Below are 57,671 nucleotides of genomic sequence, written 5' to 3' on the forward strand. Positions count from 1 at the left end.
AAACCATGCTCGTTAATATTGATATCGGCCACGGCTAATGCATCCGGGCTAATATCTACCGCATCAACCTGAGCATCAGGGAAGGCATAGGCACAGGCGATGGCAATACAACCTGAGCCAGTGCATAAATCGAGGATCCGCTCTGGCGGCGCAGCAAGCTCAAAGCGGCTGAATTTTTCGTTTATTAGTTCGGCAATCGGTGAACGCGGCACCAGCACCCGTTGATCGACATAGAAAGGTAACTGACAAAAATAGGCCTGATGGGTCAGATACGCCGCAGGTATCCGCAACTCTATACGCTGGGTCAGCAGGTCAATAAAGGCCCGCCGCTCGGGCATCGTTAGCCTGACCCCAAGCAATTTATCATCAGTTAGCGGTGGTAAAAACAGACAATGCGCCAGCAGGGCTGCGGCTTCGTCCCAAGGGTTGTCGGTGCCGTGACCAAGATATACCCCGGCTTCATTAAAACGGCTTACCGCAAAACGCAGCCAGTCATGCACGCTGACCAGCGCCTCGAGCGCGTCATTAATCTCTGATTCTGAAAACATCGGGTTATAATCGGCCATAACAGTATTCGCTCTTTGTAAAAAATGGGCAGATTGTATAGACTTGCGCGATGCAACGAAAGAAGCTTTCTGCACCAGCCCACTTATCAGCCGAAGACAGCGACCTTTTTCGCCAGTCGGTTACTGGCGCACGCCCGCTATTGCAAGACAAGATAGTCCCTGTCAGTAAAGCCAGCAAGAAAAAAGCCCGGCCAGGGTCAAATATGCCGGATAACGAGCAGAACTTGTTCTTTTTCTCAGATGGCTATGAAGGTTTCGTTACTGACGGCGGCTCACTTTCTTATGTCCAACCGGGTGATGATCCCCGCCTGGCCGGACGCTTAAAGCGGGCAGAGTTTCAACCGCAGGTGGTGCTGGATTTACATGGCTTAAGCCAACAGCAGGCTAAAACCGAACTGGCGGGCTTACTTGCCTACTGCCAGCAGCAGCAGTTTAATTGTGCCTGCGTGGTGCACGGTAAAGGATTAGGTATCCTGGCGCGTAAAGTACCTAACTGGCTAATCCAGCATCCCAATGTACGGGCGTTTCATACCGCACCAAAAAGTTGGGGCAAACATGGCGCCTTATTACTGCTGCTAAAAATTAATCAGCCTGAATTTGAGCTACGCCAGTAGCACTGGCGTGGTAATCCTGGTGTTGCAGTTATCGTGTATTGAGGGAGTTAATGTGATAGCAATGCCAGATCCTGCGGCGCAATTTTTTCCAGTAAACGACCGCCTTTTGCCGGTTGATAATCGATGCAACATAATGAAGCGGTACTAAAAACCGGTGTTTGTCCCCGTTGCGTCAGGGCTTCAACCATAAAGCTTACCAAAGGCATGTGAGATACCAGCAAAATTGTGGCATCGGGTTGCTCGCTTAATCTGGCATCAATTAAATCAAGCATAAGCGTCGGGTTACCGTCAGGTACCAGCTCAGCCTGAGTCTGCAACTGACAAACGGTTCCTTGCTTACTCAGCAAAATTTCGGCAGTCTGAGTAGTACGTAAATAAGGACTGACCCAAACGTTGCTAAAGGAGCTGTAGCAATTTTGCAGCCACTGCGCCATTTGCAATGCCTCGCGTTTACCTCTGACGGTAAGCGGACGCTGACTGTCTTGCGTCGTCAACGGCTCAGCTTCACCATGACGCATAATAACAATGTTAACCATTTATATTGATACCGTACTACTTAGTCAGTGTGTTTTTGTGTGCCATTGTTAAAAAGCATACGCCGGGCAAAAATTGTGCGCTATGATAAATAAAGTCTGGCACTAACGTAACTGCTATTAACGCATAACAAATAGCCTGTTTATTACTAAATGCTATCAAAGATCGGCTATCTTGCAGTACTACCATACCGACATAGGATAATTCTTGGAAAAAGTACATATAAAGCAAAGCCCAAACGATAACAGAGCCTATCAACACCTGACACTCGACAATGGTCTAACTGTATTGTTGGTAAAAGATAACAGCGCCGAAAAAGCTGCTGCCGCGCTGACCATTAACGTCGGCCATTTTGATGACCCGGCTGATTATCAGGGAATGGCACACTTTTTGGAACATATGCTGTTTCTTGGTTCAGAAAACTTCCCCGATCCCGGTGAGTACCAGCAATTTATCAGTCAACATGGTGGCAGCCATAACGCCTGGACCGGCACAGAGCATAGTCATTTTTACTTTGATATCGATCCGCCGCAGCTGCAACAAGCCATTGCCCGCTTTGCAGATATGTTTTGCCGCCCTCTGTTTACTGCAGCCTATGTTGAAAAAGAACGACATGCGATTGAGGCTGAATACTCGTTGAAGCTTAAAGATGACAGCAGGCGAATTTATCAGGTACATAAAGAAACCATTAATCCTGCTCATCCTTTTGCCAAGTTTTCTGTAGGTAACCTAAATACACTCAATGATAAACCTGAACAAACGCTGCGTGCAGCCTTGTTGCAGTTTTATCAGCAGCAATACAGCGCCAGCAGAATGAGCTTGTGTCTGGTTTCGTCCAGCTCATTAATGACCATGGCGCAGTGGGTAAAACAGTATTTTTCCGCCCTACCCGCAGAGCTACCGGCAAAAGCACCATTGGCCGAGCCCCTTTATCTGGCAGAGCACCAGGCAATTTTACTGAATATCAAACCACACAAAGACTCCGACAAACTGGTTGTCAGCTTTGCGTTACCTGACATTCAACCCTGGTATCCGCATAAAATAGTCAGTTTTCTGGCCTCAATTCTCGGGGATGAAAGCGACGGCTCATTACTCAGTTACCTGAAAAATGCCGGACTGGTAAACCAACTTAGCGCCGGTGGTGGTATTGATGGCAGTAATTACAAAGACTTTACGGTGTCTTTTGAACTGACCAAAGCAGGCCGTGCCAACACAGAAGCTGTATTACGCGCGCTTTACAGTGCTTTGGCCAGAATAAAGCAGCACTCACTACCACAAAGTTTATTTTTTGAACGACAAAAACTACTACACTGGTCCTTCATTTATCAGGAACCCGCTGATGCCCTGCAAACAGCCAGTCAGTTATCGGTAAATCTGCAACATTATCCGGTTGAAGATACTATTTTTGGTGACTATCGGATGGAGTTACCTGCTGAGTCAGTTTATCAGCAGCTGTTGAGCTGGTTCAGGCCGGACAATATGCGGCTGATGCTGATAGCACCCGACGTGCCGGTGCTGTCAGAAGCAAAATGGTACAACACACCCTATTCCGTCACCAGATTAAATGATGCACTATTGCACAGCTTACAGAATACCGGCCCGATTGCTGAGATTACGCTACCCGGTACCAACCCTTATCTGACCGAGCAACTTAGCTTACTGGAAAAAAATCAGCATATGGCTGTGCCAGAGCAAATCTGCAATAAACCGGGGTTAAGTATCTGGTATAAAGCCGACACTGAATTTAATACACCTAAAGGCCATATATTTTTGCAGCTTAGTTTGCCGCAAAGCATTGCCAACAATGGCCAGCTGGCTACCAGCAGGCTTTGGCTGGAGTTATTTCAGGATCATATTAATCAACAGTTTTATACCGCAACCAATGCCGGGCTCAGTTATAACCTGCATGTGCAGAAACAAGGTATCAGCATCCACACCTCAGGCCTGGCGGCTAACCAGATCCAACTTTTGCAGAATATTTTACTGCAAATAAATGATGTGACATTTTCTGAGCTACGGTTTACTGAGCTTAAACAACAACTCTGCAGGCACTGGGCCAACAGTAGTAAAAGTAAGCCTGTTGCCAGATTATTCAGCCAGCTGTCAGCGCTGCTCCAGCCGCTTAATCCGGAAATTGAAGTATTAATCGAACAATTGGAACTGCTGAGCTTCAGCCAATTCTGTCACTTTTCAGCACAATTATTAAAAGACGTTCATCTGGAGGCGTTACTGATCGGCAACTGGCCAGTAAGCAGTGCTGCTGATCTGGAGCTTATGCTACACAACTGGCTGGCACAACAAGCCGGCACAGGCAGTAAAATTCCGGCTAAAACTTACAGCATCAAAGGCACAGGCCCGGTCTGGCTGCACACCGAGACAGATAGCACTGATCACGCAATAGTAGTATACCTTGCAGCCGGGCAGGCCAACGCCAGCCAAATGGCATTGTTTATGCTCGCTAACCATTTAATGTCACCCCATTATTTTCATCAGTTGCGCACCGAACAACAAATGGGTTATTTAGTCGGCACCGGCTATGTGCCGATTAACACCCTGCCCGGTATTGCTTTTTATATTCAGTCTCCTAACTACGAGTGCACCGCGTTATATCAGGCCACTTTGATTTTTTTCCAGGATTTTCTGGCACAGATTGAAGATATGACAGAAGCTACTTTCGTTGATCTGAAGCACGGTTTAACAGCCCAGCTGACTGAACGTGACAGCAGCCTTGGCTCACGGGCGAAACGACTGTGGCTGGCGCTGGGTCAAGACGACACCAGTTTTGACCTGACTCATAAAATAATCAGCGCACTCAATAAATTAGATAAACAGCATTTTATCGATCTGCTGAAACAGCTGTTAGCAGATGATTATGATATGTTGTTGCTGGCTTCCGGCCCCAACAACGGGATCAGTCACATCAAAACAATGAGCAGAGCTGAACTCCAGCGAAAAATTGCGGTAGCGTAAATTGATTTTGACACTTTTCCCAAACTTGGTTACTTTAGACGTAATAACAATAAAAATGTTGTAATTTGTGGGCATTCGTCAGTTTTTTAGCGCTAAATCTACTTTTTTACTGCTGGCTGTTTTTCCGTTCGGGCTTTCTGCGCTGAGTTGGGACGGTGTGCAGCCCTATGTCTTTTCTGCGGTATTAATTTTTGCCTGTGCCGCTTTGCTGCTGGCCCATGCCAGCATTGTCAAAATGCGGCGCTACCATAAGCGTTTGGCTAAAAGTGAAGAGCGGCTGCGACTATCACTATGGGGCAGCGGTGACGAACTATGGGACTGGCGAATTCTGTCTGGAGAATTATATCGCTCCAGTTCCTGGTTAAAACCGGTGGAACTAACCCCGGAAACCCGTGACTTCCCCCCCAATAAACAACAAATTCATCCTCAGGATTTGGGGCGGGTTATCAATTTGCTGAATAACCACCTCAATGGTGGTAGTGCTTTCTTTGAAGCGACATACCGTTTACGCACTGCTGAAGGCCTTTATATCTGGGTGCTTGACCGCGGCAAGGTCGTTGCCTACGCCAGTAATGGCAGCCCAAGCCGGATGACAGGTACCCTGAAAAACATTCATCAGTTAAAAGAAGCTGAAGGCAGAATGCAATTATTTGCCCGCTGTCTCGAAAATATATCTGATGCCGTTCTGGTTTGTGATACCCAGTTTCATATTATCGAGGTTAACCCGGCTTTTAGCAGCATTACCGGCAAAAATCGCGCAGAAGTAATCAACAGCCGTTTTGAGTTATCCCTCTATCCCAGCCGCTTTATGCAGGATATTCAGCTCCAGCTGGCTAAACATGGCCGTTGGAGCGGTGAAATTCGCGAACAGAAAGACAATGGCGAGATATATCAGGCCGAGCTGGCCTTTGACGTTATTAAAGACGAGGAAGGCAACCCGCAGCAGTATGTAGGCGTCTTGTCAGACATTACTGAGCGCAAACTGCGGGAAGCAGAATTAAGCAGGCTGGCTAACAACGACACCCTGACCGGTTTGCCAAACCGCGCAGTATTTATGACTAAACTGGCCAGCCTGGTAACCATTGATGCCGTGCACGCGTTGCTGGTGTTCGATTTAGACAACTTTAAGAAAATAAATGACTCTCTGGGCCATGAACTGGGTGATACGCTGCTGTGTAAGTTAGCACAACGGCTGCATACCGACCCCCGCTATCAGCATAAGTTGTACCGGCTTGGTGGCGACGAATTTGCAGTTTTACTTAACGACACTAACGATATTCATACCATCACCTCGATGGCGAAAGGCTTACTGGAACAAATTAACCGGCCGTTTTTTATCAGCCAGCATGAGCTGGCAGTAACCAGCAGTATTGGTATCGTGTTGTTTCCGGACGACGGCAACGATCCGCAGGCACTGCTGCGAAATGCCGACACAGCGATGTACCATGCGAAGAACGATGGCGCTAACCGTTATTTGTTTTTTAATGACAGCATGAATAAACAAGCGGTAAAACGGCTGCAAGTCGAAAATTTAATTCGCTATGGTTTAAAAGAAGATTACTTCAGTGTGTTCTATCAGCCGAAAATGGATATTCTGACCGGTAATATTGTCGGCATGGAAGCATTGGTGCGGTTTATTACCCCTAAAGGCGGCCTGGTTAGTCCAGCCAGTTTTATCCCGGTGGCAGAAGAAACAGGCCAGATTGTTGAGATTGGTGCCGTAGTGCTGCGCAAAGCCTGTGAAGATGTTAAAAAGTGGCTGGCACTGGGCTTGTTTCAGGGCCGGGTTGCGGTCAACCTGTCAGCCAAGCAATTTATGCTGCCAAACCTATGCCAGCAAATCGATGACGTACTGGAGCAATGCGAGCTACCTTCTTACCATCTGGAACTTGAGATCACCGAAGGTACAGTAATGCAGTCGCCTAAGCTGGCGATAGATACCATGAAAAAGTTACGGGCTCGCGGCATTCATCTGGCGATGGATGATTTTGGTACCGGCTATTCATCACTGGCCTATTTAAAGCAATTCCCACTTAACACGCTGAAAATTGATAAAGCTTTCATCGATGATATGGATAATGCCCGTGGCCGGAATATGGTGGATACCATCGTCACCATCGCCCACAATTTAAGTTTAAATGTGGTAGCCGAAGGGGTCGAAACCAAAGATCAGTTGGATATGCTGCGCAAATTACGTTGCGAAACTATTCAGGGGTATTATTACAGCAAACCACTTTCTGCAGCAGATTTTGCCGCATTTTTAGCAGACCAGAAACAGCGCACCCGCTTAACAGCCATTCCAGGCTAACAGCTATAAAAAAAGCCCCGCAGGGCTTTAGTCAGTGTCTGTTTCGACGTATGAAAAATCGTCGGCACCATCTGCGATGCGTTTTTTACCAAAAACAGTATGAAATTTGCGTTTTTCATTCAGACGCTGTTTGTATTTAACCCAGGTTTTTTCAAAGGCAGAACTTGCTTCAGCCTCCCCCCGGCAAACCAGAATAAACCGTTGCTCTTCCTCGTTCACCGGTTCACGCGCACCTTGTTCCAGCTGCTGCATCGCGAAACCATGTTTTTCCAGCAGGTTACCCTCTGCCAGTGTAAAGCGCCCGGACCGCGTAAAACCACGAGGGAAATTGCGGTCATCGAAAAAGCGACGAGTAGCGACAAAACTTTGCTGCATCACTTTTTTCCTCTAATGTCGTTGAATATAAAGCCAGCCTGTTTAAACTGTGCGGAGTATGGTTAACAAAATTCCAGTCGTAAAACAAATATTTTTTATTGACACGATAAATAACTTTAAGGCTCTCCCTTGGATACTGAACTGTTAAAAACCTTTCTGGAAGTACAGCGTACCCGCCATTTTGGTAAGGCGGCTGAAAACCTGTATTTAACTCAATCTGCTGTTAGTTTTCGCATTCGCCAGTTAGAACAGCAACTTGGTGTTAATTTATTCAGTCGCTATCGTAATAATATTCAGCTTACCGCCGCCGGGGAACGTTTATTACCGCATGCTCAGGCCATGCTGACTGCCTTGCAACGTGCTAAACAAGAGGTGGCATTAAGCAACAAACAAGCTCAGCAGCTTTCAATCGCGGCAACTGCTAATGTATGGGATAGCTTCCTGCTGCCAGGCTTTATCCAGGTGCAGCAGCAATATCCTGAACTGGCCTGGCGTGCTGAATCATTGGGCAGAGAACAGATAGGCAGATTATTGCTGGAACGCAACCTGGATTTGGCTGTGGTGTTTGACCCACCCAAGGTTGACGAAATACAGGTAGAAAAACTGGACGATATTAAACTGATAGCAGTGACCAGTGGCAATCATACTGAGCCAAACACGGCCATGGCGCAACATTACATCCTGGTCGACTGGGGCACGTCATTTGATATTCAGCACGCCAAGCACTTTGCCGATATGCCACCACCTTTTCTGCGAACCGGCAGTGCGAAAATTGCCCTGGAGATGATGCTGCAAAGCCCTGCAACAGCTTACTTGCCGCAAGTGATGGTACAGCCATTATTACAGAGCAATAGCCTCAGAAAAGTGGACAGCGCGCCCCAGATGAGCAGAGAGTTATTTGCTGCGACATTACATCAGGCAACCAATGAGCCTTTGCTGCAACAGATTATTCAACAGTTGCGCCGGCATATTAACCGCCTGGCAGCTTAGAGCGGGTTCAATTATGGCCGGAACAAGCCACTATTTTTGCCGCGAACTTTACATAGTAACAACCGCTTATGACTATTAAACAACGGTAATAAAAACGGCCCGGTAAAAAGTGCAGCCAACGCCCATTGTAACGCCTGCATGCCACTGCGCAGTGCCGCAACATAAACCCCAAACGCAACAAACAGCCAGACAACAGGTACTAATAACACCGGTAACTCCCCAATAAATATGTTAACGCAGTCGCCGGATATTATACCGGCGACTGCTGCTGTTAACTGTTAAGCTTTAGTTGAATTTTTGCAAAAACTATTGATAAAAGCGGCTGTTTTGCTCCGCCATTGCCAATAAGCGCGGACAAGGTGCAAAACGCTCACCATGTTCAGCTTGCAACTGACGCAGGGTTGCCACCAGATTAGTGACACCCAAGGTATCGATATAACGGAACGGCCCCCCCAGAAACGGTGGGAAACCAATACCAAAAATGGCACCAATATCACCATCACGGGCAGAGGCAATCACCCCCTCATCCAGACAACGTACTGCTTCGTTCAGCATTTGCGCAGTGCAACGACTGGCGATGGCGTCACCAGCAAGCTTGCCACCCGGCGTAACGCCAAGTACGTTATACACGCTGCTATCGACCGTTTTAGCACCTTTTTTCGCCGCTTTGCCATACGCATAAAAGCCTTTGGCCGATTTTTTACCTTTACGGCCATCGGCCAGCAACTTGTCAAAGGCGGCTGGAGGTGCAAAGCGCTCGCCAAGTTGCTCAGTCAGGATGGGTGAAATTTTGGCGCCAACATCAATACCCACTTCATCCAGTAAGGTGATGGGGCCGACCGGGAAACCGAACTTCACCAGTGCCTTATCGATTTTTTCGACTGGCTCACCCGCCAGCAACAGGTTGGCGGCCTCGTTCATATACAGCGCCAGAATACGATTAACATAAAAACCGGCGCCGTCTTTAACCACTATTGGCGTTTTCCCCTGCTTACGCGCAAAAGCAACGGTAGTGGCAATAGTCTGCGCTGAGGTTTTATCGTGGGCGATAACTTCGACCAACGGCATTTTATCAACGGGTGAAAAATAATGCAGGCCAATTACGTTTTCTGGGCGCGCCGCTTTAGCGGCAATCTGACCAATAGGTAATGAGCTGGTGTTGCTGGCAAAAATGGTATGCTCTGCGCAGTGCTGCTCAATATCCGCTACCATTTGCTGTTTTAACGCCAGATCTTCAAATACCGCTTCAATGACTAAATCGACATCATGAAAACCGCTGTAATCTGTCGTACCGGTTAATAACAGTAACTGCTTTTGCATTTCAGCTTTACTGATAAAGCGGCGTTTAAATTTCTTCTGCAGCAAATCATAGCTATATTTCAGCGCATTACTGATGCCCTGCTGGTTGATATCTTTAATTCGTACCGGTACTCCGGCCTTAGTACTACTGACGTTAGCAATACCACCGCCCATCAGACCGCCACCTAATACCGCAGCCTTGCGTACTTTCTGAGGCTGAGTATCACCGGCCCCGGTTTCTTTTTTCATCTGAGTCGTCGCAAAAAACAAACTGCGCAGCGCGGCCGACTCTTTGGTCATGCATAGCTGGCCAAAGGCTTTAGCTTCTGCTGCCAGGCCTGCGGCATAGCCACTATCCTGGCCTTTGCGTACCACCTCAATAATCCGCACCGGCGCCGGATAATTGCCCTGGGTTTTCTTTAACGTTTGCTTCAGGGCCTGAGAGAATAATAAATTACGGCCAGGGCCGGTATTCTCCAGCAATTTCGCCAGCATACCTTTGTCTTTGGCAACGCTTTTAGCTTTACCCTGCAACGCACGTTTTACTGCAGCGTCCAGTAAAATAGTTACCGGTACGACTTCGTCGATCAGGCCGGCTTTCTTAGCCTGCGAAGCCCGTAATTGTTTACCTGTCAGCATCATATCCAGCGCTTTTTGCACGCCAACCAGCCGCGGTAAACGCTGGGTGCCACCGCTACCCGGCAGCAAACCTAACTGCACTTCCGGCAAACCAAGTACCGTTTTTGCCGAATCAGTAGCAACCCGGGAATGACAGGCCATCGCCAGCTCCAGGCCACCGCCCAGACAAGGGCCATTGATCGCTGCTACCACCGGTATTTTCAGTTGCTCAAGCCGGTCAAACATCTGCTGGCCCATCCGGGCAATGTCTTCGGCCTGCTCTGCTGTTTCGCAGCTATCAAGCATAGAAATATCAGCACCGGCAATAAATGAATCTTTTTTGCCGCTGATAATCACCACCCCTTTGACCGCGCTGTCGCTTTGCAGTGTATTCAGAATGGCGTCAATCTCATCGGCAAAAGAGGCCTTCAGCACATTCATGCTTTCACCCGGAATATCCATGGTGATCACCGCAACCTTATCGTCACGGATGGCCAGGCTAAAACTGCTTTGTTGTATATTAGTCATTATTCAGTCTCCACAATCATTGCAGCACCCAAGCCCCCCGCAGCACAAGCGGTAGTTAAGCCAACACCGCCGCCCCGACGCTGCAGTTCATTCAGGGTTTGAACTATTAAGCGGGTACCAGTAGCTGCAAACGGATGGCCATAAGCCAGCGAGCCGCCGTTAACATTAAATTTGGCCATATCAATTTCACCAATCGCCTGACTGCGGCCCAGTTTTTCTTCGGCAAACTTTTTACTGCCAAACATTTTCATGTTGGCCAGAGCCTGAGCGGCAAAGGCTTCATGCATTTCAATCAGGGTAAGGTCGTTCAGATTCATTCCGGCCCGGTCCAGTGCAATCGGCGTGGCATAAGACGGTCCCATCAGCATATCTTCATGCACCCCAATGGCCGAGAACGCATAGCTGCGAACAAAGCCCAGTGGCTTGTAACCTAAGGCTTTGGCGCGGCTCTCTGTCATCATTAACACCGCCGAAGCACCATCAGTAAGTGGCGTACTGGTCGCAGCGGTAACGGTACCATGATTGCGGTCGAATACCGGCCGCAACTTAGCGTACGACTCCAGCTTTGAGTCCATCCGGATATTGTTATCGATATCCAGGAATTTGTTATAAGGCTCGACATGGGCTGTCATCACTTCGTTAGCCATTAACCCGTTTTGCCAGGCTTTTGCTGCCAGGCTGTGCGAGCGATGCGCCATTTCATCCTGGGCGGCGCGGCTGATGCCATGGGTTTTAGCCATTTGCTCGGCGGTATCGCCCATTGATAAGCCAGTGCTGTATTCAGCAACAGCTGGTGGCACTGGCATAAGATCTTTCAAACCCAACCGACGTAAAATACTGAGTTTCTGACCAAAGGTTTTGGCTTTATTCATATCTACCAGAGCCCGGGCCAGTTTTTTACTGACCCCGATAGGTAGCACTGAGCTGGAGTCAGCGCCGCCGGCAATAGCAATATCAAGCGTGCCAGCCATCATCGATTCAACAACACTGGCAACTGACTGAAAGCTGGTAGCGCAAGCCCGGGTAACACTATATGCATCGGTATGCACCCCCATGCCGGTGCCAAGCACAATTTCCCGGGCAATGTTTGGCGCTTCAGGCATTTGTACCACCTGGCCATACACAACCTGTTGTACCAGGCTGGCATCCAGTTCACTGCGGATCAGTAATTCGTTAACCACCAGTTTAGCCAGGTCCAGCGCCGAAACGCCATGTAACTCTGTAGCTTGTTTTGCAAAAGGCGTACGTAAGCCCGAGACAATCGCTATCCGATCACCACTGCGGGTATGAAGTTTAATGGGCGCTGACATAGCTTTCCTCTTATGAAGTTCGTTTTATCGTGCGAAATAGTCGAAGCCAAAACAGGTCTGACCTGTAAAGATAATTTGATTGTAACGACAGTTGCTGCCAATTAAAACACTTGTTTTAATGCAAACTGAACCTTATTTAGGTTATAACGTCATAGCCTAGCTGTTTTTAAAGCTAACTGTGCAGAAAGTAACCAAAACTTTTAACCAAAAGACTAATATCATTATGGTAAATGCGTTTTCCGCCTTAAAGTCGTATCTCGATAGTCAGGTATTAGGCCAACCTGAACTTACTGAAGGCATTTTACTGGCCTTACTGGCTAATGGTCATTTACTGGTTGAGGGCCCGCCAGGTCTGGCGAAAACCCGGGCAGTAAATGCGCTGGCACACGGGGTTGAAGCTGAGTTCCACCGGGTACAGTTTACCCCGGACTTATTACCTGCAGATTTAACCGGTACCGATATTTACCGGCCGGAAACCGGCCAGTTTGAGTTTCAGTCTGGTCCGCTGTTTCATCATATTATTCTGGCAGACGAAATTAACCGGGCACCGGCCAAAGTGCAGTCAGCATTACTGGAAGCGATGGCCGAGAAACAAATTACCGTTGGCCGCACCACTTACAAGCTACCAGAGTTATTTCTGGTAATGGCCACCCAGAACCCGCTGGAGCAGGAAGGCACTTATCCGTTACCGGAAGCCCAACTCGACCGCTTTTTATTGCACCTTAAAGTAGACTACCCTACTGCCGAAACCGAGCGGGAAATACTCAGGTTAACCCGTAACGAAGCCCTGAATAAAGCACAAAGCCAGCCTGCTGCAATAAGCCAGGCCGAGATCTTCAGTGCCCGTCAGGCCACCTTAAAACTGCACCTGGCGGATAGCCTCGAGGATTATATCGTGCAGTTAATCATGACAACCCGCAATGGCGCAGCTTACAGTGCCAAGCTGGCATCCTGGGTAAGCTATGGCGCCAGCCCCCGCGCGACTATTGCGCTGGAACGCTGTGCCAGAGCCAAAGCCTGGCTGGCAGATCGTGACTTTGTTACTCCGGATGATATTCAGGCCGTGTTTCACAACGTGCTGCGCCACCGCCTGATCTTAACTTATACCGCAGAGGCAGAAGGCATTACTACTGACGATGTGCTGACTGAAATCCTTAACTGTGTTCCCGTACCCTGAATAACACTATGAACACCGTGTTTTCAGCCAGTCAATGGCTTAAACAGTTAAGCGCTGATGGCAGCTCTGTTGGGCTGCCCGAACTGCTATGGTATCAACGTCATACCAAAGTGCTGAACCTGAAGCCCACCATCAGTATTCAGAGTAAATTGGCGGGTACTTATCTGGCTCGCAGTAAAGGCCGGGGTATGGAATTTGACGAAGTCCGGCATTATCAACCTGGCGACGATGTCCGCACTATCGACTGGCGGGTAACTGCTCGCAGCGGCAAGGTACACACCAAATTATTCCGGGAAGAAAAAGAGCGGCCGGTATTTATTGTTACCGATTTAACTGACAGCATGCGCTTTGGCAGCAGTTTGTTGTTTAAATCTGTGCAGGCTGCGCATCTGGCAGCGGTTATCGCCTGGCATGTCAAACAACATGGCGACAAACTTGGCGGCCTGGTATTCAGCAATCAGCAACACCGGGAATTAAAACCCCAGGGCCGCAGCCATGGCGTACTTCGCTATCTGCAAGCCTTGCAGCAGTGTCATCACAGCGCTGCCCTGTCTAATGGTTTAACCTTATCCCAGGCACTGGGTCAGCAACGACGTCTCAGCCGCCCGGGCAGTCTGGTTTATATCCTGTCTGACTTTAATCAACTTGATGAGCAGGCACTGCGCCATATCCGGGCCATTAGTCAGCATAACGAAGTAACCTGCTGTCAGATCAGTGATCCATTGGAACTGGCGTTACCGCAGGCAGCCCGGGGCATTGCCGCTATCCGTAATCAGCAGCAGGTGGTTAGTGCAGAACTGGCCGACCCCAGGCTGCGCTTACGATATCAGCAACAGCAACAGCAACAACAAAGCAAGCTGGCGCTGACCTTACAGCAAGTCGGTTGCAAATGGTTAGATATCAGCGCCGGTGCGCCCATTATCAGTCAGTTGGAGCAAATTCATCATGGCCGCTAAGCAGCAACTCCTTGAGCAGCTGGTGGACATTGCCGAACCAGCCTATCAACTTTCCTGGCAAATTGCGCCGGGAGTTTATATGTTGCTGACGCTTGCCCTGATAGCACTAGCCTACGGCGGCTGGAAGCTTTACCAGCGCTGGCGCTATCTGGCGGCAAAGCGTCAGGCAATCGTTTTACTTAACCAGCTACAGCCTGGCACTGCAAGCCAGATTAACCAGTTGTTAAAGCGGGTGGTGCAACACTATGCGCCAGCCCATCCGGTACTTACAGCCAGTACTGCGCAGTGGCATAATTTTTTACAACAACAACTGCCGGCTAAAGCGCTGCCGCCGCTGAGCAGCTTGCTCTATCAGGCCGGGCCTGAGCCTGAGCAGAACCAGCAGTTTTATCAGTTTGCGAAAAGCTGGCTGCAACAATTGCGCCCGGCAACACTGGCTACCAGCCAGAGTCAGCTCCTGCCATCGGAGGTAGCTGATGTTTGAGCTTAGTTATCCCTGGCTACTGTTACTCATTGTTTTGCCGTTATTTTTGAAAAAACGCCAGCAAGACAGTGGTGGTGCCCTAACCTTACCGGCCCTGGCCCGGTTAGCAGGCGAGCAACAACAACGCCCGGGCTGGAAACGCCATTTTGCTTCACTGCCGCAAGCGCTAATCTGGATAATGCTGGTGTTAGCAGCATGCCAGCCGCGGTGGCTGGGTGAGCCGGTCACCCTGCCCCAGCAAGGCCGTGATTTGATGTTAGCTATTGATTTATCCGGCTCAATGGATATGAATGACATGGTGCTCGATGGCCAGACGATGAACCGGTTATCGGCGGTGAAACGGGTGGTGGGTGACTTTATCCTGCAGCGCAAAGGTGACCGCCTGGGCCTTATTCTGTTTGCCGACGCGGCGTATCAGCAAACGCCGCTGACATACGATTTGGCTACTGTGCAAACCTTTCTGGATGACAGCCAGCTGAAACTGGTTGGCCAGCGCACGGCTATTGGCGAAGCTATTGGTCTGGCAGTTAAACGCTTAAATGAATACGAAACCAGTAATAAAGTGCTTATTCTGTTAAGTGATGGTGCTAACAATGCTGGCAATATCCAGCCACTGGAAGCGCTGGCACTGGCTAAAGCTGCTGGCATTAAGGTCTATACCGTAGGTGTCGGTGCGGAGCAGATGGTGCAGCAAACCGTTTTTGGCCGGCGCACCGTTAATCCCTCTCAGGATTTAGATGAACAATTGTTAACTCATATCGCCAGTGAAACCGGCGCCAGGTATTTCAGGGCCCGCAACCTTGCTGAATTAAAACAGATTTATCGTTTGCTGGATCAACTGGAACCGATCAGCCGTGATAACCTGACGTACCGGCCGCAGCACAGCTTGCTGCACTGGCCACTGGCGGTGGCATTAGTGTTGTCGTTTGGATTGGCAATCAGGCGGATTAACTGGCGGAGGCTGTATGAACCTGCTGGCTGATTTTCATTTATTACGCCCATGGTGGCTGCTGGCTCTGCTGCCTGCCCTTACATTGTGGCTGTTGATTTTACACTACCGGCAACAAAGCAGTGCCTGGCAGCGGGTTATTGCCCCGCACTTACAGCAACTGATGCTCAGTGGCAATTTACTGCTTAAGCGCAACCCCCTGGCGCTACCGGTACTGTTAATTTGCTGGTTGCTTAGTGTGTTAGCGCTGGCAGGTCCCAGCTGGCAGAAGCAACCACAGCCAGCTTTTACTTTGAATAAAGCCACCGTGCTGATTGTCGATATGTCGATATCGATGCGCGCCACCGACATGACACCAGACAGGTTTAGTCAGCAACGATTTAAAGCGCTCGACTTTATTGAAGAACTGGCTGAAGGCGAACTGGCATTGATAAGCTTTGCCGGTGATGCCTTTGTGATCTCGCCACTGACTCCCGATTTTAACAATGTCCGGTTACTGCTTAATGAACTGAGACCGGAATTAATGCCGGTGCAGGGATCTAATATTGCGGCAGCGTTAGACGAGGCAGATAAGCTGCTGCGCCAGGCCGGGCACAGCCACGGGGATGTCGTGCTTTTTACAGATGGCTTCGCCTCTTCTGCTTACCCGGAAATTATGCAACGGCTGGATAACTGGCCGCACCGACTGTCGGTTTTAGCCTTTGGATCTGAACAAGGTGCGCCGGTACAACTTGAAAACGGCCAGCTGCTGAAAGACTCCCGTGGTGCTGTAGTTATTCCAACAGTGCCGGCTAGCCAACTGGCAGCACTTGCCCGCAAAGGCCGTGGCAGTTTCGCCGCCGCCGGCAGCAGTAACAGCGATATAGCCGGACTGTTAGCAAAAATAAACAGCCAGTTTCAGCAACAGGCAGAGCAGACTGAGCAATTCGCCGGCGATCTGTGGCAGGACAACGCTGTCTATCTGGTATGGTTACTGTTGCCATTGGCACTATATCTGGCCAAACGTGCACCAGTGCTGGTGTTATTACCCCTTTGTTATATCCCAAATGCTGACGCAGATGTCTGGCGAGATCTTTGGCAAACTCCTGCTGAGCAGGCGATAACTGACTATCAGCAGCAAGATTACCACAGCGCGCAACAGAAATTTAAAGATCCACTGTGGCAAGGCAATGCGGCATACCGGCTGGGCAATTATGCCGGCGCAGAGCAAGCATTCAGCCGAGCTGTAGAGCAGCAACCAAGCGCCGACGGCTATGCCAATTTAGGCAACAGCCTGGCGATGCAACAAAAATTTGAGCAGGCACTGGCCAGTTACCAGCAAGCATTGGCTCTTGATCCTGAACACACTCAGGCAAAACAAAATGCTGAACTTCTAAACCAGCTGCAACAGCAACAGCCTAATCAGCAGCAAGATGGTGAACAACAAGACGGCGAGCAACAGGACGCTGAACAACAAAATGCCGGGCAGCAAGCCGCTGATGACAGCTCAGTCGGATCTGAAGGTGATAGCGCAGAACAGGGGCAAAGTGATCCAGAGCAAAATGACACTGCCGGCGAACCGTCAGATCAAAATGCCGCACCCCAGCAGCAAACTCCGGAACAAACTGAGCCAACGCCTGATGAACAGCAAGCAGCCTCAGCCGAACAACAGCAACAGCAAGAGTTGACTGACACTGAACAGCAACAGGCAATTCGTGAAATGTGGCCTAATGCTAATCAGGAAGAACAGCAGCAACTGGACAATTTATTACGCAAGGTGCAGGACGACCCGGGGTTGTTGCTCCGCAACCGAATGAACCTTGAGTATCAGAAACGCCGACAATACGCTTTACCTAAAGGAGTAGAACAGGAATGGTAGTACGTGGTCTGTCATTGAGCTTAATGTGGAGTGCACTGTTAGGTGTGCTACTTAGTTTGCTGCTTAGTGCGCCAGCTTTTGCTATCAGCCAACTTAATGCCCGGCTAGACAAAAATCCGGTCATGCTGGGTGAAAGTGTGTTGTTAGAAGTAACCGCCGACAGCAGATTACCGGCCAGCAGTATCAACTTCAGAGTCCTCGACAATAATTTTACTGTGATGGTGCCATCGGTCAATCAGAGCACCAGAGTGATTAATGGCGATGCCAGTCACAGTACTACCTGGACTGTTACACTACTGCCTAAAGCCAGCGGTAATTTTACCATTCCGGCTTTTAGCATTGATAACGTCAGCAGCGAACCATTAACTATTGAAATTCTGCCAGTGCAGCAAGGCTCTGGCACCCTGCGTGACGTCTTCCTGCAAAGTAAACTCAGTAGTAACGAGCTGATGGTGCAGCAAATGGTGTACTACGACGTTACTATCTATTTTAGCGGCGATATTCAGCGGGGCAGTTTGTCAGAACCGCAGCTTGATGACGCGCTTATTCAGCAGGTCGGCCAGGATAAAGAAGGCTCAGAACTGATTGACGGTGAACGTTATCGCTCAATTACCCGCCGCTATGCCATTACGCCACAGCGCAGTGGTGAGTTTACTATCGCCCCTCCCACTTTCAGCGGTGACGTAATAGACAGGGAAAGTGCCCGCCAAAGCTATTTTGCCAGAAGCAGAACCATAGTACGGGAAGCTGAAGCACTGCCGATAACAGTACAGGCCCAACCTGCAGGCTTCAAAGGCGACTGGCTGGTTGCTGGTTTGGTCACACTTAATGAAGAATGGCAACCTGAGCAAGCTCAGTTGGTACAGGGTGAGCCAGTTACCCGGATTATTACCCTGTCAGCAGTAGATGTAGCAGCCAACCAGTTACCTGAACTAACTATAGAACTACCCGATGGTTTCAGGGTGTATCAGGAACAACCACAAGTTAAAGGTGCGGAACGGGCGGGTCGCCTGGTGGCGCAACAAGTCATTACCAGTGCCATCATTGCCAATACGCCGGGGGAGTTTACCCTGCCCGAGGTTAAAATATCCTGGTGGAACAGCCAGACCAACCGGTTAGAACAAACCATTTTGCCCTCGCGGAAAGTACAGGTGCAGCCAAATCCGCAGCGGCCCAATACGCCGCTAATAAGCAATGAGCCGGCTAAATCGTTCATAGAGTCTGCTCCCCTGCCCCAGCCAGACTCTGGCTGGGGTTGGAATTATACCAGCTGGCTGTTACTGGTTGGCTGGCTGTTAAGCGTAGCATTGTTGATCTGGCGGCAGCCTAAGATAACGCGCCAACAAGCTGGCACCGGGCCAGGCGCCGAGCAGAGCAGCGGACAAAAATTTAACAGTAAAGCATTAAAGGCGGCTTGTCGCACTCATAACAAGGCCGCTGCCCGCCAACAGCTACTGCTATGGGCCCGCCACCATAAAATAATGAGCCAGGGTTCGTTAAGTGCGCTTAGCCAGCAAATCGGCCCGGGAGCATTCAGCAACCAGTTACAGCAACTAAATGCCGCACTCTACAGCGACAGCGCGGCACACTGGCAAGGTGATGCGCTGCTGCAGGCATGGTCAGATTATCAACAAGGTAACAATCAACCGGTAAAAAATGACGCACTTGCCCCGCTCTACCCGGAATAATGTAAGCTGCAGCGCTGTCTTCTTTGGCATAAAGCTCTGGTAAGCCAGGGTTCATCTTGTTAGCATGAAAAAAAATAATAAGGAGTCTGTGCTTTGGAAACTGCAACTATTTTTGCTTTGGGTATTTATTTTGCGGCCATGATAGGTATCGGTTTATACGCGTATCGCAATACCGATGAGAGTGTTTCTGGTTATATGTTGGGCGGCCGGAAACTGGGGCCGGGCGTGACTGCCTTGTCTGCCGGTGCTTCAGATATGAGTGGCTGGATGTTAATGGGCTTACCCGGCGCCATGTATCTGACCGGTTTAAGCAGCGCCTGGATAGCGGTTGGCTTGCTGATTGGCGCCTACATCAATTATATCGTGGTAGCGCCGAGACTGCGGGTTTATACCGAAGTAGCCCATGATGCAATTACCATCCCCGACTACTTTGAAAAACGCTTTGAAGATAAAACCCGCTTATTGCGGGTTGTTTCATCTGTAGTTATTGTTATTTTCTTTACTCTCTATACCTCATCCGGTGTAGTTGGCGGCGGCAAACTATTTGAAAGCTCATTTAATCTCAGTTATGAACTTGGTTTATATGTTACTGCTGGTGTAGTGGTTATTTACACTTTGATCGGTGGCTTTATGGCCGTTAGCATGACTGACTTCGTTCAGGGTTGTATTATGTTTGTATCCCTGGTTCTTGTGCCAGTGGTTGCGCTTGATCACCTTGGGGGTTTTAGTGAGGTGAAACAAGTCGTTGAAACCATTGATCCGGCGCTGATCAACTGGGTTGGGACATCATCGCTGATAGCGATAGTATCTGCGCTGTCCTGGGGCCTGGGATACTTTGGTCAGCCGCACATTATTGTCCGTTTTATGGCTATTCGCTCGGTAAAGGATATTAAAACAGCCCGTCGTATTGGCATGAGCTGGATGCTGGTCACTATTGTCGGCGCATTAATGACCGGCTTCGTCGGCATTGCCTATGTAGCACAAACTAAAATGACACTAAGCGACCCTGAAACTATCTTTATCGTCTTTTCCCAATTTCTGTTTCACCCTTTTATCGCCGGTTTCTTATTAGCGGCAATTTTAGCAGCAATAATGAGCACCATATCCTCTCAGTTACTGGTGACATCCAGCTCCCTGACCGAAGATTTTTACAAAGCGTTTGTAAAACGTGATGCGACCCAGCGCGAGCTGGTGCTGGTAGGAAGAGTGTCAGTGCTGGCCGTGGCTCTGGTTGCTATCGCGCTGGCCTACGACAGGGATAGTTCAGTGCTGCAACTGGTTAGCAACGCCTGGGCTGGTTTTGGTGCCGCCTTTGGTCCAATGATTATTCTTAGCCTGTACTGGAAGCGAATGACTTTTGCAGGGGCCTTAAGTGGCATTGTGGTTGGTGCGCTTACCGTTTTAATCTGGATCTATGCGCCTGTCACCATAAATGGCGCCAGCTTAAGCAGCACGCTGTATGAAATTGTTCCCGGCTTTATTCTCAGCACCCTGGCAATCGTTATCGTTAGTAAGTTCAGTCGGGGTCCTGCGCCCAGTGTGCTGACGATGTTTAGCAAGATGGAACAACAGTTGGCAGACCAGAGATAGCAGACCAAATCCCCACTACGTAATAAAGTACTATCGCGTTGTGGGGAAAATTTGCTAAATTAACCGTAAGAAATCACTTGAGATACCTGCAATATGTATTTTTATGCTGCCCGCCAACCCATTCTCGATCGTAATAAAGTACTGTACGCCTATGAATTATTATTCCGGGACGGCCTGAGCAATGTGTTTCCCGAAATTGACGGCGACGAAGCAACCTCAAAAATGATTGCAGGCAGCCAGTTTAGTTTTGGTTTAGAAGATTTTCTGGGCGATAAGCCGGGGTTTATTAATTTCACCCTGGATTCTCTGCTAAAAAAATATCCCAGCATGCTACCGAAAGAGCAGGTAGTGGTTGAAATTCTGGAAACGGTGCAGCCCGGCAAACGCCTGTTGGCTGAGTGTCAGCATTTAAAAGAACAGGGCTACACCCTGGCGCTTGATGATTATATTCATCAACCTGTCTGGCGCCATTTTTATCCTTATATCGACATTATCAAAATTGATTTTCGCGATACCAACATCGAAACCATTAAAAGTGTGCAGGAAGCGATAGCTGATTTTCCACATATAAAATTGCTGGCAGAGAAAGTTGAAACAAACGAAGAGTTTCAGCAGGCGTTAGATATGGGATTTTATTACTTCCAGGGCTTCTTTTTCTCGCAACCAGAAATGATGCAGACTAAAGCCTTATCACCTGCACAAATGACGTTAGCAGAATTGCTGTACGAAACATCAAAATCAGAACTGGATCTGGTAAAAATCACCAACATTTTTCAGCGTGACGTTAGTTTGTCATATAAATTATTACGCTACAGTAACTCATCCATTTTTAAACGCCGGGCTGAAATAGAAACGATTAAACAAGCATTAGTAGTACTCGGCCAGGTTGAACTTAAGAAATTCCTGTCGTTGTTGTTCACAGCCCAAATCAGCAGCGATAAGCCGGCTGAACTGATGCGTATGTCGATGACCCGGGCCCGCTTTGCTGAGGGCTTAGCCAGCATTGACGGCAAAGTAGATACCGGCAAAGCGTTTTTAACCGGGTTAATGTCACTAATGGATGCAATCTTAGATGAATCCATTGCCAGCGTAATGGAAAAGCTGCCTCTGGCTAAAGAAATTAAAGATGCGTTGGTTGAAAATACCGGCGTGCTTGCCGACTATTTAACCCTGATAAAATATTATGAAACTGCACAGTGGCAACAGGCTAATCAGGCGATCGATCAACTGGGTATTGCCACAGAAAAAGTACCTGATGCCTATCATACTGCGGTGCAGTGGGCAAATGAGCAAATGAAAGCCTTAGGAGATTAAGCCTAAGGCTTCGCCCTTAAACCGGTGTCTGATAATTACTCAAAGCTGGTAATTACTCAAAACTGACATACCTGGCAACTTTTGCAGCCAGCTTATCACCAATACCTTTAACCTCTGTTAATTGCTTCTCGTTGGTAATTGGGCCTTTTTCCTGAATATAAGCCAGGATTGCCTGAGCTTTAGCCTTACCTATACCTGGTACTGCCTCAAGTTGCTCAGCAGTGGCTTTGTTCAGGTTTAATTTCTGCTGTTGTTGCGCAGTGGCAGTTTGTTTATCAAGAGTGGCACCGGGTTTAGCTGCCAGGGTTTGGTTTGCAGTTAACGTCAGCCCGGTTAATAACAATGCTATTGCTACATTTTTCATGGAGTGTTCCTTACTGTTTTTTGGTTGCATCCCTGCAAAGCTATTGGTAAAAAGTTTAAGCCACTACAACTGTTTAGATTGGCCCTTTAAACAGTGACCTGGCACAAAACCCAGAGAAGCAACATTTTTAATACCAATCAAATATAAATTAGTATATTTTTTAACTTTTGCAATTTTTATTTAACTTTTTATTGCACATGTTATTGGTGTCTCTATTCAGCGACAATTAATGCTGAATGGCATAGGCTGGGGATTAATCGCAGAATTAAGTTTATTGTTGCGTACGAGATAGTTAGGTAACATACAACTGAAACCATATGTGGAGAATAGCATGCTTCGTTCACTGCTGTTGCTAGTCTTGTTGTCTGTGTTATCACTAACACCTGACGCCCTGGCACTTGGTAATACACAATCAGGAGTCACTAAAGAGCAGGCGGCTTCGCTTGCTCAGCAACGTTATCCGGGCAAAGTTTTAAAAGTGCAGACCGAAAGCAGGCATTATCGGGTGCGCTTAATTCAGGCTGATGGCAGAGTAATTACCGTACTGGTCGATAATCGCACCGGCCGGGTTGAAAGGGATGATAAATAATGCGGGTATTAGTGGTAGAAGATGAAACCTTATTAGCTGAGCAAATTAAACAACAATTAGCTCAGCAGCAATTTAGTGTTGATATCGCCAGAGACGGCGAAGATGGTTGGTTTAAACTGGCTGAATATCCATACGATTTAGCCGTAATTGACCTGGGTTTGCCAAAAATGGATGGCCTGACTCTTATTCGTAAAGCCAGACAAAAAGATATTAAAACCCCGATTATTATTTTAACTGCCCGCGGCAGCTGGCAGGAGAAAGTAGAAGGGCTGGACGCAGGTGCAGATGACTATCTGACCAAACCATTCCATGGGGAAGAATTGTTAGCACGGTGCAATGCCTTAATCCGCCGCGCAGCCGGCCAGCCTGATCCGACACTGAGTGCCGGCGCAGTATCGCTGAACAGTCGGACCCAGCAGGTTTGGGTTAATGATGATGAAGTTATCCTGACAGCATATGAATATAAAGTGCTGGAATATTTTATGCTCAATCCCAGTAAGGTTATTTCTAAAACTGAATTAACCGAGCACATTTACGATCAGGATTTTGATTTAGACAGCAATGTTATTGAAGTGTTTGTTTTACGTCTGCGTAAAAAACTCGATCCCGAAGGCGAGCTAAAACCGATAGAGACATTACGTGGCCGCGGTTACCGCTTTAATCTGACAATCAGCTAATTATGACCTTGTCACTCAAGCTACGACAGGGCTTGGTTAGCATAGTGTTGCTTATTTTGTTGCTGCCAAGCTCATTTATTGCGATTGATCAGGCTTTTTTCACCCAGTTGCTGACCAATGCCGAGCAAAGACTTGAAGTGCACATGTACGCTATTTTATCTGATCTGAAAATTGACGACGGAAAAATAGAGCTGAGTAATAATACCTTGTCACCGGATTTTTTCCGGCCCGATTCAGGTTTAAGTGCCTATATTACCAGCGCTGCCAATACCAATACAGATGCCGACATACCCCTTGCAGGCAGCACGAGTGGATACAGCAGTTATGTTGATAGCATCGTCTGGCAGTCGGACTCCTCAATGAATCAGAACTTTAACCCGCCAGACACGACTCTTGTTCCGGGCGAGCATCTGTTTTATCCCTATGTCAGCGCATCCAGGGAATACTGGGTACTTAGTATCGCGCTGTTATTTGATTCCGGTGAACAAACCCAGCCATTAACTATTCATATCGTTCAGACTGATGCGATGTTAAAGGCACCTTATCTGAGCTTCCGCAATACTTTGCTTACCTGGTTTTTCTGGATTGGTGCTGCCCTGGTGCTGTTAAGTGTGCTGGCCTATTATTGGACCACCAAGCCGCTGAGTAAGCTTGATCAGGAAATCCGCAAGCTGGAGGGCGGCGAACAAGACCATCTTAATGGCCAATACCCGGCAGAACTCACCACCATTAAAGAAGATTTAAACTTATTGCTGGCGAATCAGAACCGGCAAAAACAACGATACAGAAACCACCTGAGCGATTTGGCACATGCATTAAAAACACCGGTAGCAGTGTTAAATACCTCAGCTCTTAGCCAGCAACCGGAACTAAAAGAGCAGCTCGACCGGATAAGTGGCATGATAGAGCATCAACTGAAACGGGCCAGCAGCTCCGGCCAGGATATCTGGAAAAAGCAATTTGAAATTCTGCCCCATATTGAAAAGCTCTGTAACGCGCTGCAAAAAATTTACCGGGATAAAGATCTGCATATTCAGACAGACTGTCCGGAAAATGCAACGTTTCGGGGCGATGAGACTGATTTGATGGAAATATTGGGTAACTTGCTCGATAACGCCTGCAAAGCATGTAAACACCAGGTAAAGCTTACCGTCAGCCTGAACCCGCTTAATTTAGTTATTGAAGATGACGGCCCCGGCATTGCCAAAGAAGCCAGAAAGAAACTGTTTACCCGCGGTACCAGGCTTGATACCTATAAAGATGGTCATGGTGTCGGTTTATCAATTGTGGCGGAACTGGTTGCATCCTATTCCGGAGGCATGCAAATTAGCGACAGCCCGCTGGGTGGTGCCAGATTCGAACTTATTTTTCCGGAATAAATAACCTTGCAACAAATAAGACCGCAACAAACACTGATCTCCCCCCCATCACCCACCGTATTGTTTCTGAATATTTTGAGGACAGAGCATCATGGAACTTAACCCGGCAACAATTAAAATTAAAAACCTGCGTTTACGAACCTTTATCTGTATTAAAGACGATGAAATCAATAACAAGCAAGATGTCATCATTAATGCAAAAATCCAGTACAGTGCTAATAATGCGGCCAATAGCGACGACATGAGTAATGCTCTTAATTATCGTACCATTACCAAGCAAATCATCGAACTTGTTGAAATGAATCGCTTTAGTTTACTGGAAAAATTAACTGCTGATGTACTGGCTCTGGCCAGCGCTCATCCTGCAGTGCACTTTGCTGAAGTGGAAATAGACAAGCCTCATGCCCTGCGATTTGCTGACTCAGTTTCACTTACCTTATCGGTAAACAAATAATAAATTGGCAACAACCCGCTATACTTAGCAGCAGTTTGCTAATCAACAGGAGTGGATCATGCGTATTTTAGTGACCGGTGGCACAGGTTTAATAGGTTCTGCCCTGCTTAAATACTGGCGTGATCAACATCAGATAACAGTATTAACCCGCAAGGCTGTTGCCAGCCAGCAGCATTCTGCTGCACTAAACTACGTTAATTCCCTGCAGCAAGTTGATTTTAATCAGCTTGATGCAGTAATTAATCTGGCTGGCGAACCCATTGCAAATAAAAGATGGACCGATAAACAGAAGCAGCGCATCTGCGATAGTCGCTGGCAATTGACTGAGCAACTGAGTGAATGCATCCAGGCGGCAACCACGCCTCCAGGCTGTCTGATCAATGGTTCTGCAGTTGGCTACTACGGCCGTCAGGGCACCGAGTATATCAGTGAGGAACACAACGCCTTTTACCCTGAATTCAGCCACGACATTTGTGCCCGTTGGGAAAACCTGGCGCAAAGAGCGAGCAGCGACAAAACCCGGGTATGCTTGCTGCGAACAGGCATAGTGCTATCAGATCAGGGCGGAGCGTTGGCCAAAATGCTGCCAGCTTTTCGCTTCGGTATGGGCGGACCGCTTGGCAATGGCCAGCAATATATGTCCTGGATCCACATCGATGACATTGTTAAGCTGATAGACTTCCTGTTGCAATCCCCTACTTTGCAAGGCCCTTTTAATGCTGTCGCTCCCAAACCTGTAACTAATAAGCAATTTAGTCAGGCGCTGGCACAACGGCTGAACCGGCCGGCCAAACTGACGATGCCGGCTTTTATGCTAAGGCTTCTGTTTGGTGAAATGGCAGATATCTTGCTGTACGGCCAACGGGTAGTGCCACAACAAGCGCTGGATGCAGGTTTTAAATTTCAGTATCCAACCCTGCCAGCTGCGCTGGCAGAATTAGATTTATAAACAACGCCAATTAACTTTGAATAACCCGCCTGATCAGGATTGCACCGGGTATCTGCAGTAAACGCCGCAACTGCCACCATCCCAATAAACTGACCGATACCACGCCAATAACCGGCCCCATCCACCACAGTGCGAAATGGAATTGAAACGGCATATCGAAAACCCGTTGTTGCAACACTATCAGTAACAGTTCAGCCAGCACGGTGGCAAACAAACCCGCCAGCGCGCCCAGAAATGCGAACTCAAGCAACAAGGCATTTCGCAAAAACACATACTTGGCACCAAGTGTACGTAAAATTGCTAACTCCTGCTCACGTTGTTCCAGTGTAGCCTGCACCTGCGCTACCAGTACCAGTGCTGCCGCAAGCGCAATGATTATCAGGATAAAACTGAGGGCAATAGTCACCTGAGCAATAATGTCATTTACCTGATTAATAATGGCATCGACACTTAGCACGGTTACCGTGGGCATCTGCCGGGCCAGCTGATTAATCAGATTGCCGCTGCCCTGCTCAAGATAAAAAGCAGTAATATATGTCGCAGGGAACGTTGCCAGCACATCGGGGCTCAGAATCATGTAAAAGTTAGGTTGCAGACTATTCCAGTCAACCTGCCGGATACTGGTTACTGTAGCCTTTACCTGCTGACCACCGATTGAAAAATCGAGCTTATCGCCGAGTGTTAACTGTAACCGTTCCGCTATTTCCTGCTCTACTGATACCTCAGCATTAGTAGCATCATTAAACCACTGCCCTTCAATAATCTTGTTATTGGCGGGTATTTGCGCCAGCCAGGTCAGGTTAAGCTCGCGCCCCACACCAACCCGTTGCTCGCTGCGATCCTCTTTGGTCGCCTCTTGCTGCAGCTGCTCGCTGTTAATACTGAGCAAACGGCCTCGAACCACCGGATAAAAAGGCTCAGGCTGTAAATTGTTTGCTTCGGTAAATGCCGTTACCTTAGCGCGCTGCTCGGCGCTGACATTCACCAGGAAATGATTCGGTGCTCCCTCTGGTATTTGTTGCTGCCACTGACCAATCAATTCTGCCCGTAAAAAATACAGCAGTAAGGTCAGAAAAATAGCCAGACTAAAAGTGATTAACTGAAAGCTATTTGGCCATAATCTGCGGCGCAGGTTTGCTAACGCCAGCCGACCAGCACTGCTTTGCCCCGCCGCTACAGGCCGGGCAAGCTTAACCATAACCGCAGCGAAGCCAAGCAAAATCGCAGCAAACAACGCGCAAAGTAAAAACAAGCCGACACTAATCAGCAACTCGCCACTGAATAGCCACATTAAGCCCCAGATAGCCGCGGCACCAAATAGCATCTGCCATTTGTCCAGATTCATTACAGCCGCAGGTTGCTTTAATACTTCAATGGCCGGGGTTTTTGCCAGTTGCCACAAGGGCCTGGCCGCAAACAGCAAGGCGCAGATAATGCACGTCAGGGTGCCTAGCAATAGTGGTCTGAAACTGAATTCTGGCCGGTAATCACTGATATAGTTGCCAATACCCAGCTCAGCAGCAAAAATTGCCAGCTGGCCGCCCATCAACCCTAACACTAAACTAAATAACACCACCAGTAACAAGTGGCTGCTGTACAGTAACCTGGCTTTGGCTGTGGTTGCGCCAAGGGCTTTAATAATCGCTACCGCCTGGGTGTGGCGCTGACTGTAGCGGCTGGCCGCTACAGCAGCCGCACAAGCCGCCAACACTATGCCTAATAAGCCTGCCAGTAGCAGAAAACGCTCTGCCCGCTCCAACGCGCTGCCAATGGCAGATTCGCGGTCAAGATTACGCCAGCGCTGATGAACTGTCAGCCTGGGCTTAAGCGCATCAGTAAGCGCATCCAGCGCACTGGCAGTGCCTGCGAATAAATAACGATAACTAATCCGGCTACCGGGCTGCACAATACTGGTTGCGGCTACATCGGCCAGATGCATTATCACTCTGGGCGAGCCACCGAACACACTCAGCGGTGCATCGGGTTCATTAACAATAACACCCGCAACAACCAGCCTGGCCTCTCCCAGCTCAACGGTATCGCCGGGTTTAACTTGCAGTAAGTCCAGTAACCTGGCTTCAAACCAGACTTCACCCGGGGCTAACTGCCCGGGCGAACCGGAGGTGATACTCGCCGAGCGATGTAATACTAATTCGCCGCGCAGCGGATAACTATCGTTGACTGCCTTAATCGTCGCCAGCTGCATTTGCTCACCGGCAAACAACATCGAATCAAATTGCATTTGGCGGGCTGTTGCGACACCCAACTCGCTTGCCACGCTAAAATAAGCATCGTCGAACGGCTGACTTGATCCCAACACCCTGTCAGCAGCAGTAAACTGGGCACTGCGTTGTTGCAAAGCACTTTTAACACTTTGAGTAATACCGCTTAAACTAACAACAGACCCTACCGCCAGAAACAAGGCGAAGGCGATAACCCATAATTCACCCCGTTTTAATTCCCGCCAAAACAAGCGACCTGCAATACTAGCCCACATTGGCTGCCACCTCTGTTGCTGCTACCGCTGTTGCAGTATCTGCTGGCACAAAGCTACCTGACCGCATCTGGTACTGCCGCTGACAACGCTTTGCCAGCTCAGCATTATGCGTTACCAGCACCAGCGTTGTGCCCTGACTATCGTTCAGCTCAAATAATAAGTCTTCAATCATTTGGCCGGTCACGGCATCCAGATTAGCAGAAGGCTCATCAGCAAATAAAATTGCTGGTTTAGTAATAAATGCCCTGGCAATCGCAACCCGCTGCTGTTCACCACCGGATAGCTGCGAAGGATAGAAATCGGCCCGGGCAGTCAACCCTACCTGTTCCAGCAAGGCCAGGCCCCGCTCCCGCGCCTTTCTGTCACCCGACAGCTCGGCAGGTAACGTAACGTTCTCCAGCGCTGTTAAACTGGGTAGCAGCAAAAATGACTGAAACACGAAACCCACGTCCCGTGCTCTTACTCCTGCCCGCTCGTCTTCTGACATCTGATGCAAAGGTTTGCCTGCCATATGTATTTCACCGTCGCTCGGTGTATCAAGCCCCGCCAGCAAACTGAGCAGCGTCGACTTGCCTGAGCCGGAGGCGCCCACTATCGCAACCGTTTCCCCACGATTGATTGTCAGGCTGATATCATGCAGGATAGTCAGTGATCCCTCCGGGACCTTGACACGTTTAGCAAGGTTTATAGCTTTAATATGTAATTCAGGTGTTTTATTCATGCGCATCATCTTTTTGTTGTTTATCTGTTTAACCAGTCACATAACTTATGCTGACAAATTACTAATCTTAGGTGACAGCCTGAGTGCCGCCTACGGTATGCAACAACACCAGGGCTGGCCAGCGCTGCTGCAGAAAAACACTGAATGGCAGCTTATTAATGCCAGTATCAGTGGTGAAACCACCGCCGGTGGTCTGGCCCGCCTGCCGGCGCTGCTGACAGAGCATCAGCCAGCTGCTGTGATGATTGAACTGGGTGGCAATGACGGTTTGCGGGGCTTCTCGGTAGAGCTCATTCAGGCAAACCTCAGTAAAATCATTACGCTGGTAAAGCAGCATAATGCCCAGCCGTTGCTAATGCAAATACGGATCCCACCCAACTATGGACCACGCTATGTCAGACAATTTACAGCACTATATCCACAACTTGCCGAACAGCATCAGATTACACTATGGCCGTTTTTTATGGATAGTATTGCGATTAATAGCGATTTAATGATGGCAGATGGTATTCATCCAAACATCGCAGCCCAACCGATGATTAGTGACTTTATGGCGGATTTACTGACAGAATTAGAGAAGAAATAAATTTGGGGAAAATGGGCTTTGCGCGGTGTTCTGACACCGCCTTCACGGCGATAGAATGGGCAATAAGGAATAGATATAAAATTCAGATGGCGTCCCCTAGGGGATTCGAACCCCTGTTACCGCCGTGAAAGGGCGGTGTCCTAGGCCTCTAGACGAAGGGGACATAACAGTACACATCAGAACATGGTGCTTTAGCTAAAGTGGCGTCCCCTAGGGGATTCGAACCCCTGTTACCGCCGTGAAAGGGCGGTGTCCTAGGCCTCTAGACGAAGGGGACGCACTGGAAATCTTGGTGGAGCTAAGCGGGATCGAACCGCTGACCTCTTGCATGCCATGCAAGCGCTCTCCCAGCTGAGCTATAGCCCCACACTTTTGCACCCAGCCATTTCGCCGAAACGTTATCGCTGAACACGGGGCGCATTCTAGGGTGACACCGTAAATGTGTCAACAGTTTTTTCTAGCCAAAATTTTGTTCGGCCATTTTTTAAACTCTCCGCTTAAAATTCCAGCTAATAAGCGGCCAGCCCCCTGATTTTTCGATAACTTTCTTTGTCCTGATTCATTAAGTTACCAGGGTTAAGCTTAGCGCACTGTCTAGAGGCAAATCACACAAAACCAGCTGCAGTTATCGTCTTTAGCAGAGAATTTGTATACACTGCAAGCATAGTGCATTTGCAGAGCTGTATTCAAAGATCAAGGATAATCATTTGAATACCTGCTCACTTATTAATAAGGACATTACTATGTACGAATCCTACTATGGTTTAAATCAGCGCCCTTTTCAGCTTACACCGAATCCCAACTGGTTTTTTGCCAGTAAATTACACAAGCGCGCCCTTGCTTATCTGCAATATGGTTTAACCCAGGGTGAAGGTTTTATCGTTATTACCGGTGATGTTGGTACCGGCAAAACGACCATTGCTAATCAGCTCCTTAATCAGCTTAATCAAGACGAAATTATCGCCAAGCAAATTGTCACATCAAAGTTGTCGCCTGATAATCTGATCAGAATGATTGCATCAAGCTTTAACCTGGTGGTAACCGAGCAAAATAAAGCCAGCTATCTGGATGCAATTTACAGCTACTTAAAGCGTCTGCACGCCCAGCACCGTCGTGCCCTGTTGATCGTGGATGAGGCTCAGAATCTGCCACTCGAATCGATTGAAGAGTTAAGAATGTTGTCTAATTTTCAGGTCAATGGCAAACCGCTGCTGCAAAGCTTTTTACTGGGCCAGAATGAACTTAACCCTATTATTCAGGCACCCAATATGGAGCAATTCCGGCAGCGCATTATAGCGTCATCTAATCTGACAGCTTTACAAACCGACGAAACACGCGCTTATATTGAATTCAGGTTGAATCAGGCAGGGGCAAAAGCAGGTTTAATCGAAGACGACTGCTACCTACATATTCAGCAGTTTAGTCGTGGTATCCCCAGAAAAATAAACCTGTTGATGGACAGGGTTATGCTATATGGCTATCTGGAAGAGCTAACAACTATCGGGGAGAAAGATTTGCTGGCTGTCGTCAGCGAACTATCACAGGAAGTAGCTAATCAGGTGCCACCGCAGCAGATAACAGAAACTAAGCCAGCTGACACTAAACCGGCAATGCTGTCAGATATTAACGCAATGTTAGACAGCTCATTAGAACAGAAAGTTAAGCTGGCAAAAGAACTCGACCAGCTACTGAAAAAACAAAAGCAATTGCTGGTAGACGGCCAGCATAAAGAAAACTAAGTTCAGCAATTAACAAAACTGCCGTGGCTAACTGTTAAAAATTATAAATATAGGTTAGCCACAGCCGGTTTTCACTGCCATTAAAGCGGTCTATATTAGAATTCCGCTCTATCCTGCGCAGCGACAATGACATTTCTGAATGCTCTGTAAGCGTCATGTCATATCCTACTGACATCAGAATATTGTCGTCTTCGCGATTAGCAAACTCGTAATCAATCTGATACACCCGTAGCGCCGCATTAATACTGCTTCGTTCAGACAACCGCCAGCCCGTGTTTAAGTTTATACTGCGACCTTCTTGCTCTTCGTTACGCTCAACATATTCAGTATCACTGACATTCATCACTAAATTTACGCTGAGTCGCCGCTTACTGTAACCCAGTGCAAAAGTAGCTGAGCGGCGCAATACCAACTCCTGATCAAGTTCAAGCCCGACATCAAACGCCTGCTGGTATGACTCACCGGGTAACGGTATGTAGTTGGCATTTGGCGGACGGAAACAGTCGGTAAACTCAATTGCCGTTTGAGGACAGACAAAAATACCCAAATCTATCAACTCACGGTCTAAAAAGGTCTGCGTTTGCACCGTGTCGGTTACGCTTAAACGCATTGTTAAGGCGCGAACATTGTACTGGCCGGCAAGATTGGCGGTCCGGCCAAAATAGCGGCGATCAAACGAGCCTTCCAGCGACGTCCGTCGGCTTGGTGCCAGATAAAACTCCGTGGCCCAGTACGTATTATCTTCATCTTCTTCATCAAAGCGCTTGGTTGTCGAACTGTTAAAGGAAACGTTTACCCAGGATACCCGGCCTAACTTAAGTTCAATACCTGCGCCATATGAAGCAAACTCATTCTGGTAAAAGTTATTGTTATCGGTGTACTCGTAACTACCCCGACCAATTAATGATAAACGCGAGAACAGTGGTAAGCCAATCAACGCTTGCGCTAGCCGGTTGTCGTAAGGACGAATGTCCCGGCGCTCAGTTTTACCAAGGGCGCCTTCAAGCCGCCAGAAAGCTGTTTTGGAACGATCACGGCTGGCAAGAAGTAATCCGGCACGATAGTTGTCACTGTCAAATGCCGGCAAGCCGTCATCAACATCGGGCCTGTCACTTTCGCTGTGGTTATATTCCAGCCTCAAAACAGCGTTCAGATCACTGTATGATGCGGTGGCAAGGTTAAGGAAACTGCCATAAGAAGTGGCTTCACTAAGCTCGCCACCGGCAGTAATTTTATCGCTAAAAACACCATTTTGGGTGTTACGAACCTGATAACTATTGCGGGCGTTAATCCCCCACGTTAACCGGTCCTGGTATAACGACAAGACATTACTAAAGCTGAACTCATCGTAGCTGCGGTTACTGCGCTGGCTGTCTTCATAAAACAACGACTCATGTTGCCAGCTAAAACGGGTTTGCAGTACTTTAGAGCTTAATGAAAAATCTATTGACGGCGACAAAGCCAGCGCCAGACCGTCATCAGTACCGTCTGTATCAAACTGGTCAATCTGGTATGCATAACTGCTGGCCCGGATCTGCGGCGTTATTGTAGTTTCCACCGCCATCGCCGGCCACGTTGCAACCATCGAGGTTATTAACAAGCCACAGCACGTTACAAATTGTCGCGGCTTAACTTGCGCCATAGTAATAGCCATAACCATAACCTTTTCCCTGGTTCCGGTGTGCTTTATTAATCAGGAAGCCCACTGCCATTTCTTTTGGCAATAATGATACCGACTGCTCAATCTCTGCCAGACGGGTACGGTTCTCTTCCACCACTACCACCGCCTGACCGCACATTGCCGCCATTACCGCCGTTTCGTTAACGCCAAGCAACGGCGGGGCATCAAAAATAACGATACGATCAGAGTAGCGGGTAGCAAACTCATTTACCAGTTGCGTCATTCGCTCACTGGCAAGCAACTCAGTCGATAAATGATGCGGCGAGCCGGCAGTAATAATTTTCAGTCGTTCCACATTAGTGCTCAGCAGAATGTCAGGTACCGTCACATCGGCTGACTGCAAATAATCTGTCAGCCCTAAGCTATGACTGATATTAAGCGTTTTACTGATATTAGGCCGCAACACATCAGCATCAACCAGCAACACTGTTTTGTCCTGTTCCAACGCAATACTAAGCGCCAGATTAATTGACGAGAACGTTTTACCCTCACCTGGTCTGGAACTACTAACCAGGATCAAATTAGGATGGTGCAGTGTTTTACTTAAAACACCAAACGCATTGTTAATAAGTTTACGCTTAATCACCCGGTATTCTTCGTTGATCAGCCGGCGCTCTTTAGACAGCGAAACAAAGTTTCTTTTCTCAAGTGACGCCAAATCTAACTGCACAGTATGTATTGAAGCATCCCTGGCAACGGTAGCTTCAGGAACACTTGTATGTTGCGCTGTTTGTTCATCAATATTTTCAGCAACACCCTGCACTTGCTGGGTATTCTGCTGCCCGTTATTGTCAGTCTGGCCAGTGCTATCTCGATTTAACTTAGTTACCGCTTTTTCAATAGTACTCATCGGATCACCCTTAACAACATCTCGGCTGAGCGGCCAAACAACATCTCATTACTCAACAACGCCAGGTAACATAATACCAGTGCCCCGCTTAGCGCGGTAAAGTAGACAAAGTGCAGCCTTACCTGCTTTAAAATAGCGCCTTTTTCGGTATGAGATACCACACCAAATACCGGTATATCCGTAATACTCTGCAGCTGAGAAGCCCGGGATAAAACAGGTGAAATTAGACTGCGTAAGAATGCCATCGCGATGCCGGCAGCGACCCCTAACAACAACACCAGGGTATACAGCATTCCTCGTGGCGGACCAGAAGGAGTTAAGGGCACTCGTGGTGGCTCAATAATATTAAATTGCACGTCTTGTTCAGTCGCTTCTGCCCGACGAGATAATTCAGCTTGCTCGCGCTTGCCTAATAAAGCTTCATATTTAGATTTTGTAATCTGATAATCACGATTAAGGCCGGTAAATTCAGCCTCAATTTCCGGAATAAGGTTAAGTTTACTTTCCAAATCTTCTACCTGATCCGCATAAGCCTGAACCCGCACCCGGCTTGACGCTACTTCAGTTTCCAGCCGGGCTACATTTATCCGTAGCTCCTGATAAACCGGGTTCTGGTTAAAACTGTTGCCAGTTCTTCCTTCCGGCATACTGCTGGCAACAAGTTGTAACTCTTCTTCACGCTGACTCTTCAACCGTTCCAGCAACCGCTTGGTTTCCAGTACATCCGGATGATTTTCAGTGTAACGAATAAGTAAGCCATCTAACTGAGCAGACAAGCTACGGATCCGTTCATCAAACTGGGTTGCGACACCGCCATTACCACCAGCAAAAGGCATCACGCCAAATACCGGCTCTTCGCCGGTTAACTGACTTCTGGCCGATGCCAAACGTGTTTCCTGCTCTTTAAGTTCCAGCCTTGCCGCTTCAAGCCGGCGCTTTTCCTGAGTCAACTGGCTGTAATAATCGGTTTCATTGCCTTGCAGCATGGCCATCCGGTTCTTTTTAAAGTCAGATAAGCGCAATTCCGCTTCAACCAGCCGGTTTTCATATTCAGCAATTTCGCTATTTAAAAAGCTTTCAGCCGCCTGAGAGTCTGCCCTGCTCGACCCTAAACGGTTCTCAACAAATGTATTCAGGGTTTCCTGCACCACACTTAACGCCCGCTGGGGTACCGGATTGCTGTAAGAAATGACGTAAATATTTTCTCTGCCAGAACCAGAAATTTTAATATTCTTCTGCAGAGAATCAATTAAAGACTCAAATTGCTTCTCATTTTTCGCCTGAATATCAAGATCTGTTGCTCTGGCAATTTTTTCCAGATTGGGCCGGCTTAACAGTGTTCTGGCCATTAACTGTATTTCCTGATCGGTATTGCTTCTAAGGGCAAGACCGCGCAGCAATGGCTCGAGAAAAGTGCGGGTTTCAACAAAAAGTTTGGCATTCGCCTCATAGGTCGGTGGCAGGCTGTAGACATAAAACCATCCCACCGGACACACCAGCCAGGCTGTAATTACGATATAACGCCGGCGCAGCCAAATACCCTGCATATAGGTATGAAGCAGCTCTATCGCCTGTTGCAACTCTCTCATCTATCCTCCGTGAACAACATATCCATTATTGCCAGTCGATCAAATACTAAAACCATGCTTCAGGGATAATCACAATGTCACCTGGCAGAATATCCACATTGGCACTAATGTTGCCATCGCGGATTAAATCGTCCAGTCGCAGGCTATAGGTCACCTGGCCACCACTGCTGGTTCGCACCAATTTAGCGCCGTTACCATCAGCGAAGTCTGTCAAACCACCAACAGCTATCATCAGGTCAAGTACCGTCATATATTCCCGGTAACTAATGGCCTGCGGATTCGTGGCTTCGCCAATAACCCTTACCTGCTCACTGTAGGGGCCGACGAAATTAGTAACAGAAACCGTAACTACCGGGTCACGTATATATTTACCCAGTATTTGCTCCATATCACGGGCAATCTGAGTCGGCGTTTTACCGCTCACCGGAACATCTTCAACCAATGAGGTAGAAATTTTACCATCAGGCCTGACAATAAAGCTGCCGGACAATTCAGGATTGCGCCAGACAAAGATAGTCAAGCTGTCGTTAGGGCCAACCAGATACTGATAGTTTGATACCGAAGTGGTCAGAGATTTCTGCACTGTGGCACGGGGCAATTGCCTGTTGCTGGAACAAGCAGTGATAGAACTTAGTATAACCAGCACCAATACCAGTGCCGCTAAGAGTCGGTTTGCAATCATAAAACGCGTCCTTTTGTTTGCTGCGAGCATAATATAACGCAAAACTTTACTCTTGTGCTGTATTTTTGAAAATTAAATTTTTACATAGTTCTAGATATAGCACGATTTTTAGGCTAAATTAGACAGCACTGTGTAGTAGTCGGAAGCTCTGCACAAAGCTCTGCATAAGCAACAAACGCACAAGGAAGTCGTTATGGGCACGTATCGCCGCCACGGAAAAAGTACCATCGCTGACAAACTGTTCCTGTTAAGCGAAGTGTCTCTGCTATGTTTATCAAGTTTACTGGCCAGTTATTTATACAATAACCTTAACCCACATATTCCACTCGATTATCGATTGATTAATGCATCCCTGTTCGCAGCAACAGTAATGTTGTGTGCGTTGTCTGTGGGTTTGTATGATCAAAAGCTAAGAGAAAGCCACGGCGGTATCATTAAGCGTGTTTTGATAACACTGCTATTTAGTGCGCTGTTGCTGGAAGGCATTGTATTTAACCTGTTTCCTTTTTTGCATATCAGCGCGTTATATCTGGCTGTTGCATCAATCTTCGCCTTATTCAGCCTGACCGCGTTCAGAGCGTTGTTTCACTATAACGACATTACCCGGATCAGTCGCCGCCGTATTCTGGTATTAGGCGCCGGTGAACGCGCTTCTATCATCGAACGCAGAATGCGACGCAACGTCGACAAGCGCTTTTTTGAAATAGTCGGCTTTGCCCATATTGATGGTGACAAATCAGCCTGTATCCCGGCCGAAAAACTGATCACCTTCGACTACAAAGATAACTTGTTTCAGTATGTGATTGACAACGGTATTGACCAGTTAGTTATTGCCTGTGACGAGCGACGCAACATGTTGCCGGTTGAAGATTTATTTAAATGTAAAAGCCGCGGCATTGAAGTAATTGAAATCCTCGACTTTATTGAACGTGAAACCGGCCAGATTGCGGTCAATCTTATTTATCCGAGCTGGATAATTTATGGTAATGGTCTGGATTTAAACCAGCGCTTTAAAACCAACCTTGATTACAAACTCAATCTGGTGCTGGCGGTACTGATGCTGGCTGTAACCTGGCCGATCATGCTGCTGACTGCCCTGCTTATTTATCTTGAAGATGGCCGTAAAACCGGAGCCTCCGTGTTTTATCGCCAGGTAAGAGTAGGATTTGACGGCAAGCCCTTTTACATTCTTAAGTTTCGCAGCATGAAACCTGACGCTGAGAAAAACGGTGCCCGTTGGGCCAGTGCAGATGATGACCGGGTAACCCGGGTTGGTAAGTATATTCGTAAATACCGGATTGACGAATTACCCCAGCTGATGAATGTGTTAAAAGGCGAAATGGGGTTCGTTGGCCCAAGACCCGAGCGGCCAGAGTTTGTTAACGAACTGGTGAAAGATATCCCTTATTACAGTCAGCGTCACAACGTTAAACCGGGCCTGACCGGCTGGGCCCAGCTCAAATATCCGTACGGCGCCACCGCTGAAGATGCCCAGGAAAAGCTGAAGTTTGACCTGTACTACATCAAACACCGCAGTTTATTGCTTGATCTGATGATTTTAATTCGCACAGTTGAAATTGTCTTATTTGGGAAGGGGCGTTAGTAATAATGGATAAACGTAGTACCGTGTTCAGTGCTCTGACCGTGGATGTTGAAGATTATTTTCATGTTGCTGCCTTTGAGCGCAACATTGCCCCGGCCGACTGGGATAGTATGCCAGCCAGGGTAGAAACTAATACTAATCAGCTACTGGATCTGTTTGATACCCATCAGGCAAAAGCCACTTTTTTTATGTTGGGTTGGGTGGCAGAACGCTTTCCACAGCTGGTCCGGGACATCCATCAGCGCGGCCATGAGATAGCCAGCCATGGTTATAACCATAGCAAGGCGACCAGCCAGAGCCCGCAAGAGTTTCTGCAAGATGTCAGTCGCGCCAAAAACCTGCTTGAAGAGTTAACAGGTAATGCGGTAACAGGATATCGTGCGCCAAGTTTCTCTATTGGTAAACAAAATGAATGGGCTTTCGCTGCCCTGCAACAAGCCGGCTATCAATACAGTTCCAGCACTTACCCGGTTATTCATGATTTATATGGAACCCCAGACTGGCCCCAGCAACCTTATATGCGGCAAGAAGGGATTTGGGAATGCCCAATGCCTGTACTTTCTATGTTGGGCAGACAACTGCCTATTGCTGGTGGCGGTTATTTTCGGTTACTTCCCTATTGGTTAACCCGTCGGCTTATTTCCCGTTACGTAAAACAAAAGGATATTCCTTATATGTTTTACTGCCATCCGTGGGAAATTGACCCGGATCAGCCGCGGGTACCCGGCGCACCACTGAAGTCTCGGTTTCGCCATTATGTTAATTTAAGCAAAATGGAAGCAAAAATAGGTTGTCTGCTGCAGGATTTTAATTGGCGCTCAGTAAACGAAGTGTACCAACCTTATTTTAAAAGCTAAGGATTAGCATGTATCAGGTATCAGGCTTAGCGCTGAATGACAAGCGCAGTGCGGATTGGGATAATTTTGTAAAAAGCAGCGTTGACGGTAGCTTTTTTCATCTGGCGGGCTGGCAGCAGGTGCTGGCAGATCTGGGGCATCAGGGCTTTTACCTGTATGCCACCCTGGAACAGCAGATTGTTGGTGTATTGCCACTTGCCCGGGTTAAAAGCCGCTTATTTGGCGATGCGTTAATATCAACACCATTTTGTGTTTATGGTGGGGCAATAGGTCCGGATGAGGTTAAACGCCATCTTGAGCAGAGTGCTATTTCACTGGCAAATGAGCTCGGGGTTGACCACCTGGAACTCCGTTACCGCCAGCCACAAAATAATCAGTTAACAACCCGAATTCAGCATGCCACCTTCCAGTGCCCGTTAGCAGAAAATGACGCTGAAATCCTCGCCGGCATTAAGAAGAAACAACGGGCAGTGATCCGTCAATCACTTAATCAGCAGCTGAGTTTCAATCTTGAGCAGAATTTAGATTACTTTTACCGAACGTATGCTGAAAGTGTCCGCAACCTTGGCACTCCGGTGTTCAGTAAAGCTTATTTTCAATCTCTGCTAAATGTATTTGGTGATGATGCCGAGATCCTGACCGTTCGTAAAGATGGCAAAGCAGTATCCAGCGTCCTCAGTTTTTATTATAAAGATCAGGTTCTGCCCTACTATGGCGGTGGTATCAGCGCCGCACGGGAGCTGAAAAGTAACGACTTTATGTATTATCAGTTGATGTGTCATGCCCGGGCAGACCGCAGCTGCAACAGCTATGACTTTGGCAGAAGTAAACTCGATTCAGGTGCTTACAGCTATAAAAAACACTGGGGCATGCAGCCGGAAGAACTGCATTACCAATACCAGCTAATTAACGCCAGTGACCTGCCAAACCTAAGCCCGAACAACCCTAAATATCAGCTATTTATTAAGCTATGGCAAAAGCTGCCGCTGGCGGTTAGTCAGTGGCTAGGGCCCAAAATTTCACGTTATCTGGGGTAGTAGTAATGCTTAACTTTAACCTGCCTCATTTAACTAAACCGGCACGCTCCTACGCTATTACCTTAACTGCGTTTTTGCTGGCCTGGTTGCTTTGCTTCGCTGAAACCTTGTGGTCAATGGCCGCTATCTGGTTGCGTTCTGACACTTATGCCCATGGCATTCTTATTTTGCCAATCAGTATCTTTTTAATATGGCGGAAACGTCAGCATATCGCCGCCACAGTGCTTCAACCGTCTTACCTGGCATTGCCACTATTATTTGCTCTGGTAATCGTCTGGTACTTTGCTGACGCTGTGGCAGTTAACGTGGTTAGTCAGCTTGCCGTGGTGCTTATGCTGCCGGTGCTGGTTTGGCTTTGTTGCGGCTGGCAACTGCTGAAGTTATTGCGGTTTCCGCTGTTATACCTGCTTTTTGCGGTGCCAATGGGCGATAATCTGGTGCCCTGGCTACAGGATATTACCGCCGATATTACTGTTGCTGTGTTGCAATTGAGCCAGATCCCGGTTTACCGGGATGGCCTGTACTTAGCCACGCCAACAGGTTTATTTCTGGTGGCGGAGGCCTGTTCCGGCATTCGCTACTTAATTGCCTCAGTTGCCCTGGGCACACTTTACGCCTACCTGACCTACACCAGCAGAGCTAAACAGTTACTATTTTGTCTGGCCGCCGTTATCGTCCCTATCCTGGCAAATGGTTTGCGGGCCTATGGCATTGTGCTAATTGCATCACTGACAGAGATGAAATATGCAGTAGGCGTTGACCATTTAATTTATGGCTGGCTGTTCTTCGGTTTTATCATTTTTATCATGTTTTTTATCGGCGGCTTTTTTGCTGACAAACAGGCGCCATTAATTGTGGACAATGCCCCGCAAATTAAACCTGCTCCTGTAGCAGTATTAATCAGTGGCCTCAGCATAATGCTAATGCCACTGCTGGTTAATCTGTTACTGCCGCCATTGTCGCCACAGCCCTTTTATAATGTCAAAAAGCTGGAACAAAGTCTGACACCAGTCGCCGAATCAGTCGCGCTGCCGAAGTTTGTTGACAGTTCGGCGCAACTGACCGGCAACTGGCAGCATGACGACCATGACATATTGTTCTACAGCGCTTTCTATTTACATACTGACGATAAAAAATTAATCAGCTGGCATAATCAGCCTTATCAGTCAGCAAGCTGGACCCCTGCCAGTAGCCAGCGCCGTCAATTACAATTCAGTGATCAACAATTATCGTTGCAGGAAATTGACTTACGAGCGTTAAATGGCCAGAAAAGATTACTCTGGTACTGGTATGGCAGCGGTGAATACTTCTCTGCCGATCCCTATTTCATTACAGCGATGCAGGCACTGGGCAAAGTACTGCACATTAGCCAGCATGGCAGCTTTTATGCAATAAGCGTCTATTATGACGACGACACCGAACATGCCCGCAGCATTCTGAACAAGGTGCTAGCGCAACGGTTTGAGCTGATTAGCGCGGCAAATTCAGCCGCTCTGCAACCAATCAACCTGGCTCAGCAAGGGCAGCAGCCATGACTGTCCATATTTGTCACGTGCTGTGGAGTTTCAGAACCGGTGGTCTGGAAAATGGCGTGGTGAATTTAATTAATCAGCTCGATCCTGCAGAGTTCCGGCACAGCATCATCTGCTTAGCCGACTATGACCAGGCGTTTTTTTCCCGGATCCAGCGCGATAACGTGCAAATATTTTGTCTGAATAAAAGCCCTGGCCACGATGTAGGGTCTTTTTGGCGTTGTTTCAGATTATTACGTCAACTTAAACCGGATATTTGCCATAGCCGTAATTTAGCGGCAATGGAGTACCAGTTAGCCGCACTGCTGGCCCGGGTGCCACTGCGGGTGCATGGCGAACATGGCTGGGATTTAACTGATCTTGCGGGTCAGAACAAAAAATATGTGTTTTTAAAACAGCTATTTAAAAGCATAATTCACCGCTATATCTGTTTGTCTCAGGAAGGCCGGAACTATCTGCAAAACGTGGTCGGTGTGCCAGCTGACCGGCTTAGCCAAATTTGTAATGGGGTTGATACCCGGCGTTTCACTCCCACTAAACAGCCACAAAGTGTTTTGCCCGGGCAGCTGGTTTTAGCCAACAAAATCATTTTCGGCAGCGTTGGCCGGATTGCAGATGTAAAAAATCAACAGTTGCTGGTGGCTGCTTATATTGAGCTGTGCCAACAGGATACTGCATTTAAAAATGCAACAGCACTGGTCATTATTGGTGATGGCCCGGCCAGGTCGCAACTACAACAACAGTTGGCAACGGCGGGTCTGAATGAGCAGTGCTGGTTACCTGGCGATCGCAGCGATATCGCCAGTATCTTGCCGGAGTTATCGGTATTTGTCCTGCCGTCTTTGGCTGAAGGTATTTCCAATACTATTCTGGAAGCAATGGCCTGTGGCTTGCCTGTTATTGCCAGTAACGTTGGTGGTAACGCCGAACTGGTCAATGCCGGACCGCTGGCGGCTGCACAAACCGGTTGGTTGTTCGCCAGCAACAACAAGTTACAGTTGCAGCAACTGATGCTGCAATGTCAGCAAGCTCCTGCTGCCTGGTCAAAACTGGCTGAAAATGCCAGAGCCGCAGCAGAGCAGAAATTTAGTCTGGATACCATGGTCGGAGGTTACCGACAGTTGTATCTTGGCGGCCATTTACCACAGGATAGTTAAAAATGTGGCATCAAATATTTCAGCGCCGGCAGTTGAGACAATCCTGATGAGTGGTATTTATGGAGTTGTTGCATTAAAGCGGCCACAGCAGTTTGCAGCCGGCTGGCTTGAATTAATGGCCGATATCACCCGCCACCGCGGCCCCGATGACAGCGGAACTTACCTTACCACTAACGTGGCGCTGGGTATGCGCAGGCTGGCTGTTATTGATGTAGCCGGCGGCAAGCAACCTGTCAGTAATAGTGATGGTAGTCTGGTACTGGTATGCAATGGTGAAATCTATAACTATCGCCAGTTGAAAGCTACGCTTTCAGACAGTTACAGTTTTAAAACTGAATCAGATGTTGAAGTTATTCTGGCGCTCTATCAGCAGTATGGTGTTGATTGCCTGCAGCATTTAAACGGTATGTTTGCCTTTGCCCTGTGGGATAACAATCGGCAGCAACTATTGCTGGCCCGGGATCGGCTTGGTATCAAGCCGTTATACCTGTGTCAGCACGATGGCTATCTGGCATTTGCCAGCGAAAGCAAAGCCATTCTGACCCTGCCGGGTATCGAAGCAGCAATCTGCCCGCAAGCGCTCGAACAATATTTACAGCTTGGTTATGTGCCGGCGCCCTACTCGATGTTTAAAGGTATTACCAAACTCGAGGTTGCCAGCTATTTATTAGTTAGTAGTAAAGGTATCCGCCAGCAACAGTATTGGCAGCCTGATTTTGCCCAGACAGATAAAATCAGTGAACAGAGCTGGGCCCGACGTATTCGCACCCAACTGGAAACCACAGTATCGTTGCAAATGGTCAGTGATGTGCCGACAGGCGCTTTTTTATCCGGCGGCGTCGACTCCAGCGCAATGGTGGCGCTGATGTCAAAACACAGTCAACGCCCGGTACAAACCTACGCCATAGGTTTTGATACCGGCGATGCCGCTAACTTTTATAACGAACTGCCCTACGCCCGGGCGGTAGCCGAGCAATTTGGTACCGACCACCGGGAAATACTGGTAAAGCCCGATGTCGTCAGCCTGTTGCCAAAATTACTATGGCATATGGACGAACCGGTTGCCGACAGTGCCTTTATCACCACCTATCTGGTATCAGAATTCGCCCGCAAAGAAGTAAAAGTCATTTTATCCGGGGTCGGTAGCGACGAGCTGTTCGGCGGCTATCGTCGCTACCTTGGTGAGCATTATTTACAAAAATACCGCCGGCTGCCGGTGTGGTTACGCCAAAAACTGCTGGTGCCGCTGGCAGGCAAACTGCCCAGTGATCGCCACTCCAGGCTGCTTGACACTCTGCGGCTAACCAAAACCTTTATTCAGTCGGCAGAACTGGACGATGCAACCCGCTATCAGCGCTACATGCAGGTATTCAGTCAGCAACAAACTGAGCAACTGTTAAGCGGCGACAAACCGGTTAGTATGATTAAACAACACTATCAGTTCAGTCATGCCAGCGAGCAACTGTGGCGAATGTTTGACACTGACCGGCAAAGCCAGCTGCCTGACGATTTGCTGTTATTAACAGACAAAATGACCATGGCAAACTCACTGGAGTGCCGGGTGCCCTTCCTGGATCACAATATGGTCGAGCTGGCTGTCCAAATACCACAAAGCCTTGCCATCAAAAACGGCCGCTTAAAACATTTACTGAAAGAATCGCTGAGCGATGTATTACCAGCCAGCATGCTTAATCGGCCGAAACGTGGCTTTGGTGCACCTCTTGGCGCCTGGTTAAAACAAGAATTGGCCGCGATGCTGCGGTTATTTGTCAATCGCGAAACCATTGAAAGCCGGGGCTTATTAAACTGGTCTGTGATTGAACAAACCCTCAACCAGCATTTCAGCCAGCAGGAAGACCACACCGATCACTTGCTTGCGCTGATGAACCTGGAAATCTGGTGCCGGCTGTATTTAGACCGGCAAAGCGCCGGTCAGATATCAGAAACTATCAGGGCATCTTTATGAAAATATTGTATGTCTGTCATCGCTTCCCCTACCCGCCGGAGCACCGTGGCAAAATCCGGCCCTTTAATATGATCCGCCACCTGAGCGAACAGGGTCATCAGCTTTATGTTGCGTCACTAGCCCGCAATCAGGCAGAGGCCAATGCCGGTGAGGGTATTAACGCCTTTTGTCAGCATTATTACGCAGCTGTTGTCAAAGAACCGGTGCAAATCGCCAGAATGCTGCTGCGCCTGCCGCTGCTAACGCCATCATCAATGGGCTACTTTTACAGCCACAAGCTGCACTGGCATATTCAGGGCTTACTCAAAGCACACAAATTTGACCTGATAATCGTCCACGGTGCTTTTATGGCGCAATATGTCAGCAGGGTAACCGATATTCCTAAGTTGCTGGATTTCGGTGACATGGACTCGCATAAATGGCTGGCTTACCGTGCCTTTAAATCATTGCCATTAAATCTGGGATACTGGCTGGAAGGCCGCAAAATGCTGCGGGCAGAAAAACGCCTGGCGCAGCGGTTTGATATATGCAGTTGCACCACTAAAGCTGAACTGGCTACCTTACAAAGCTATGACACCTCAGTGCCAACCGCCTGGTTTCCGAATGGGGTCGATACGAACTATTTCAGCCCCGGTACTGCGTCGTATCAGCCGCATAGTATTTCCTTTCTTGGCAGAATGAATTACCCCCCTAACCAGGAAGCCATACTGCAGTTCTGCCGGCGGGTTCTGCCGCTTATCCGTGAGCAGATCCCCGACCTTACCTTTTATATCGTCGGTGCTGAACCAAGCGCGGCTATTCGTGCGTTAGCAAATTTACCCGGCATTATAGTTACCGGTGCAGTGGCTGATGTCAGGCCCTATATTATTAATACCGCGGCAATGGTAGCACCCCTTAATATTGCCAGAGGCACCCAGAATAAAATTCTGGAAGCCATGGCCATGGGGGTGCCGGTTGTGTGCAGTAACCAGGCAGCAGGTGGTATTGACGCCATTGCCAACCAGCATTTTTTAATCGCTAACTCGCCGGCAGAATACGTTACCGCCCTGGTAAAACTGATGCGTAACCCGGGCTATCGCCAGCAACTGGCTGAAGCAGGCCGGCAGCGAATGCTGACGCATCATCAATGGCATTTATCAATGCAACAGTTAGACAGCATAATGCAACAATGTATAAACTTACATCAGGAAAAACAGCTGACCCAAAGGGAAATACAAATATGAAGATCAAAATTTCTGCAGCCGGCTTTTGTAAAGCGTTATCACAGAAGTGTGCCGGATGAGTCAGCGCAAGCCTGCACTGTTATTGCTGGTGCACCGGATCCCTTACCCACCGAACAAAGGTGATAAAATCCGTTCATTCAACCTGATGAAATCGCTTAGCAAGCAATATGATATTCATCTGGGCTGCTTTTATGATGATCCCTTTGACCAGCAGTACATCCCTGAGCTTAAGCAATGGTGTAAAAGCGTTTGTTGTCTCAAGCTGGGTAAATGGCAAGCTATGCTGCGGGGTTTAACCGGGTTTTTAACGAATAAAGCCATTACCATGCCTTACTACTTCAGGCCGGCAATGCGCTCCTGGGTTAAAAAAACAGTCAACGACCAGCAGATCACTAAGGTTCTGGTGTATTCATCGTCGATGGCTCAGTACGTAGATGCCGCTAAATACCAGGATTTGGCCAGGGTTATCGACTTTGTTGATATCGATTCAGATAAGTGGCGCCAGTATGCAGAAAAATCCAGCGGGCTTAAACGCTGGTTCTACCATCGCGAAGCCAGGCTGTTACAACAATACGAAACAACAATTTGTCAGCGTTTTAACGCCAGTCTTTTTGTCTCCGATGACGAAGCAAAAGCCTTTCGCCAGCTACTGCCGTTAGAATTGCAGCATCGGGTGCACAGCATCCTGAATGGGGTCGATACCGACTTTTTTAATCCAGAGCAACCAATTGAAGCCAGCGCATTACCTGAGCACTTTATCGTGTTTACCGGGGCAATGGATTACTGGGCAAATGTTGATGCTGTCTGCTGGTTCTGCCAGAATATCTGGCCACAAATTAAGCAACAACATCCACAGCTGCATTTTCTGATTGTTGGTGGCAAGCCGGATAGCAAAGTCAATGCGCTGACCCGGCATGCTGGTGTTGTGGTATCCGGCCGGGTTAAAGATATCAGGCCTTACATTGTCAATGCCCGGTTTGTAGTTGCCCCGATGCTGATAGCACGGGGTATTCAGAATAAAGTGCTGGAAGCGATGGCCATGAATAAAGTTGTGGTTTGCACCTCTATGGCAATGGAGGGCATTAATGCCCCGGCCGGGCCAGGCGCCATAATTGCAGACGACGCCGAAAGCTTTGGCCAGGCCTGTCTGAGCTTGTTGCAACAGCCGCCGGCACCCTGCGCTAACCGCCAGTGGATCCTGGAAAACTTTACCTGGCAACAAACCCTGGCCACGCTGCCGCAATTTATTGCCGAAGAAGCAGCAACGGACAGTCAGCCCTGAGCCCCGAGCTGCCGGGCAGCAGTGCATTAGAAAATTGTTAAATGGCTAAATAGTTAAAACGATTGGCCAGATTAAGTTAGAACAGATACGATGGCGAGCGGCTATCGGAAGCTATATAAAAAGACAAGGATGCAAACAAAACCATGTGCGGTATTGCAGGAATTTATCAGCTGACAGGTCAGGCAACGCCTGAACACCAAATACTGTCTACCATGAACGACAGTCAGCTTCACCGTGGGCCCGACGCTGGCGATTACTTTTTTCAGCCCACCATTGGCCTGGCGCACCGCCGTTTATCCATTATTGATATCGCCGGCAGCCCGCAACCCATGCAAAGTGCTAACCAGCAGGCTTGTATTGTCTTTAATGGCGAAATATACAACTACCGCGAGTTGCGTCAGCAATTACTGGCCAGGGGCTATCAGTTTAATACCAGTGGTGACACCGAAACCATTCTCAATGCCTGGCTGGAATGGGGAGAAGATTGCGTTGACCACTTACGCGGTATGTTCGCCTTTGCTATCTGGGACTCCAAACGCCAATGCCTGTTTCTGGCCCGTGACCGCCTGGGTATCAAGCCGTTGTTTTACTCTTTGCTAGCCGATGGTCAGTTTATTTTTGGCTCGGAACTGAAAGTGTTAAGGCAGCATCCGCTGTTTGATAAACAATTGCGCGACAGCACTATTGAAGATTACTTCAGCTTTGGTTATGTGCCTGAGCCACATACTATTTATCAGCACAGCTATAAATTATCACCGGGCCATTGCCTGCTGCTGCAACACGGCAAAGCCGACCTGCCAGAGCCCAAACAATACTGGGATGTCCCAACCCAGTGGCAACAACCCTTAACTGAGCAAGAGCTCAGCGATGGCCTGATTTCCCGTTTTCGTGAAGCTGTCGATATCCGGCTGGTAGCAGAGGTACCGCTGGGTGCGTTCTTATCCGGCGGCGTTGATTCCAGCGCAGTGGTTGCCATGATGGCGGGGCTGCAAAACGAGCCGGTAAATACCTGCTCTATTGGTTTTGACAGCCCTGAGTTTAATGAAACTGACTTTGCCCGGCAGGTGGCGGCGCGTTATAACACTAATCATCACGAGAATATTGTCAGCCAGAACGACTTCGAATTGCTGGACAAGCTGGCTGATTTATATGATGAACCTTATGCCGACAGCTCGGCCATTCCAACTTACCGAGTGTGCCAGATGGCCCGCCAGGAAGTTACGGTTGCCTTAAGTGGTGACGGCGCTGATGAACTGTTTGCCGGCTACCGCCGCTACAAATTGCACCAGCAGGAAGAGCGCTTTCGTAACTTGCTGCCGCTGGCTATCCGCAAACCGCTGTTTGGCACCCTGGGCAGGCTTTATCCAAAGTTAGACTGGGCACCGCGCTTTCTGCGCGCCAAAACCACCTTTCAGTCACTGGCACTGGACACCGTTGCCGCCTACCATAACTCGATTGCTATTTTACGTGCTGATCAGCGCGACCGCCTGTTCTCTGCTGAGTTTAAAGCGCGGCTGAACGGTTACAGCTCGTTGCAGGTATTCCGCCGCCATGGTGACAAAGTCAGTACACTCGATCCAATGAAGATTGCCCAGTACCTGGATATGAAAACCTATCTGGTCGGCGATATTCTGACTAAGGTCGACCGGGCGTCAATGGCCCACTCTCTGGAAGTACGGGTACCCTTTTTAGACCACAAACTGGTCGAGTGGGCCTTTACAGCAGAATCTTCTGCTAACCTGAAAGACGGCATTGGCAAACACACCCTGAAAAAGGTGCTGGAGCCTTATCTGCCCCGTGATGTGCTGTACCGGAAAAAAATGGGCTTTGCAGTGCCTCTGGCAGAGTGGTTTCGCGGCCCGTTACAACAAAAACTGCAGGATAAACTGTTATCAGACGTGATGGTAAACAGTGGCTATTTTAATGTTGCCGAATTAAAACAGCTGATTGACGATCACAAGCGTGGCCTGAAAGACAATAGCGCACCACTGTGGACGCTGCTGATGTTTGCCGCCTTTCTGGAGCGCAACAGTCAATGAAAATTCTGCATATTTTCGACCATTCGCTGCCGCTGCACAGTGGTTATACTTTCCGCTCCCGGGCCATTTTACAGCAGCAGCGACAGTTAGGCTTTGCTACCTGTCATGTCACCAGCCCCAAGCATCCTGACAGCGATAACGGCCAGCAGACAGCTGAAGGCTACACTTTTCACCGCACCCGTGCTTATCAGAGCTGGTTCTGGCGCTTGCCGGTATTAAAAGAACTGGCCGTGGTACTGGCCTTAAAAAACCGCTTGCTGCAGCTGATTAAAACCGAGCAGCCCGATATTCTGCATGCCCACTCTCCGGCCCTGAATGGCCTGGCGGCGCTCTGGGCTGCCAAAAGTGCTGCTAAGAGTGCGGCAAAGAGTGCTGCTAAGAGTGCGGCCAAAAGTGCAGCAAAAGGCGCTGCAAAAAAAACCGCCATTCCAGTGGTATATGAAATCCGGGCATTCTGGGAAGACGCGGCAGTCGATCATGGTACCTGCAAAGAGCACGACCTGCGTTACAGGCTCAGCCATGCCCTGGAAAGCTACGTTGCCAAAAAGGCCTGCGCCGTAACCACTATCTGCCAAGGCCTGCGCCAGGATCTGATCAGCCGTGGCATCAGCGCCGATAAAATTACCGTTATTCCAAACGCAGTTGACCCGCAGCAGTTTCAGCTGCTAAGCGCAAAAAATGTGGCGCTAAGCCAGCAATACCAGCTGCAAGACAAAGTGGTACTGGGTTTTCTCGGCTCTTTTTATGCTTATGAGGGCCTGGATTTACTGATTAAAGCGCTGCCACTGATCCGCCAGAAAATTCCCAATGTCACGCTATTACTGGTGGGTGGCGGGCCACAGGATGCCCAGCTAAAGCAACTTGTCAGCCAGCTGGGGTTAACAGACAGTGTCATTATGCCTGGCAGAGTGCCGCACAGTGAGGTAATGCAATATTACAGCCTGGTCGATTTACTGGTGTACCCGCGCAAGGCGATGCGGCTGACCGAGCTGGTTACCCCGCTAAAACCGCTGGAAGCAATGGCACAGGGCATGCGCCTGCTGGCATCTGATGTTGGCGGCCACCAGGAGCTGATTGAACACGGTAAAACCGGCTGGTTATTTCAGCGCGACAATATCGAAGATCTGGCCGAACAAGCTACCAGGATCCTGCAGCAACTCGGCTCAAGTGAGCAAATCATTGACAATGGTCTGGAGTTTATCCGCACCGAGCGCAACTGGGCCGCATCTGTCGGTCGTTATGTTGCCTTATACCAGAGGATAGTGGATGAGCATTAACCTGCAGCAGCTGCGCATCTGCCTGGTAGGGCCGGTTCCGCCGCCGGCAGGTGGTATGGCTAATCAAACCCGGCAATTACTGGAGCTGCTGCGCCAGGACGGCGCAATCGTCGAACTGGTAGCGGTTAATGCGCCCTATCAGCCGGCTTTTATCGCTAAGATCCCGCTGCTGCGGGCAATATTCCGCTTATTTCCTTACCTGTACCGGTTATATCGGGCCTGCGGTAAAGCACAGGTGGTGCATCTGATGGCCAACTCAGGCTGGTCATGGCATTTATTTGCCGCGCCGGCGATTTGGATCGCCCGTTTGCGCGGCGCCCCGATCGTTGTTAACTACCGTGGTGGCCATGCTGATAGCTTTTTCGCAAAAAGCTGGCGCCTGGTTAACGCCTCGCTGCGTCATGCCAGTGCTATTTTGGTACCGTCAGTGTTTTTGCAGCAGGTTTTTGGCCGTTATCAGTCGGGCAACGCTGCCGTGCCGGTAGCCATAGTACCCAATATTCTCGATCAGCAGTTGTTTTACCCGCGCCCGGCAAATCCTGACAGCACCGCCTTAACCGCGCCGCATTGTATTGTTACCCGCAATCTGGAAGCAATATACGACATTGCCACCAGCATTGCCGCATTCGCCCTGCTGCATCAGAACCAGCCGCAGGCAACCCTGACTATTGCCGGCAGCGGGCCGTTACTGGCAAAGCTGCAACAGCAGGTGCAACAGCTTAACCTTGGCCAGGCTGTCCGCTTTGCCGGCCGGCTCAGCAGCGGGCAAATGGCTGAGCTGTATCGCAGCGCTGATATCATGCTAAACAGCAGCCTGGTAGATAACAGCCCCAATTCTATTATTGAAGCTATGGCCTGTGGCGTACCGGTGGTCAGCAGCAATGTCGGTGGCATCAGCCAGCTGGTCAGTCACCGGGTCGATGCCCTGCTTTGCAATGCCGCAGAGCCGCACGCTATGTACCAGTTGGCCAGCGAGTTGCTGCAAAATAATACCCTGCGCCAACAGCTTATCAGTAATGGCCTGCAAAACAGTCAGCGCTTTTACTGGCCTGAAGTAAAACAGCGCCTGGCGCAGCAGTATCAGGCTGCTATCAGTAGCCGGGAGCAGTCAGCATGAGCAGTATCTACACCCGCTTTATTGCCACAGTGATCTTCCCACTGCAGGAATGGCTTAAAAAACATGACACCGTGCGCCGGCGCCGCCAGCTTGAGCAAAGCCAGTGGCTGCCGCTGGCTACCTTGCAGCAGCAGCAAAATGCTAAGTTACACAACTTTATCAGCGCAGCCTGCCAGCATGTGCCCTACTACCGCACGTTGTTGCAACAACTGCAGTTAACCCCGGACGATTTTAGCAATGTCGCCGATTTAGCCAAATTACCCTTGCTGACCAAGGCGGTTATAACTGACAATTTTAACCAGTTAAAAGCCGATAACGCCGGCGGTTTAAAACGTTTTAATACCGGCGGCTCCAGCGGTCAGCCGCTGATTTTTCTATTGGGTAATGAGCGGGTATCACATGATGTCGCCGCCAAGTGGCGGGCTACCCGCTGGTGGGATGTCGATATTGGCGACAAGGAAATTGTCGCCTGGGGCTCACCGATTGAGCTCGGCGCCCAGGACAAAACCCGGATAATCCGTGACTTAGTATTCCGCTCAGCGCTTATTCCGGCTTTTGATATGAGTGAGCAAAAGCTGCTGGCGTTTTTACAGCGCATTCGCGCTACCAAACCGAAAATGTTGTTTGGCTACCCGTCGGTATACCACTTGCTGGCGCAAACCGCGCAAAAGCACGGCGTGGCCATGCACGATCTGGGCATTAAGGTGGTATTTGTTACCTCCGAGCGCCTGTATCCCTATCAGCGCGAATTAATTGAACAGGTGTTTGCAGCACCGGTAGCTAATGGTTATGGTGGCCGCGATGCCGGTTTTATCGCCCACCAGTGCCCGGCCGGTGGTATGCATTTATCGTTTGAAGATATCGTAGTGGAAATTATCGACCCGGTAAGCAACCAGGTGTTACCCGCCGGCCAGGCCGGTGAAATAGTGGTAACCCACCTGGCCACCTCTGAATTCCCTTTTATCCGCTACCGCACCGGCGATATTGCTACCCTGGCAACTACGCCCTGCAGCTGCGGCCGCAGCCTGCCATTACTGGAATCGATTGAAGGTCGCAGTACCGACTTCGTGGTAGCGGCTGACGGCACCATGATGCATGGCCTGGCGCTTATTTATATCCTGCGCGATATTGCCGGTATCGCCGCCTTTAAAATTATCCAGCATAGTCTCAGCCAAACCACAGTACAGGTAGTGTGGCCACAAGGCAGCCTGCCAGCGCAGGTTAGCAGCCAAATCCGGGCTGGCTTTCAGGCCCGGCTGGGCCAGAATGTAAACATAGATATTGAACAACTCGACGAGATCGCACCGGAAAAGTCCGGCAAATACCGTTATGTGATTAGTAAGGTAGCAACATGATAGACAAGCTGTATTTGCTCGCAGTAATCGTTTCGGTCTGTTATTTGTTTTACTGGGCCGATAAGCAGGATAAATCCTGATGCGTGATTTATTACTGGTATTATTTTTATTTGTCGCCATTTATTTCTGCTTTAAACGGCCATTTATCGGTATTGCCGCCTGGGCCTTTATCGCCCTGTTAGCACCAGCCAACTGGGCCTTTGGTTTCTCCAACAGTTTTCGGCTTAACCTGACTATCGTAGCGGTTACCGCAGTGTCTTATCTGTTTATCCAAAAAGATAAAAAGCTGGCCTTTAATGGTTTAAGTTTCTGGGTGCTGGCATTTGCCGGCTGGACCTTGCTGTCATCCGTAACCGCTGTCAATACTGAGTATTCGCTCGGCTACTGGAACCAGTTTATCCGGGTGTTAATATTTTACTTTTTTATCACCCTGGTACTGAGTAAAAAACTGCATATAGACACCCTGATCTGGGCCATAGTGCTTGGCATTTCCTCCTACGCGGCGATGGAGGCTGTCAAAGTAGTATTATCAGGCGGCAGCTATATGGTAACTGGCCGCTCCGGCGCGCTGCGTGACCGCAATGACTTTTCGGTAGCGGTTAATATGTGTCTGCCACTTATTTTATATTTAATTTATGTAACTAAACACCATTACCTGAAGCTGGGCTTATGGGGCTTATTTTTTGGCAACATTGTAGCAATTATAGGCACAGGCTCGCGCGGTGGCTTTATTGGCTTAGCTATATTAGCGCTGGCATTCTGGTTTAAGTCTAAACGCAAGGTGCTCTGGCTACTGCTGGCAGTGCTGATTTTACCGGTCGCTTATCAGTATACCCCGGAGCATTGGCGCGAGCGGCAAAGCACCATCCAGACCGCAGCAACCGATGACAGATCATTTATTGGCCGGCTCTGGGCCTGGAAAATATCAGTGATGTTAGCCAATGATAACCCGCTAACCGGTGGCGGCTTTAAAGCAGTCACCGAGCCGGTTATCTGGCACGGCTACGCCCCGTTCACCCCCGACTTTGGGCCAATCGAGACCCCGCCCGTACCGCCGGGTCTGTCACCAAAAGCCGCCCATAATATCTATTTACAGGTATTGGGGGATCATGGTTATGTCGGCTTATTTATTTTCGGCATGATCTTGCTCGGAATATTGCGAATCAACCGTCGCAACCGTAAGCTGGCGCTGAAACACGACCAGCAATGGTGTGTGCAATTAAGCAATGCCATATTTCTGGCGATGATCGGCTATGGGGTTACCGGTAATAATGTTAGTCTGGCCTATTTCGACTTACTGTACGCTATCGCCGGCATCGTCGCAGTAATCGCCATTCGTAAGCTATATTTACCGCAGCAGGCGGCCAACGCTATGGTAAACACAAGGTAATACATTCTAAAAAAAACTGATGTTAAAAGTAAAACTTTCTCTTAACACTTTAGGAATTATTACCCTACAATTACCACAGCTGTTAGCTGCAGCCTTTGCCTGAGCAATTTAATTGTAGCGACTACCAACACGAATAAATCGAAATATTTTTCACAAACTCTGCTTCATCTGCCGAGTAAGTTAAGGATAACTGTGAATGGAAAAGTATAATTTTAAAACCTCTAAATTTCAGACTTATGTCGTCAATAGAAGTACCCGCACGATTAATGATAATAATATTGTATATATATTCTGGACAGGGGGGTGGGATTCCAGCTTTAGAGTACTCCAGCTCTCAAGTAAAGATGTCATAATACAGCCAATATACCTGGATGATAACAGAACTTCAGTCGACTATGAGCTAAAAGCTATTGATAAGATTGCTAACTTTATTGCAAAACAGAAGACAACAAATTGCACCCTATTAGAATTAAAAATCATAGATACAAAAGATGTTTACTTGAACGATAAAATCACGAGTTCATACAATCGTCTTTTAGAAAAGAAATCCATGGGTAGCCAGTATGATTGGCTGGCCAGATTTTCTATAGCTTTTAAAGGGATAGAGCTATGTATTCATGAAGAAGACAGGGCAAGTATATTTAAAGAAAAATGTGCTATATACAAAAAAATCTCTGATAAAGTGAAAGGTGATTACTATGTATTAGACGATTCATTATCGTCAGATGATATGAGTGTTGTCTTTGGAAATTATCACTTTCCACTATTAAAAACGACTAAACTCGACATGAAGCACGAAGCTGAATGTAATGGCTATATTGATATTTTAAATCAGTCATGGTTTTGCTTTACCCCTATCAACGGAAAAGCTTGTGGTTTATGCAACCCCTGCATATATACAATTAAAAACGGTATGCAGTACCGATTTAATCTTGCTGCATTGCTAAGGTTTAGAACAAGAAATGTAAGAAAGATGCCTAAAAAAATTAGAGGGTTAATTTCTGTTACACTTGAAAAAATGCATCTGCTCAACTTTGCAAAAAAAGTGCGAGACAAGCTTTATACAAGATAAAAGACAATAAATAATTATTCGCTTATATGATATGCCACATAAATTTTAAGCAAGCGCTTATTATTCAAAGCTATACTTGTGCCAGAGCTTGTCAGCTACCACCAACCAAAGCTAAAAGCGCCACGTAACCAATTGCGATGCTGATCAGTTTTCAAGTGCCAAAACAGATAACTGAATGCCTCGCGAAATTGCCCGCGGCGCATACGGTACCAGGTGTTAAACATTACGTTCCGCGCTTCGTTATAGCATAAGCTGGCGTGGTGTTGTCGTAATGCCTTAGTATCGGATAACACAACAGAATAACACGACAGGTTTCGCAGCGTTTGCTGTGCATCAGTCTCTGATACTGGCAGCAAAAAACCCCAGCGTCCAATCCGGGTGGGCAAGGTGTGCAACACTGAAGCCTTTACGCCTTCCGAAGTAAGTTCTAAACCTGCCACTAATATCATGCCTTCATTTACTCCGCCTGTCCGGTTATGCATATATGCAGACTCCTGAACCGGAAACACAAAATTACCTAAAGAATAGGCAATAACGCAGCCTTTATAATGCTCTATTCCCTGCAACGTGTGAGAATGATGATGAATCACTAACTTACAGTATTGTGCGAGTTTGCGTGACAATCTGACACGCCACGGAGACGGATAGTTGGAGAATTCCAGATCTGCATGGATCACGACAATCACAGCATCAACCTCTGAGGACAATTGCTGTACCTGTCGTAGCAATGCCCGCCGCCTTAACCTGGCAACACCCGGTTCCTTAGCGGTTGCTGCGTAATGACTGGCATCAGTGACATTAACGATGGCAATCTGTATGCCATGAATATTCTTTAGCAACGGCTGGTACGCCCGGCTGGCATTTTCTGCGGCCCCCACAGTATCAACTTTATTCTGGCGCATAAAATCCAGCATTTGCAACAAAGCTTGCGGCCCGCTGTCTTTTACATGGTTATTGGCAAGACAATACACACCATTTGATAAATCACTTAACGGTGGACAACTGTCAAATGGGATATTCATTTTCAGCTCTGGCCGGGCAATCAAAGAAAGAGAACACTCCAGATTCATAACAGCCAGATCATAAGGTTTTAGTAGCTTATGTATATTACAAAAAGCTTGTGTAACTGTTGCTGGCGGGGCCTCTTTCACACCCGAAAGACATAAGTCCCCGGTAAAAGCAATACTGATCATGCGCTCGCAAACCTGCTTGTTATCATCTCGACTACCTTACGCTCCGGGCCATCTGGTCGCCCCAACAGCAACCAAAGCATAATCAACACAGTGCCATATAGCACCACTCCAGTGAATACTAATGTCAGGGTAACTAGCAATGTTACACCTAGTTGCTTAATAACCTGCAGCTCAGATAGATAATATAAACTAAGCCACATCACCGTAGCTGCGACTAATACACGCCAAAGCCCGTTAAACAAACTGGCAAATGCAATTAATTGCAGCTGACTTTGCAACTTGTGGATCAATAACATGCCTGACAAGCTTGCGGCCAGCGCGCCCCAGGCCAGCCCCTCCGCACCGAACCAATACATACCGGCAGACATCGCTACACACTTGACTGTTAACATAAGCATTGAGTAGCGACCCAAAACATCCGCTCTGCCAGCGGCAGCAAGCGCAGACACAGCACAGGCTACGTTCACTCTGGAAATGCCAATAAACGCAAGAATCTTAATATAAATTGCTGCACCCGCCCACACCGAACCCAATACTACCACAACAATATAATCTGCCAGAACGCTAAGCCCCACCGAAGCAGGTATGGCGATAAACAACACAGAGATCAGCACCTGAGTATAAAGCGGTCTGAACTCTGCTAAGTTATCAGCATGTTGTGCTAAGGCCGGCAGCGACGCCCTGGC

48 protein-coding genes and 3 tRNA genes (2 of these 51 cut by a window edge) are annotated in these 57,671 nt (G+C 48.4%); 33 read left to right on the forward strand and 18 right to left on the reverse strand.

Going from position 1 to position 57,671, the window contains the following annotated elements; genetic code table 11:
* Positions 1-566, reverse strand: the 5' portion of a protein-coding gene (gene prmB, locus H141_RS0102070; RefSeq protein ID WP_019674585.1) for a 50S ribosomal protein L3 N(5)-glutamine methyltransferase. The gene continues 385 nt to the left of window position 1, outside the view; 566 of the gene's 951 nt are visible here — the first part of the coding sequence; the start codon lies at positions 564-566; its stop codon lies off the left edge, out of view.
* A gap of 50 nt (positions 567-616) precedes the next feature.
* Between prmB and smrB the strand changes: the two genes are divergently transcribed.
* Entirely contained in the window at positions 617-1,180 is a 564-nt protein-coding gene (gene smrB, locus H141_RS0102075; RefSeq protein ID WP_026349173.1) for an endonuclease SmrB, read from the forward strand.
* Between the two features lie 47 nt (positions 1,181-1,227).
* Here smrB and sixA read toward each other — a convergent pair whose 3' ends face one another.
* Positions 1,228-1,716: a phosphohistidine phosphatase SixA gene (sixA, locus tag H141_RS0102080; protein ID WP_019674587.1), complete on the reverse strand. Its 489-nt coding sequence runs from the start codon at positions 1,714-1,716 to the stop codon at positions 1,228-1,230.
* A 205-nt stretch (positions 1,717-1,921) separates the two neighbouring features.
* Between sixA and H141_RS0102085 the strand changes: the two genes are divergently transcribed.
* Positions 1,922-4,684, forward strand: a complete 2,763-nt coding sequence (locus H141_RS0102085; protein ID WP_019674588.1) for an insulinase family protein — start codon at positions 1,922-1,924, stop codon at positions 4,682-4,684.
* 67 nt (positions 4,685-4,751) lie between these two features.
* Positions 4,752-6,992, forward strand: a complete 2,241-nt coding sequence (locus tag H141_RS0102090) for a putative bifunctional diguanylate cyclase/phosphodiesterase (RefSeq protein WP_019674589.1) — start codon at positions 4,752-4,754, stop codon at positions 6,990-6,992.
* Between the two features lie 27 nt (positions 6,993-7,019).
* On the opposite strand, the gene H141_RS0102095 is transcribed toward H141_RS0102090, so the two are convergent.
* Positions 7,020-7,367, reverse strand: a complete 348-nt coding sequence (locus tag H141_RS0102095; protein WP_019674590.1) for a MaoP family protein — start codon at positions 7,365-7,367, stop codon at positions 7,020-7,022.
* Between the two features lie 129 nt (positions 7,368-7,496).
* Here H141_RS0102095 and hdfR point away from each other — a divergent pair, with 129 nt between their 5' ends.
* The gene (gene hdfR, locus H141_RS0102100; protein WP_019674591.1) at positions 7,497-8,357 is read left to right on the forward strand and encodes an HTH-type transcriptional regulator HdfR; all 861 of its coding nucleotides are present in this window, start codon (positions 7,497-7,499) and stop codon (positions 8,355-8,357) included.
* Positions 8,358-8,368: 11 nt separating this feature from the next.
* On the opposite strand, the gene H141_RS0102105 is transcribed toward hdfR, so the two are convergent.
* The 3 genes from H141_RS0102105 to fadI all read right to left on the reverse strand — a co-directional run bounded on the left by H141_RS0102105 (position 8,369) and on the right by fadI (position 12,112).
* Complete coding sequence (locus H141_RS0102105; protein ID WP_019674592.1) at positions 8,369-8,566, reverse strand: hypothetical protein; 198 nt, start codon at positions 8,564-8,566, stop codon at positions 8,369-8,371.
* A gap of 97 nt (positions 8,567-8,663) precedes the next feature.
* The gene (gene fadJ / locus H141_RS0102110) at positions 8,664-10,802 is read right to left on the reverse strand and encodes a fatty acid oxidation complex subunit alpha FadJ (RefSeq protein WP_019674593.1); all 2,139 of its coding nucleotides are present in this window, start codon (positions 10,800-10,802) and stop codon (positions 8,664-8,666) included.
* A complete protein-coding gene (fadI, locus tag H141_RS0102115; protein WP_019674594.1) occupies positions 10,802-12,112 on the reverse strand; it encodes an acetyl-CoA C-acyltransferase FadI in 1,311 nt (436 codons plus the stop codon). Before fadI ends, fadJ begins: the two co-directional genes overlap by 1 nt.
* 223 nt (positions 12,113-12,335) lie before the next feature.
* Here fadI and H141_RS0102120 point away from each other — a divergent pair, with 223 nt between their 5' ends.
* From H141_RS0102120 to H141_RS0102160, 8 genes are all read left to right on the forward strand, one after another.
* The gene (locus tag H141_RS0102120; RefSeq protein ID WP_026349174.1) at positions 12,336-13,289 is read left to right on the forward strand and encodes an AAA family ATPase; all 954 of its coding nucleotides are present in this window, start codon (positions 12,336-12,338) and stop codon (positions 13,287-13,289) included.
* Between the two features lie 8 nt (positions 13,290-13,297).
* On the forward strand, positions 13,298-14,245 hold the full coding sequence (locus tag H141_RS0102125; protein WP_019674596.1) for a DUF58 domain-containing protein: 948 nt from the start codon (positions 13,298-13,300) through the stop codon (positions 14,243-14,245).
* Positions 14,235-14,729 (forward strand): DUF4381 domain-containing protein, encoded by a 495-nt coding sequence (locus tag H141_RS20845; RefSeq protein WP_019674597.1) that lies wholly within the window; start codon positions 14,235-14,237, stop codon positions 14,727-14,729. Before H141_RS0102125 ends, H141_RS20845 begins: the two co-directional genes overlap by 11 nt.
* Positions 14,722-15,711 carry a vWA domain-containing protein gene (locus H141_RS0102140; protein WP_019674598.1) on the forward strand — a complete coding sequence of 330 codons (990 nt, stop codon included), beginning with the start codon at positions 14,722-14,724 and terminating at the stop codon, positions 15,709-15,711. Before H141_RS20845 ends, H141_RS0102140 begins: the two co-directional genes overlap by 8 nt.
* On the forward strand, positions 15,695-17,536 hold the full coding sequence (locus H141_RS0102145; protein WP_019674599.1) for a VWA domain-containing protein: 1,842 nt from the start codon (positions 15,695-15,697) through the stop codon (positions 17,534-17,536). Before H141_RS0102140 ends, H141_RS0102145 begins: the two co-directional genes overlap by 17 nt.
* Positions 17,530-19,224, forward strand: coding sequence for a BatD family protein (locus H141_RS0102150; protein ID WP_019674600.1), 1,695 nt, complete (start codon positions 17,530-17,532; stop codon positions 19,222-19,224). Before H141_RS0102145 ends, H141_RS0102150 begins: the two co-directional genes overlap by 7 nt.
* A gap of 93 nt (positions 19,225-19,317) precedes the next feature.
* Positions 19,318-20,814 carry a sodium/proline symporter PutP gene (putP, locus tag H141_RS0102155; protein ID WP_019674601.1) on the forward strand — a complete coding sequence of 499 codons (1,497 nt, stop codon included), beginning with the start codon at positions 19,318-19,320 and terminating at the stop codon, positions 20,812-20,814.
* Positions 20,815-20,907: 93 nt separating this feature from the next.
* Entirely contained in the window at positions 20,908-22,128 is a 1,221-nt protein-coding gene (locus H141_RS0102160; protein WP_019674602.1) for an EAL and HDOD domain-containing protein, read from the forward strand.
* 52 nt (positions 22,129-22,180) lie between these two features.
* Here H141_RS0102160 and H141_RS0102165 read toward each other — a convergent pair whose 3' ends face one another.
* Positions 22,181-22,492, reverse strand: a complete 312-nt coding sequence (locus H141_RS0102165) for a ComEA family DNA-binding protein (protein WP_019674603.1) — start codon at positions 22,490-22,492, stop codon at positions 22,181-22,183.
* 331 nt (positions 22,493-22,823) lie between these two features.
* Here H141_RS0102165 and H141_RS0102170 point away from each other — a divergent pair, with 331 nt between their 5' ends.
* The 5 genes from H141_RS0102170 (at position 22,824) to H141_RS0102190 (ending at position 26,540) form a co-directional block, all read left to right on the forward strand.
* Positions 22,824-23,081, forward strand: a complete 258-nt coding sequence (locus H141_RS0102170) for a PepSY domain-containing protein (protein WP_019674604.1) — start codon at positions 22,824-22,826, stop codon at positions 23,079-23,081.
* A complete protein-coding gene (locus H141_RS0102175; protein WP_019674605.1) occupies positions 23,081-23,758 on the forward strand; it encodes a response regulator transcription factor in 678 nt (225 codons plus the stop codon). The genes H141_RS0102170 and H141_RS0102175 overlap by 1 nt, the downstream gene beginning before the upstream one ends.
* A gap of 2 nt (positions 23,759-23,760) precedes the next feature.
* The gene (locus tag H141_RS0102180) at positions 23,761-25,137 is read left to right on the forward strand and encodes an ATP-binding protein (protein WP_019674606.1); all 1,377 of its coding nucleotides are present in this window, start codon (positions 23,761-23,763) and stop codon (positions 25,135-25,137) included.
* Positions 25,138-25,228: 91 nt separating this feature from the next.
* The gene (gene folX, locus H141_RS0102185) at positions 25,229-25,591 is read left to right on the forward strand and encodes a dihydroneopterin triphosphate 2'-epimerase (protein WP_019674607.1); all 363 of its coding nucleotides are present in this window, start codon (positions 25,229-25,231) and stop codon (positions 25,589-25,591) included.
* Positions 25,592-25,649: 58 nt separating this feature from the next.
* Positions 25,650-26,540, forward strand: a complete 891-nt coding sequence (locus H141_RS0102190) for a TIGR01777 family oxidoreductase (RefSeq protein ID WP_019674608.1) — start codon at positions 25,650-25,652, stop codon at positions 26,538-26,540.
* A gap of 10 nt (positions 26,541-26,550) precedes the next feature.
* Here H141_RS0102190 and H141_RS0102195 read toward each other — a convergent pair whose 3' ends face one another.
* Both H141_RS0102195 and H141_RS0102200 read right to left on the reverse strand, forming a co-directional pair.
* Complete coding sequence (locus H141_RS0102195) at positions 26,551-29,037, reverse strand: ABC transporter permease (protein WP_019674609.1); 2,487 nt, start codon at positions 29,035-29,037, stop codon at positions 26,551-26,553.
* Positions 29,027-29,758, reverse strand: coding sequence for an ABC transporter ATP-binding protein (locus H141_RS0102200; protein WP_019674610.1), 732 nt, complete (start codon positions 29,756-29,758; stop codon positions 29,027-29,029). The genes H141_RS0102195 and H141_RS0102200 overlap by 11 nt, the downstream gene beginning before the upstream one ends.
* Between H141_RS0102200 and H141_RS0102205 the strand changes: the two genes are divergently transcribed.
* The gene (locus H141_RS0102205) at positions 29,757-30,344 is read left to right on the forward strand and encodes an arylesterase (protein WP_019674611.1); all 588 of its coding nucleotides are present in this window, start codon (positions 29,757-29,759) and stop codon (positions 30,342-30,344) included. The two genes, H141_RS0102200 and H141_RS0102205, sit on opposite strands and share 2 nt — an antisense overlap.
* A gap of 87 nt (positions 30,345-30,431) precedes the next feature.
* Here the strand turns inward: H141_RS0102205 and H141_RS0102210 are convergent.
* The 3 genes from H141_RS0102210 to H141_RS0102220 form a co-directional block, all read right to left on the reverse strand.
* Positions 30,432-30,507, reverse strand: a tRNA-Glu gene (locus H141_RS0102210).
* A 38-nt stretch (positions 30,508-30,545) separates the two neighbouring features.
* Positions 30,546-30,621, reverse strand: a tRNA-Glu gene (locus H141_RS0102215).
* 13 nt (positions 30,622-30,634) lie between these two features.
* Positions 30,635-30,710, reverse strand: a tRNA-Ala gene (locus tag H141_RS0102220).
* 377 nt (positions 30,711-31,087) lie between these two features.
* On the opposite strand from H141_RS0102220, the gene H141_RS0102225 reads away from it, so the two are divergent.
* A complete protein-coding gene (locus tag H141_RS0102225) occupies positions 31,088-32,083 on the forward strand; it encodes an ExeA family protein (RefSeq protein WP_019674612.1) in 996 nt (331 codons plus the stop codon).
* Between the two features lie 34 nt (positions 32,084-32,117).
* Here H141_RS0102225 and H141_RS0102230 read toward each other — a convergent pair whose 3' ends face one another.
* From H141_RS0102230 to H141_RS0102245, 4 genes are read right to left on the reverse strand one after another with little or no spacing between them, the layout of a single operon-like run.
* Complete coding sequence (locus tag H141_RS0102230) at positions 32,118-33,737, reverse strand: porin family protein (protein ID WP_026349175.1); 1,620 nt, start codon at positions 33,735-33,737, stop codon at positions 32,118-32,120.
* Positions 33,712-34,614: an XrtA-associated tyrosine autokinase gene (locus tag H141_RS0102235; RefSeq protein WP_019674614.1), complete on the reverse strand. Its 903-nt coding sequence runs from the start codon at positions 34,612-34,614 to the stop codon at positions 33,712-33,714. Before H141_RS0102235 ends, H141_RS0102230 begins: the two co-directional genes overlap by 26 nt.
* Positions 34,611-36,203, reverse strand: coding sequence for an XrtA system polysaccharide chain length determinant (locus H141_RS0102240; protein WP_019674615.1), 1,593 nt, complete (start codon positions 36,201-36,203; stop codon positions 34,611-34,613). The genes H141_RS0102235 and H141_RS0102240 overlap by 4 nt, the downstream gene beginning before the upstream one ends.
* Positions 36,204-36,249: 46 nt before the next feature.
* Positions 36,250-36,885 carry an XrtA/PEP-CTERM system exopolysaccharide export protein gene (locus H141_RS0102245; RefSeq protein WP_019674616.1) on the reverse strand — a complete coding sequence of 212 codons (636 nt, stop codon included), beginning with the start codon at positions 36,883-36,885 and terminating at the stop codon, positions 36,250-36,252.
* Between the two features lie 193 nt (positions 36,886-37,078).
* On the opposite strand from H141_RS0102245, the gene H141_RS0102250 reads away from it, so the two are divergent.
* From H141_RS0102250 to H141_RS0102325, 14 genes are all read left to right on the forward strand, one after another.
* Positions 37,079-38,488, forward strand: coding sequence for a TIGR03013 family XrtA/PEP-CTERM system glycosyltransferase (locus H141_RS0102250; protein ID WP_019674617.1), 1,410 nt, complete (start codon positions 37,079-37,081; stop codon positions 38,486-38,488).
* Between the two features lie 5 nt (positions 38,489-38,493).
* Positions 38,494-39,345 carry an XrtA system polysaccharide deacetylase gene (locus H141_RS0102255; RefSeq protein WP_019674618.1) on the forward strand — a complete coding sequence of 284 codons (852 nt, stop codon included), beginning with the start codon at positions 38,494-38,496 and terminating at the stop codon, positions 39,343-39,345.
* 8 nt (positions 39,346-39,353) lie between these two features.
* Positions 39,354-40,382 carry a FemAB family XrtA/PEP-CTERM system-associated protein gene (locus tag H141_RS0102260; RefSeq protein ID WP_019674619.1) on the forward strand — a complete coding sequence of 343 codons (1,029 nt, stop codon included), beginning with the start codon at positions 39,354-39,356 and terminating at the stop codon, positions 40,380-40,382.
* 5 nt (positions 40,383-40,387) lie between these two features.
* Positions 40,388-41,917, forward strand: a complete 1,530-nt coding sequence (gene xrtA / locus H141_RS0102265; RefSeq protein ID WP_019674620.1) for an exosortase A — start codon at positions 40,388-40,390, stop codon at positions 41,915-41,917.
* Entirely contained in the window at positions 41,914-43,071 is a 1,158-nt protein-coding gene (locus H141_RS0102270; protein ID WP_019674621.1) for a TIGR03088 family PEP-CTERM/XrtA system glycosyltransferase, read from the forward strand. Before xrtA ends, H141_RS0102270 begins: the two co-directional genes overlap by 4 nt.
* 4 nt (positions 43,072-43,075) lie before the next feature.
* Positions 43,076-45,037: an asparagine synthase (glutamine-hydrolyzing) gene (gene asnB / locus H141_RS0102275; RefSeq protein ID WP_019674622.1), complete on the forward strand. Its 1,962-nt coding sequence runs from the start codon at positions 43,076-43,078 to the stop codon at positions 45,035-45,037.
* Entirely contained in the window at positions 45,034-46,260 is a 1,227-nt protein-coding gene (locus tag H141_RS0102280) for a TIGR03087 family PEP-CTERM/XrtA system glycosyltransferase (protein ID WP_019674623.1), read from the forward strand. Before asnB ends, H141_RS0102280 begins: the two co-directional genes overlap by 4 nt.
* Positions 46,261-46,315: 55 nt before the next feature.
* Positions 46,316-47,542 (forward strand): TIGR03087 family PEP-CTERM/XrtA system glycosyltransferase, encoded by a 1,227-nt coding sequence (locus tag H141_RS0102285; protein WP_019674624.1) that lies wholly within the window; start codon positions 46,316-46,318, stop codon positions 47,540-47,542.
* Positions 47,543-47,685: 143 nt separating this feature from the next.
* Positions 47,686-49,581, forward strand: coding sequence for an XrtA/PEP-CTERM system amidotransferase (locus tag H141_RS0102290; protein WP_019674625.1), 1,896 nt, complete (start codon positions 47,686-47,688; stop codon positions 49,579-49,581).
* The gene (locus H141_RS0102295; RefSeq protein WP_019674626.1) at positions 49,578-50,858 is read left to right on the forward strand and encodes a glycosyltransferase; all 1,281 of its coding nucleotides are present in this window, start codon (positions 49,578-49,580) and stop codon (positions 50,856-50,858) included. Before H141_RS0102290 ends, H141_RS0102295 begins: the two co-directional genes overlap by 4 nt.
* The gene (locus tag H141_RS0102300; protein WP_019674627.1) at positions 50,848-51,975 is read left to right on the forward strand and encodes a glycosyltransferase family 4 protein; all 1,128 of its coding nucleotides are present in this window, start codon (positions 50,848-50,850) and stop codon (positions 51,973-51,975) included. The genes H141_RS0102295 and H141_RS0102300 overlap by 11 nt, the downstream gene beginning before the upstream one ends.
* The gene (locus tag H141_RS0102305) at positions 51,972-53,330 is read left to right on the forward strand and encodes a phenylacetate--CoA ligase family protein (protein WP_019674628.1); all 1,359 of its coding nucleotides are present in this window, start codon (positions 51,972-51,974) and stop codon (positions 53,328-53,330) included. Before H141_RS0102300 ends, H141_RS0102305 begins: the two co-directional genes overlap by 4 nt.
* A gap of 79 nt (positions 53,331-53,409) precedes the next feature.
* Positions 53,410-54,720 carry a putative O-glycosylation ligase, exosortase A system-associated gene (locus H141_RS0102315; protein ID WP_019674629.1) on the forward strand — a complete coding sequence of 437 codons (1,311 nt, stop codon included), beginning with the start codon at positions 53,410-53,412 and terminating at the stop codon, positions 54,718-54,720.
* A gap of 196 nt (positions 54,721-54,916) precedes the next feature.
* On the forward strand, positions 54,917-55,792 hold the full coding sequence (locus H141_RS0102325) for a hypothetical protein (protein WP_019674630.1): 876 nt from the start codon (positions 54,917-54,919) through the stop codon (positions 55,790-55,792).
* 95 nt (positions 55,793-55,887) lie between these two features.
* On the opposite strand, the gene H141_RS20850 is transcribed toward H141_RS0102325, so the two are convergent.
* Positions 55,888-56,985, reverse strand: a complete 1,098-nt coding sequence (locus H141_RS20850; protein WP_019674631.1) for a CapA family protein — start codon at positions 56,983-56,985, stop codon at positions 55,888-55,890.
* Positions 56,982-57,671 carry the 3' end of a lipopolysaccharide biosynthesis protein gene (locus H141_RS0102335; RefSeq protein WP_019674632.1) on the reverse strand. The gene runs 789 nt beyond the window's last position, so only the last 690 of its 1,479 coding nucleotides appear in the window; the start codon falls outside the window, past its right edge — the gene reads right to left on this strand; its stop codon occupies positions 56,982-56,984. Before H141_RS0102335 ends, H141_RS20850 begins: the two co-directional genes overlap by 4 nt.

Origin of the sequence: Arsukibacterium perlucidum DSM 18276 (assembly GCF_000382165.1) — a bacterium.
Lineage (GTDB): Bacteria > Pseudomonadota > Gammaproteobacteria > Enterobacterales > Alteromonadaceae > Alishewanella > Alishewanella perlucidum.

Excerpts from the sequence above, each read along its gene's own strand:
- smrB (WP_026349173.1), top strand. The coding sequence starts at position 617 with ATGCAACGAAAGAAGCTTTCTGCACCAGCCCACTTATCAGCCGAAGAC.
- sixA (WP_019674587.1), bottom strand. The coding sequence starts at position 1,716 with ATGGTTAACATTGTTATTATGCGTCATGGTGAAGCTGAGCCGTTGACG.
- H141_RS0102095 (WP_019674590.1), bottom strand. The coding sequence starts at position 7,367 with ATGCAGCAAAGTTTTGTCGCTACTCGTCGCTTTTTCGATGACCGCAAT.
- fadJ (WP_019674593.1), bottom strand. The coding sequence starts at position 10,802 with ATGACTAATATACAACAAAGCAGTTTTAGCCTGGCCATCCGTGACGAT.
- fadI (WP_019674594.1), bottom strand. The coding sequence starts at position 12,112 with ATGTCAGCGCCCATTAAACTTCATACCCGCAGTGGTGATCGGATAGCG.
- H141_RS0102120 (WP_026349174.1), top strand. The coding sequence starts at position 12,336 with ATGGTAAATGCGTTTTCCGCCTTAAAGTCGTATCTCGATAGTCAGGTA.
- H141_RS0102125 (WP_019674596.1), top strand. The coding sequence starts at position 13,298 with ATGAACACCGTGTTTTCAGCCAGTCAATGGCTTAAACAGTTAAGCGCT.
- H141_RS20845 (WP_019674597.1), top strand. The coding sequence starts at position 14,235 with ATGGCCGCTAAGCAGCAACTCCTTGAGCAGCTGGTGGACATTGCCGAA.
- H141_RS0102140 (WP_019674598.1), top strand. The coding sequence starts at position 14,722 with ATGTTTGAGCTTAGTTATCCCTGGCTACTGTTACTCATTGTTTTGCCG.
- H141_RS0102145 (WP_019674599.1), top strand. The coding sequence starts at position 15,695 with ATGAACCTGCTGGCTGATTTTCATTTATTACGCCCATGGTGGCTGCTG.
- H141_RS0102150 (WP_019674600.1), top strand. The coding sequence starts at position 17,530 with ATGGTAGTACGTGGTCTGTCATTGAGCTTAATGTGGAGTGCACTGTTA.
- H141_RS0102160 (WP_019674602.1), top strand. The coding sequence starts at position 20,908 with ATGTATTTTTATGCTGCCCGCCAACCCATTCTCGATCGTAATAAAGTA.
- H141_RS0102165 (WP_019674603.1), bottom strand. The coding sequence starts at position 22,492 with ATGAAAAATGTAGCAATAGCATTGTTATTAACCGGGCTGACGTTAACT.
- H141_RS0102170 (WP_019674604.1), top strand. The coding sequence starts at position 22,824 with ATGCTTCGTTCACTGCTGTTGCTAGTCTTGTTGTCTGTGTTATCACTA.
- H141_RS0102175 (WP_019674605.1), top strand. The coding sequence starts at position 23,081 with ATGCGGGTATTAGTGGTAGAAGATGAAACCTTATTAGCTGAGCAAATT.
- H141_RS0102180 (WP_019674606.1), top strand. The coding sequence starts at position 23,761 with ATGACCTTGTCACTCAAGCTACGACAGGGCTTGGTTAGCATAGTGTTG.
- folX (WP_019674607.1), top strand. The coding sequence starts at position 25,229 with ATGGAACTTAACCCGGCAACAATTAAAATTAAAAACCTGCGTTTACGA.
- H141_RS0102190 (WP_019674608.1), top strand. The coding sequence starts at position 25,650 with ATGCGTATTTTAGTGACCGGTGGCACAGGTTTAATAGGTTCTGCCCTG.
- H141_RS0102195 (WP_019674609.1), bottom strand. The coding sequence starts at position 29,037 with ATGTGGGCTAGTATTGCAGGTCGCTTGTTTTGGCGGGAATTAAAACGG.
- H141_RS0102205 (WP_019674611.1), top strand. The coding sequence starts at position 29,757 with ATGCGCATCATCTTTTTGTTGTTTATCTGTTTAACCAGTCACATAACT.
- H141_RS0102200 (WP_019674610.1), bottom strand. The coding sequence starts at position 29,758 with ATGAATAAAACACCTGAATTACATATTAAAGCTATAAACCTTGCTAAA.
- H141_RS0102225 (WP_019674612.1), top strand. The coding sequence starts at position 31,088 with ATGTACGAATCCTACTATGGTTTAAATCAGCGCCCTTTTCAGCTTACA.
- H141_RS0102230 (WP_026349175.1), bottom strand. The coding sequence starts at position 33,737 with ATGGCTATTACTATGGCGCAAGTTAAGCCGCGACAATTTGTAACGTGC.
- H141_RS0102235 (WP_019674614.1), bottom strand. The coding sequence starts at position 34,614 with ATGAGTACTATTGAAAAAGCGGTAACTAAGTTAAATCGAGATAGCACT.
- H141_RS0102240 (WP_019674615.1), bottom strand. The coding sequence starts at position 36,203 with ATGAGAGAGTTGCAACAGGCGATAGAGCTGCTTCATACCTATATGCAG.
- H141_RS0102245 (WP_019674616.1), bottom strand. The coding sequence starts at position 36,885 with ATGATTGCAAACCGACTCTTAGCGGCACTGGTATTGGTGCTGGTTATA.
- H141_RS0102250 (WP_019674617.1), top strand. The coding sequence starts at position 37,079 with ATGGGCACGTATCGCCGCCACGGAAAAAGTACCATCGCTGACAAACTG.
- H141_RS0102255 (WP_019674618.1), top strand. The coding sequence starts at position 38,494 with ATGGATAAACGTAGTACCGTGTTCAGTGCTCTGACCGTGGATGTTGAA.
- H141_RS0102260 (WP_019674619.1), top strand. The coding sequence starts at position 39,354 with ATGTATCAGGTATCAGGCTTAGCGCTGAATGACAAGCGCAGTGCGGAT.
- xrtA (WP_019674620.1), top strand. The coding sequence starts at position 40,388 with ATGCTTAACTTTAACCTGCCTCATTTAACTAAACCGGCACGCTCCTAC.
- H141_RS0102270 (WP_019674621.1), top strand. The coding sequence starts at position 41,914 with ATGACTGTCCATATTTGTCACGTGCTGTGGAGTTTCAGAACCGGTGGT.
- H141_RS0102280 (WP_019674623.1), top strand. The coding sequence starts at position 45,034 with ATGAAAATATTGTATGTCTGTCATCGCTTCCCCTACCCGCCGGAGCAC.
- H141_RS0102285 (WP_019674624.1), top strand. The coding sequence starts at position 46,316 with ATGAGTCAGCGCAAGCCTGCACTGTTATTGCTGGTGCACCGGATCCCT.
- H141_RS0102290 (WP_019674625.1), top strand. The coding sequence starts at position 47,686 with ATGTGCGGTATTGCAGGAATTTATCAGCTGACAGGTCAGGCAACGCCT.
- H141_RS0102295 (WP_019674626.1), top strand. The coding sequence starts at position 49,578 with ATGAAAATTCTGCATATTTTCGACCATTCGCTGCCGCTGCACAGTGGT.
- H141_RS0102300 (WP_019674627.1), top strand. The coding sequence starts at position 50,848 with ATGAGCATTAACCTGCAGCAGCTGCGCATCTGCCTGGTAGGGCCGGTT.
- H141_RS0102305 (WP_019674628.1), top strand. The coding sequence starts at position 51,972 with ATGAGCAGTATCTACACCCGCTTTATTGCCACAGTGATCTTCCCACTG.
- H141_RS0102315 (WP_019674629.1), top strand. The coding sequence starts at position 53,410 with ATGCGTGATTTATTACTGGTATTATTTTTATTTGTCGCCATTTATTTC.
- H141_RS0102325 (WP_019674630.1), top strand. The coding sequence starts at position 54,917 with ATGGAAAAGTATAATTTTAAAACCTCTAAATTTCAGACTTATGTCGTC.
- H141_RS20850 (WP_019674631.1), bottom strand. The coding sequence starts at position 56,985 with ATGATCAGTATTGCTTTTACCGGGGACTTATGTCTTTCGGGTGTGAAA.